This window comes from Roseibium sp. TrichSKD4 (genome assembly GCF_000148725.1).
GTDB lineage: Bacteria > Pseudomonadota > Alphaproteobacteria > Rhizobiales > Stappiaceae > Roseibium.
In genome coordinates this window covers 142,813-184,236 of record NZ_GL476300.1, presented here as the reverse complement: position 1 = coordinate 184,236, position 41,424 = coordinate 142,813, and the positions used below count along the sequence as shown (strand labels likewise).

The window sequence follows — 41,424 nt, the reverse complement described above, 5'->3', positions numbered from 1 at the left end:
AAGCATTTCACCGCTACACTACACATTCCAAGAACTTCACAGATATTCAAGACTACCAGTATCAAAGGCAATTTCTCAGTTAAGCTGAAACCTTTCACCCCTGACTTAATAGCCCGCCTACAGACCCTTTAAACCCAATGATTCCGAATAACGCTCGCATCCTCCGTATTACCGCGGCTGCTGGCACGGAGTTAGCCGATGCTTATTCATATGGTACCGTCATCAATGTACTCGTACACCTTATTCTTCCCATATAAAAGCAGTTTACAACCCATAAGGCATTCTTCCTGCACGCGGCATGGCTGGTTCAGTCTTCCGACCATTGACCAATATTCCTCACTGCTGCCTCCCGTAGGAGTCTGGTCCCTGTCTCAGTACCAGTGTGGGGGATCCGGCCCTGCTTTTTTCTAAGTTCTGAAGTCTGACCAACGGCTAGTTGGCCAAGCGTTCTTCGAACTTGGTGACCACGTTCTGGCACTCGCCGGACAGCTTTTCCTTGTTTGTGTTCAGGCACATGAAAAGACGACCCTCGCCCGGTTTCACGTCCTGACAATGAGTATGGATATCACCGATGCAGATGTTGATGGCTTCGTCGATCTGACTGTTCAGCCAGCTCATTTGCAACGCAAAGTCCTCGAAAGTGCCTACACACTGGTCGCTAACCTTGTCCTCGTGAGCGTAAAGACAGGCAGCCAAGCGGCCGTTTCCGGGAGTAACGTCAGCGCAAAAAGTCTGGAGGTCCTGGTTGCAATTCTCCAACATGCCTTGGGCGGAGGCAGGCGCAATTGAGAGCGTTGCGACCAACAGGCCAGCTGTAAAGAAAACCGATTTCATTGAATGGTTGTCCTTCTGAAACATCATGGATTTACAATGATATAGACATTGGTTCCGTTTCGAACGACCGGCTGGTAGTAGATTGTGCCACACCGGTGGTACGCAATTCCATTCACCACCACACGAACACAGCCGCCCGGCAGCGCATTGTAGTAGTTGTCATGACGGCGATTTACTCTTCGAGACGTTCTCCGCGCTGTGCGTCGAGCAGACCCGTTGTCTGCTTTGGCTTCTGTGATTTTCAAAGGTGTGATTGAAACTGCGTCAGGCAGCGGTAGTCCGGCAACAGCAACTGCAGATGCCAAGCCGCAGCTCAAAATCCAATTCTTCAACATTCAGGACCTCATTATGCGATGCTTAAGGAGATAGTTTGATCGCGTTTTGATGGTGGGCCTTTTCAAATACAACTCTGGTCATACTACGTTTTGCGTGTGATGAGTCCATGGCAATAAAATGACAATCGCCGCCACGAGAGTTAATTCTCGCAGCGGCGGTGTTAAGCATTAGAATTTAAAGTCGGGAAACTACATATTTGGGTAGTTTGGTCCGCCAGCGCCTTCCGGAACAGTCCAGGTGATGTTTCCGTTCGGGTCTTTGATGTCGCAGGTTTTGCAGTGAACGCAGTTTTGCGAATTGATCTGGAACCGCGGAGCATCTTCGCCTTCCTCAATCCACTCATAAACTCCTGCCGGGCAGTACCGGTTGGAAGGCCCTGCATAAATATCGTGCTCGGATGATTTTTGCAGCGCTTCGTCGGTCACCTTCAGATGGATCGGCTGATCTTCCTCGTGGTTCGTGTTCGACAGGAACACCGAAGACAGCTTGTCGAAGGAAACGACGCCATCCGGTTTCGGGTAGTCGATCTTCTTGCAGTCTTTGGCCGGTTTCAGCGATTGGGCATCGCTCTTGCCATGCTTCATGGTGCCGAAGAACGAGAAACCGAACAGTTCGTTGGTCCACATGTCGAGGCCGCCCAGCATGACGCCAGCAACTGTGCCGAACTTTGACCAGAGAGGTTTGACGTTGCGGACCTTCTTGAGGTCTTTGCCAATTTCGCTTTCCCGCCACGCACTGTCAAAGTTGGTAAGCTCTGTGTGAGCCTCGCCGCGTCCTAGCGCTGCCATAACTTCTTCTGCCGCCAGCATGCCGGACAGCATGGCATTGTGGGAGCCTTTGATGCGCGGAACGTTCACGAAACCCGCCGAACAGCCCATGATGACGCCGCCGGGGAAGGACAGCTTGGGGACAGACTGAAGCCCGCCTTCGGTAATGGCACGCGCGCCATAGGAAATGCGCTTGCCACCTTCAAAGGTGTCGCGGATCGCCGGGTGGGTCTTGAAGCGCTGGAACTCGTTGAAGGGTGACAGCCATGGGTTCTGGTAGTTCAGGTGAATCACAAATCCGACAGCCACTTGATTGTCTTCCAGATGATAAAGGAAGGAACCGCCACCGGTTTTTCCGTCGAGCGGCCAACCAAAGGAGTGTTGGACCAGACCCAGTTGGTGCTTGGCCGGGTCGATCTGCCAAAGCTCCTTGATGCCGATACCGAATTTCGGCACATCGCTATCACGGTCGAGGTCAAACTTTTCGATCAGTTGCTTGGCAAGAGACCCACGCGCACCTTCCCCGATCAGGGTATATTTCGCCCGAAGTTCCATTCCGCGGGTAAACATGGCGTTTGGTTTGCCATCCCGGCCAATGCCCATGTCGCCGGTCGCAACGCCAACAACCTTACCCTCATCGTCGTAAAGGATCTCGGCAGCGGCAAAGCCCGGGAAAACCTCAATGCCCATCGCTTCGGCTTTTTCAGCCAGCCAACGGCAGACGTTTCCAAGAGAGACGATGTAGTTGCCATGATTGTTCATGAGTTTTGGCATCAACAGGTTTGGCAACCGCATGGAGCCTGCAGGGCCAAGCAGCAGGAAATGGTCTGCCGTGACTTCGGTTTTCAGCGGTGTGTCGCTTTCCTCACGCCACTCTGGCAGCAACTTGTCGAGGCCAACAGGGTCGATCACTGCACCGGACAGGATATGGGCGCCAACTTCGGAGCCTTTCTCCAACACAACGATGCTGATTTCCTGGTCTTGCGCATCGGCCAGTTGTTTCAATCGGATCGCGGCTGAAAGACCGGCTGGTCCTGCGCCAACGATAACGACGTCAACATCCATGCTTTCGCGTTCGCCCAATGCGTCCTCGTCCGCCATCAAGTTCTCCCTCATTTCTTGCCCGGCAACGGCAGGTTTCCCCTATTGCCACAAAACAGTCCGCAGAAATACGACATTTTTTATCCAGATCCCGCGAACCATTGGCCATCTTGACATGGTTAGTGTGATAACCCTTGCCGCCTTCTTGCGCAAGAATTACGTTTACGTAAAAGGAATGTGATAACGAGGCTGCTTCACAGGCTCATCCACAAGCGCTCTTCAGCGCAATGTCAGGCTTGTTTCAGTGCCGGGCTTCGCTAGACTGACGGCGGAGGCAAGGCTTTGGAAAATAACACACTGTCTAAGCGCGAGGTTGAAGCGCTGATCGACTTCTATTTGGCATCTGGCGTCGACGGGTTTTTGGAAGAAGAACCCGTTGACCGCTTTGCTGCGCCCGCAAAGCCACCCGTTTCTCTGGCCGATTTTCAGTCGCCAGCAACGCAAACACCGAACAGCCCTCCAAACCAACGTGGGCAGCAGCCGGTTTCATCTGCCGGACCGGCAGCTCAGCAACAGGGGCGACCTCCGCAGACGCCTCCTGCGTCGGCATCCCCCATACCCGCCGCACCGCAGGGCGGGGCTGTTATCCCGGATCAGGCCGCAATCAATTCTGCAAGAGAGCGGGCCCTGACCGCGCAAAGCCTCGACGAGCTGCGCGAACTTTTGGGAACATTTGAAGGCTGCAATCTGAGGCTCACCGCAAAGAACCTGGTTTTCGCGGATGGCAATCCGGTCGCCAAGGTGATGTTTGTCGGCGAGGCGCCCGGACGCGATGAGGATATTCTGGGCAAACCTTTTGTCGGCAGGTCGGGTCAATTGCTGGACCGGATGCTGACAGCCATCGGGCTTGATCGCTCCAGCGCTTACATTGCCAATGTTGTGCCATGGAGACCACCGGGCAACCGGACGCCCACGCCGCAAGAAACCGAACTCTGCAAACCGTTTATTCAGCGGCAGATTACTTTGGCCAACCCGGATGTACTGGTTTTTCTGGGCGCAGCGTCGGCCAAGTCCCTGCTTGACGTTAAAGATGGCATTCGCCGCCTGCGGGGGCAGTGGAAAGAGTACGACTCTGGCAGTCGAAAAATCCCATGTGTTGCCACCTATCACCCGGCCTATCTGCTCCGCAGCCCGTTGGAAAAACGCCTGTCATGGCGGGACTTTCTTGCCATTCGCGCCAAACTTGACGACATGAACGGGTCCTGACCCTTGATTTTTGCAGGCCCCAAAATCAAGCCCGCTTTTAATTCGATTTTGCATGCCTATATCAGCAGGCAATTGTTCAATAAGGAAATGAAACGCCCGTGCTAGACAAATTCCGCAAACTCTTGCCCGCCAAATTCCGCAATGAAGGTCAGACTGTACCGGTCGTACGTCTGCAAGGGGCAATCGGAATGGCAACACCGCTGCGTCCGGGGCTGTCTCTGGCAGGCGTTGCCCAGCAGCTGGAAAAAGCCTTTTCAATGAAAAAGGCCCCGGCGGTCGCGCTGGTCATCAACTCTCCGGGTGGCTCACCAGTTCAATCGCGGCTGATTTACAAGCGTATTCGTGATCTGGCCGAAAAGCACGAAAAAGAAGTTCTGGTCTTTGTGGAAGATGTGGCTGCCAGCGGCGGTTACATGATCGCAGTAGCCGGAGACGAGATTATTGCCGACCCTTCTTCCATTGTGGGGTCAATCGGGGTCGTGTCTGCCGGTTTTGGAATGAAGGGCCTGATTGAAAAGCTGGGCGTCGAGCGCCGTGTTTATACCGCTGGTGAAAACAAGGTCACGTTGGACCCGTTTCAGGATGAAAAGCCGGAAGACATTGAGCACCTGAAGTCATTGCAATTGGAAATCCATGAAACCTTTATCGACATGGTGAAGGCGCGCCGGTCGGATGTTCTGTCCGACAATCCGGATCTGTTTACCGGCAAGTTCTGGGCCGGAAAAACCGCCCGCGACCTTGGGCTTGTGGACGCGCTTGGCGATGTTCGCAGCACACTGAAGTCGCGTTTCGGCGAAAAGACCGAGTTGAAACTGATCTCCGCACCCAAAGGCCTGTTTGGCCGCAGAACCGGCGGTAATGGCGTTTCGGCTCTGTTCGGCATGGATAAGTCGATGACCGATGATCTGGTGTCCAGTGTGGAAGAGCGCGCCCTATGGATGCGCTTTGGATTGTAACAAAAGGGATTTCGGGAGGGCAGAATGACAGAACTATTTGGCGTGGCGGCACTGGCAGTCGGAGGATATTGGGTTGTCCGGCGGCTGAAGCGCAAAATGGCTGAAGTCGAAGCCAAACTCTCCCGCGCTGCCGCCGATGCTCACCCGTCTGGACGCGGCGAAAAACTGGTGCTTGATCCAGCCAGCGGTCGCTATCGGCCGCAGGCATAAAGGCTCCAATTGGGGCGTTCATCGCGCGACGGGTCTGAGCCGTTTTAGACAACTGCCACGGAAATAAGTGGATGCGAAGGTCGTTTCTGCCACATCGGAAGCTGAGGCAATCAAGCCGGACGAGCGCCCGCAATTTGGCCTGACAACGCTCGGGGGATTATGCAGTTTGGCTGTGAGTCTCATTATTCAAGGGCGCATGGCTAGCATACCAATATCATATCTAGTCGAAATGAGTACCGAAGCAATTCCTGCGTGGGTAGTGGTATGTATAGAGGCTAAAAGCGAATGAAAATACATGTATAAACTGGGGAAGTATCAAGAATTTTTCTTGGTTTTAGGGGTTATTTTGTTTGGGGTTGTGTTTTTCTCGATGGGAGAGGGGCCTGTTTCATCTCGGATGACTGTTCTTGCCATTGTTTATGCCTTCGGCAGGTTGCTATACAGAGTTATACGAGGGGTGTAATAGGGTTTGGACTCAATCCTGACTAGAGCACGATGGGAGTTGCGATGGCGACAGCTGAAAGTAAATTACTGGCGAGTTTGTTGTAGCGGGCGGCGGAGCACACCTACAAATTAAGACGCGGCCAAATCGGAAAGCTTTTCCGCAAGATGGGCCTGACAACACTCGGAGGGAATTATGCGGTTTGAGTGTAAAGCTGATGGTACGCTGAAAATGGCAGAAGCAGGTACTTGCTACAAGAGTAATCTGCAGCGCTTGTCTATGGTTGGGAAATTGAAGATGTTTCATTTTGAGTTATGAGTGAATAGAAATGCTTGGTGCTCCATTATATAGACTTAGAATTGATCCATTATTTTTCCGTATTTCATTTCCATTTATGTTGTTCATACTAGTTGGGGGATGGTATGAATTTTTATATTATAGATTTAATTTGATGTATGGGTTTTCGGTAGTTATTTTTACATCTATTATACCGCTTCATTACATTGCTATGAGTATTGGTGTTAAAATAAATTACTCAAGTGGTGATAAGTATTTATACATATAGTAAAAATGAACTGATATTTCAATCGGAAGTTTCTTCATTCTTCTCAATGGAAGAATTATATCATGATTCTTATAATATAATTCAAATACAGAAAGAATGTATACCAAATTTCTATAAGAAAAATCTACTTCGCTTATCAGGTAATACGCTGTCGGTGCATTCTTGGGTTTTTAGGAGGGTAGCTTAGGGGTAGGCCAAAATACAGCCAAACCACCATAGCAAAGCGCACGAGGCTCCTTTCGAGTTTGTCGTAGCAAAAACGCGCTCGCGGTTTGAGCAGCAGGAACCGGTTGCAAATCGATCCTAAGCTTGACCTTGCCGCACCTCCGTGGCACCTGTCCCGACATGGTGGGCTTCACGGCCCAAGTTTAATCTCATTCGATGGACCTCGTGATTCATGTCGAGCGACGCTCTTCCTTCTCATATGCGCCCTGAAAACTCCTTTCAGGGGCTGATCTTGACCTTGCAACGCTTTTGGGCAGATCAGGGTTGTGTGGTGCTTCAGCCTTATGACATGGAAGTTGGGGCCGGCACGTTTCACCCGGCAACAACGCTGCGCTCGCTTGGTCCCCGGCCGTGGAAAGCAGCTTACGTGCAGCCGTCTCGCCGCCCGACTGACGGGCGCTACGGCGAAAATCCGAACCGCTTGCAGCATTATTACCAGTTTCAGGCCATCTTGAAGCCATCTCCGCCAAACCTTCAGGAGCTGTATTTGAACAGCCTCAAGGCGATTGGCCTTGATACTGAGCTTCACGATGTTCGCTTCGTTGAAGATGACTGGGAAAGCCCGACCCTTGGCGCGTGGGGCCTTGGATGGGAGTGCTGGTGCGACGGCATGGAAGTCTCTCAGTTCACCTATTTTCAGCAGGTTGCCGGCTTTGAATGTTCGCCAGTCTCCGGAGAGCTGACCTACGGCCTTGAGCGCCTTGCGATGTATATTCAGGGCGTCGATGACGTTTATGAGCTGAATTACAACGGCATGGAAGGGGATGACAAAGTCACCTATGGCGACGTCTTCCTTCAGGCCGAACAGGAATATTCCCGCCACAACTTTGAACATGCGGACACGGACATGCTGTTCCGTCACTTCAAGGATGCGGAAGGTGAGTGCCGGTCCCTTCTGGAAGCGGGCGCAAAGCAGCGCGAAGAAAAGGGTGCCAAGGTGCATCAGGTGGTGCTGCCTGCCTATGACCAATGCATCAAGGCCAGCCATGTCTTCAACCTGCTGGATGCGCGCGGCGTGATCTCTGTCACAGAGCGTCAAAGCTATATCTTGCGGGTACGCGAACTTGCCAAAGCGTGTGGCGCAGCCTTCCTTGAGACCGAAGCCGGTGGTGTGGGCTACGAGAACCAGAGCGCCTGACTGCCCGGCGCTCCTTGCGTGTTGGTCTCCTAATCCAGATTATCCGGCATTCTGCTGGGTCTCGGTTAGCTCGCTCTTGTCAGCGAGTTGAATAGGGTCTGTGTGCTGTTTGATCAGGGTTTCAACGGCTTCTGCAGATGTTGCAGCTCCAAACAGGAAGCCTTGCCCGAGCGGGTAGCCGAGGGCGTTGAGCTTTTCCAGAACATCTTGCTGCTCAATCCCTTCAGCGACCGTGTGGAAACCCAAGCCCTTTGCCAGCACCAAAACAGCATCGACGATCGCTCTGCATTCCGGGTTCTCGGACATTTTCATCGTAAAGGACTTGTCGATCTTCACCGTGTGGATCGGAAAATCGCGAATGTAACTGAGGCTTGAGTGCCCCGTGCCGAAGTCATCCAACGCGATACGAATTTTGGCATCTGCCAACTGACTGAGAGTTTGTCCTGCGAAGATCGGGTTCTTGATCAGGGCGGATTCGGTGATTTCAAGGACAAGGCGTTCCGGTGAGAAACCTGTTTCTCCGAGGATTTTCACAATCTTCAAGGGCAGGGTGGAATCTGCCAGAAGGTTTGCCGAGATGTTGACCGAAAGGCTGAGGTGTTCGGGCCAGGTTGCCGCAATTGTCGTTGCTTCCCTCAACACCGAGTATGTCAGGTCGGTAATCAGCCCGCAGTCTTCGGCCAAGGGAATGAACTGTGCAGGCGCCACTTGGCCAAAATCCGCATCGTGCCAGCGCGCAAGGGCTTCAAAGCCAACAATGCGCACGTTTTTCAAGTTCAAAATAGGCTGATAGTGCACCTGAATATCATTGCTGCGCAGGGCAGCGCGAAGCCGCTGCTCCAATAATGTGCGATGCAGGATCGAGGCGTCCATATTCACCTCAAAAAACCGGTACGCCGAGCGCCCGGATGATTTCGCTCGGTAAAGTGCAATATCTCCACGCCTCAGGAGTTCCGTTGCGGAGTATCCATCATCGGGGAAGATGGCGATGCCTATGCCGCAGCCGACGGAGACACTTTTTCCATCAATGTCGAAAGGTGTTTGGAACAGGGTCAAAAGTCGACGCGCAAAGCTGGCAATTTCATCCTTGTGTTCATATTCAGCCGTGACAATGGCAAACTCGTCTCCACCCAGACGAGCTACGAAGCCGTCTTCTTCCAGCATGCCGGTCAGGCGTTCTGCCAACGCCACCAGAACTGAATCACCAAATGCATGTCCATAGACGTCATTGATCGGCTTGAACCCATCAATATCCAGCATCATGACTGCGCGATAGTTGCCCTCTACTGTGGTTCTGGCGAGCTGCTGAAAGGCCTCGTGGAGCTTTCGTCGGTTCGGCAATCCGGTCAAGGCGTCGTGCTTGGCAAGTTCCAGCGCCGCCGATTGCGCCTTTTTCCGCTTTTTCACTTCACGTCGAAGTTTCGGAATGGACCAGCACCCATACGCGGTCAAAACAATAAATGCAGAAAGTAAACTGCCAACGAGGAATTCTCCCTGATAATGTGTGAGGAGTTTTTCTTCCAGCAACAGATCCATAGGGTGGAATTGAGCGGTGAAATAACCACCGACAAGTGACACGATAATAATTATTGACCATGTAAAAGCGATCGAGTGAACGAATTTCATTGTAATTATTCTGTTTCTTGGATGGGTTTTTCTGAAGAGTGTCATCTATCTATTTATCAAAAGTGAATGTAATTATTGACGTTACGGTAGTTTATTCTCGGCGCTGTCTCGCGCTTCGCTTTCAAAGGTAACAGATGTGGCGCAGGGGGTGACTTTTCCTGCCTGAATTGCTAACGGACAGATCAACATGTGAATGGGGCAAGTCTGCCCTGTCTTGCCAAAAGGTTTTAGCTTTCCATGCCTGATCTCCTGCTTGAGTTTTTCAGCGAGGAAATCCCGGCCCGCATGCAGCGACGTGCAGCCGAGGACTTGAAGTCTCTCGTCACCAATGCGCTGGTGGATGCCGGCTTGCCTTACGAAGGGGCAAAGGCCTATTTCACGCCGCGCCGTTTGGCGTTGCATGTCGCAGGTGTTCCAGCAGGTTCAGCCGCAACACGCGAAGAGCGGAAAGGTCCTCGTGTCGGTGCGCCGGAAAAGGCTGTCGAAGGCTTTCTGCGCGGTGCTGGTTTAAGCTCCATTGATGAGGTAAGCGTTCAGACCGACCCTAAAAAGGGTGACTTCTATGTTGCCGTGATCGAAAAGCCGGGCCGGGACGCTAAAGACATTATTGCCGGGTTCATGCCCGGCATCGTGCGCAATTTCCCATGGCCGAAATCCATGAAATGGGGCTCCGGCTCCATGCGTTGGGTGCGCCCGCTTCATTCCATCATCGCAACCTTTGGTCCGGAAACCGAAGAGCCGGAGATCATTGAGTTTGAGGTTGATGGCATAACATCTGGCAACACCACGCGCGGCCACCGTTTCCTCGGCGATGAGGTTCTGACGGTGCGCCGAATGGACGATTACGCGGCTCAGTTGGAAAAGCACAAGGTGGTGCTGGATGCGGACCGGCGGAAAGACATCATCCTGAACGACGCCAAGGATCGGGCACTGGCTCTGGGACTTGAACTTGTTGAGGATCTGGGCCTGTTGGAAGAAGTTGCAGGGCTGGTGGAATGGCCGGTCGTCCTGACTGGAAGTTTTGACGAAAAGTTCTTGGAAATTCCTGACGAATGCACGCGCCTGACCATTCGGGTCAATCAAAAGTGCTTCGTTATGAAGGACCCGAAAACCGGCAAGCTTGCAAAGAAGTTTATTCTCGTTTCCAACATCACGTCGCCCGATGATGGCAAGTTGATTGTGGCGGGCAATGAAAAGGTCATTCGCGCGCGTTTGTCCGATGCCTGGTTCTTCTGGGAAACGGATCTGAAAACCCAACTGGCAGACAACTTGCCGAAGCTCGACAGTATCGTGTTCCATGAAAAGCTTGGAACGCAGGGCGAGCGCGTTAAGCGTCTTGAAGCCTTGGCTTCAGAACTTGCCCCGATCGTCGGTGCCGACAAGGATAAGGCCGTTCGTGCCGCACGTCTCGCAAAGGCTGACCTTGTTTCTCAGATGGTCTATGAATTCCCGGAACTGCAGGGCCTGATGGGCCGCACCTATGCGTCCAAGCAGGGTGAGGACGAAAGCGTCGCCATCGCCATTGAGGATCACTACCGCCCGCAAGGCCCAAGTGACAGTGTGCCGACCGATCCGGTTGCTGTTGCCGTTGCCCTTGCCGACAAGCTTGATCTTCTGGCCGGCTTCTGGGCGATTGACGAAAAACCGACGGGTTCCAAGGATCCATTCGCCCTCCGCCGCGCCGCATTGGGCGTGATCCGCATTGTGCTGGAAAACAAACTTCGTTTGCCTTTGGCCCAGCAACTCAAGGCAAGCCTTTATAAGATCAAGCCTGACCTAAATAATGAAGCTGCTGAGGAATTGGTCACGGATCTCCTCTCTTTCTTCGCAGACCGCCTGAAGGTCCATCTGAAGGACGAGGGAGCACGGCACGACTTGATTGATGCCGTGTTTGCGCTTGGCGGGCAGGATGATCTTCTGATGGTGGTCAAACGCGTGGAAGCGCTGGGCGCATTCGTATCGTCTTACGATGGGGCCAATCTGGCAGCCGGTTATAAGCGTGCGGTCAACATTCTGCGGGCCGAGGAAAAGAAGGACGGCGCGCCGGTCGAGGGCCGCCCACATGCTGATCTTCTCCAAGAGCAGGCTGAGATTGATCTGGCAGCGGCCATCGATACAGCCCGCGCAGCTGCTGAAAATGCGGTGGCCAATGAAGACTTCGAAGAGGCCATGGCAGCCTTGTCAAAGCTTCGCGCACCTGTCGACAAGTTCTTTGAGGACATTCTTGTGAACGCTGACGATCCGGCGCTTCGCAAGAACCGCCTCCAGCTCCTCGCAGAAATCCGCGATGCAACCCATGTCGTCGCCGATTTCTCGAAGGTCGCTGGATAGGGCGTTTTCGCCTCTCGGTTTGGTTGGTCTGGCAAATTGAGTTATCATGCTGCTCAAAGCTCGGGGCTGCGTATGCTTGAACCTTTATTGCGGTCAGGTGGAGAGGAGTGCACCGAGTTGGCTCATTGGGAACTGGAAAATGGAAACAACTGCAGGAAAGCAAGCGGAAGGTACCAAGGAGGCTGAAAACTCAGTCAGTGATACACCTGCCGCCGTTTCGCCCGACAGCAAACCTTCTTTCCGTCGGGCGATTAAAGACATGGTTGTTGACAATAACAAGCGCTTTGCCGCGACGATGAAATCCCTTGGTGAATGATCCTGCCTAGTGAGCCCGTTTGGCTATCCGCCGAAGACGCGGAAGCGATCGTTGGGGCGTTGGCTGAACTCTACCCCGATCACCGTGTACAGGTGGTGCGTCCGCATAGTCTTGGTGGTGCGCTTGAAAGAGCCTGCAACCGGTATCACTACAACAGCGAGCGCAATCTGTTTCGGCTGGCGGCTGACTATGTTTACAGTCTGGGCAAGGCTCATGCGCTTGTAGATGGAAACAAGCGGCTGGCATTTATGTCTGCCCTTGTGTTCCTGGAATTGAATGGCTTCAGGCTCAATGAGCCTGAAGATCAGTTCTTTGCCGTGTTCGTAAAAGCCTTGATGGCTGATCGGATCAATGTGGAAATGTTGGCAATGGTCTTTCAATCCACCTCGGAGCGCTTGTCCTAGCCGCTATCACTCCGTAGCTTCTGCCAGCCTTGGAACCGGTTGTTCTTTGATAGGCCAGTGAACGACGGCCGCGAAGAGGCCGAGGGCGATGCCGACCCACCAGATTGCGTCATAAGATCCGGTTTCATCATAGAGCTTGCCGCCCAGCCAGACGCCGAGGAAGGAACCAACCTGGTGGGAGAAGAAGACGAAGCCGAACAGCGTCGCCATGTAACGCGGGCCGAACATCACCGCGACGAGACCAGATGTAGGCGGCACCGTTGACAGCCACAGCAGGCCCATCATGGCTGAGAAGACCAGAACCGTCAGCGGTGTGATAGGCACGAGAATGAAGATCGTGATGACAATGGCACGGGCGAGATAAATCAGCGACAGGAAGATCGGCTTGGAATATTTGCCGCCAATATAACCCGATGCCAGTGAGCCAGCGATATTGAATAGGCCGATCAAGGCGATCGCCGTCGCGCCCCATGTCGGGTCAAGCCCAAGGTCGGCAATGTAGGGTGGCAGGTGAACCGTGATGAAGGCCACATGGAAGCCGCAGACAAAAAAGCCAAAGGTCAGAAGGAGATAGCCTCGCGTGCCAAAGGCTTCAGCGATGGCAGCCGTCATGTTCTGGTTGGCAACCGCTGGTGAAGCAGAGGATGTATCCGGCTTTCCTTTCAGGGCAATGGCAAGAAACGGAATAAGCAACATCATCCCGGAAAACACGATCAACGTATCTTGCCAACCAAAATTGGCGATAAGGGATGTGCCCATAGGTGCGAACAAGAACTGCCCCATGGACCCGGACGCTGTGCCGATCCCGAAGGCAAGAGATCGTTGCTCCGGCGTGACCACACGCCCGAAAGCTGCAATCACGAGCGAAAAGGAGGAAAAGGCAATGCCCAGACCGATGAGAATGCCCGCAGATACATGCAGCGCAACCGGTGTCTCGGCATCCACCATCAGATAAAGGCCGAGCGCGTAAAGAACGGCACCAAGTGTCATGGTCTTCCAGGTTCCATATCGGTCTGCCATCATGCCGGCAAAGGGTTGTCCGGCCCCCCAAACCAGATTTTGAATGGCAATTGCCAGCGCAAAGAGTTCGCGGCTCCAGTCGCGAGCCTCTGTCATGGGCTGGAAGAAAAAGCCCATGGCAGATCGTGGTCCGAAGGAGAGCAGGGCGATCAAGCAGCCGCAAATAATCACCAGAGGCACGTTCGGTCGAGGCAGGGCCTGAGTTTTGGTCATTGAAAGTCTCTCCAACGGAATTTGACCGTAGAGTATGTGGCGAATTTCATTGCGAAAAGCGATTTTTGCTGATCAATGCATCACGGTTTGTGATCAATGTCGGAAGTCACCCCACTCGAACCTATCGGATTTTGGGCTGCCAGCTAATTTATAAACCTATGAAAACAAAAGAGCTTGCTCTCAGGATGTGTTTTTTATCAATTTCGGCTGGATTTATGCGGTCGCCACACTTATATAAACTCACGACGAGCAAAAGATATGGGCGTATAGCCCGTTTTCTTTTTCCTGTAATATGCTCAAACTGAGCAAAAGAATATCCGTTGGATTTCAGGGAGGTCACGATGACCCTGACGCAAGACGCTGCCGAACGCCGTTTTAATCCGGATGCCGAAACCGGCCTGACTGGTCGATATGCGCCTCTTGCGCGCCCGGATCTATCCTTCACGCCTGAGGTGCGCGAAGCGACTGCGCATGTCTATGAGAAGGTGAAGCATTTCATTCCTGAAATTGAATGGGCTGTTCTGGCCCCGATGGTTCATACGATCAACCGGCTGAAAAAAGAACGCAATGCTGTCATTCTGGCGCATAACTACATGACGCCGGAAATCTATCATGGTGTTGCAGATATTGTTGGCGACAGTTTGCAGCTTGCCATTGAGGCAACGCGCACCGATGCCGATGTCATCGTCCAGTGCGGCGTTCACTTTATGGCGGAAACCTCGAAGATCCTGAGCCCGGAAAAGACGGTTCTGATCCCTGACATGAAGGCAGGCTGTTCACTTGCCGAATCCATCACCGGCGCAGATGTGCGCGGGTTGCGCGAGCGCAATCCGGGCATTCCGATCATCACTTATGTGAACACATCTGCAGATGTGAAGGCTGAGTGTGACATCTGCTGCACATCATCAAACGCCCTGCAGGTTGTTGAGAGCTTCGGCGTCGACAAGGTGTTCCTGATCCCAGACAAGTATCTGGCGGCCAATGTTGGCAACAAGACCGATGTGGAAGTTCTGATCTGGGATGGTGCCTGCGAGGTCCATGAACGCTTTACAGCGGAGGAGCTGCGGGATTATCGCGAAATCGAGCCGGATGTGAAAATCATCGCGCACCCGGAATGCCCGCCGGAGGTCGTCGCGGAAGCTGATTTTGCAGGCTCGACAGCCCACATGATTGATTGGGTGAAGACGAAGCGTCCCGAGAAGGTGATGATGATCACCGAATGTTCGATGGCAGATAATGTCGCCAGCGAAACCCCGGATGTGAACTTCATTCGCCCCTGCAATCTGTGTCCGCACATGAAACGGATTACGCTGGCCAAGATCCTTGATTCTCTTCTCGAAATGAAAGAAGAAGTAATTGTTGATCCGGCTATTGCAGAAAAGGCGCGGACCGCCGTAGAACGGATGATAAATCTGAAAAGCTGATCCGGCTCCGGTCCAGAATAATTGCCCGGTTCACTCCGGGCAGCACCACTCCGACTGCACTTGCAGGACATTGCCATGGCCATTTCGGTTGCTGACTTCGCGCCCGCTCTCACGGGAAGGGACGTCGACGACGTCGTGATCCTTGGAGGAGGGCTGGCTGGCCTTTTCTGTGCCCTCAAGCTGGCGCCGCGGCCAGTGACCGTTGTCTCCAACGCTCCGATTGGCCAGGGCGCGTCCTCTGTTTGGGCGCAAGGCGGCATTGCCGCTGCGGTTTCTGAGCATGATACAGCCGAAAAGCACACAGCTGACACATTGGTGGCTGGCTGCGGTATCTGTGAACCTGCCATCGTTGAGCAAATGACCCGTGAGGCCGGAGATCGTGTTCGCGATCTTCTGGAGTTTGGCGTTCCGTTTGATCAGGACCTTGAAGGCCGCCTGCAGCTTTCCAGAGAAGCGGCGCACTCTGAAAACCGCGTTGTCCGTGTGCGCGGGGATATGGCTGGTTCGGCCATTATGGGAGCCTTGATCAAGGCTGCAAGAGAAGCTCCATCCATTCGAATTATCGAAGGATACATGGGCGAAAAGCTCATGACCGAGGGGCGCTATGTAACTGGATTGCTAACACGTGAACGTGGTGGATTGCGCCGAATGGCGCTTCCGGCGAAAGCTGTTGTTCTGGCCTCTGGTGGTATCGGGCACCTTTATGCGGTAACGACAAATCCGGGAGAGGCAAACGGGCATGGATTGGCTATGGCCGCCCGCGCTGGTGCTGTCGTTGCTGATGCAGAATTTGTCCAGTTTCACCCAACAGCCCTAAACGTTGGTCGAGATCCAGCCCCTCTTGCAACCGAAGCCTTGCGCGGAGATGGAGCGACGCTGATCAACTCCTCCGGCGAGCGCTTCATGGTCGGCGTACATCCGGATGTGGAACTTGCCCCCCGCGATATTGTGGCCCGTGCCATTCATGCGGAAGTCACGTCTGGTCGCGGTGCATTTCTGGATTGCACAAAGACAATCGGTGACAAGTTCGAGGACTTGTTCCCGACCGTATTCACCGCCTGCAAGGCAGCCGGGATTGATCCGTCAACTCAGCCTATCCCCGTAGCTCCGGCAGAGCATTACCACATGGGTGGTGTTCTGACTGACGCCAATGGTCGGACTTCGCTGGATGGTTTGTGGGCGGCTGGTGAAGTTGCCTCAACGGGTGCGCACGGTGCCAACCGGTTGGCTTCCAACTCCTTGCTGGAAGCAGTTGTCTTTGCCTCCCGCGTTGCCGAGGACATTCAAGGCTTGATGCCGACACCCCGTCCGGCGCATTGGGCGGAGATGGATGAGGCCAGGGGTTTGCCGACCCAGCGGAACAGCGAAGAGCGCGCTGCAATTGATGTGCTGCGGGCCACCATGTCAAATAATGTCGGCGTGGAACGGAATGCCGAAGGCTTGAGGCAAGCGCTGAGGGATATCACAGAAGCGGAAAAGGTCTGTGTCCGCGAATCCATCAAGAACATGATGCTGGCGGGACGCATTGTGGCTGCTTCCGCCTTGAAGCGGACCGAAAGCCGAGGCGGGCATGCCCGATCAGATTATCCGCGCGAAAACCCGGACTTGGCGTATCGCTCCTACACCACGGCTGCGGAAGTCGAGGCCATATCGCTGTCCGCTGCAGAAGAAGCAGCCTGAGATCATCTGATCGGAGAAAGAAAATGTCCGGCAATTTGCCCAGTTTACCGCGTCTGATGATCGACGAGAAAGTTAGAGATGCTCTACTGGAGGACTGGGGGCGCGCTGGCGATATCACCAGTCAGGCAACTCTGCCGGCAAATGCGAAAGCGGAAGCTTTTCTGGTTTCTCGCAAGGTCGGTGTGCTGGCCGGCATTGAGCTGGCAGAAAGTGCTTTTCGTCAAACAGATTCTGAGCTGGTGTTTGAGCCGCTTGCGTCAGATGGGGGCAAATTGGAGCGGGGCACCAAAATTGCCCGGATTTCCGGCCCCGCCCGGTCCATCTTGTCTGCGGAACGTGTTGCGCTGAACTATGCGTGCCATCTCTCCGGCATTGCGACAGCCACATCTCACTTCGCTGAGGCAATTGCGCACACGAGAGCTCATATTGTGTGTACGCGCAAAACCACTCCGGGATTGCGTGCGTTCGAGAAATACGCTGTTCGCTGCGGTGGGGGCATGAACCACCGGTTTGGCCTGGATGACGCGATCCTTATCAAAGACAACCACGTAGCAGTGGCGGGTGGTGTTGTACCTGCTGTGCGGGCGGCAAAGGCCTTTGCCGGTCATCTTGTGAAGATTGAGCTTGAGGTCGACACTCTGGACCAACTGGCGGAAGCTTTGCCGGAACGACCGGATGTGGTCATGTTGGACAATATGAACCCGGCTGAACTGGCAAAGGCTGTCGAAATGGCCGCTGGGCAAGTCTTGCTGGAAGCATCTGGTGGCATCGAATTGGATACTGTTCGAGCGGTTGCCGAGGCTGGTGTTGACTTGATTTCCACCGGCTGGATCACCCATTCTGCTCCCATTCTAGATCTCGGTCTTGATATCGAAATGCAGTGAAATCTCGTCGGTAAACGGGTGAGTTTTCAAGCGCTACGTGCCAATACGTATACCTCTGGTTTAGATACGGTTATTCAAAAAACACGCAGTGGTTGAAGCATTTGTTCATTAATTCGATTTACGTTGAGGCAGAATTAGATTTCTGAGCAGTGTGAACGGCAGATGAAGATTATTGTAGTTGAATCGAGTGCTATAGGGCGAAAAATTCTTCAGAAGGTTCTGAAGGAGCGCAACTACACTGCGAAATACTTTTCGAGCGCAGATGATGCGTTGGAGTTTTTGCAGACCGAAACTAGCCCGGTAATTCTACTCACAAGTTTCGAAACTGACGGCATGCACGGGCTCGATCTTGTCTGGCAGTCTCGGCTGTTGGCTGGAGGGTCGCGAGCGCTCTACATCATCGCCATGTCTTCAAGCAAGGAAATGTCCAAGGCGATTGAAGCGCTGGACTGCGGCGCGGACGACTTCATTCGGAAGCCGACTGTTCCCGAAGAGCTTTATGCAAAAATCCGCTCTGCTCAGAAGATGTTGTCAGCTCAGCAGGAGCTCCGCTTCTATGCGACAAGAGACCCACTGACCAAGCTTTACAACCGGCGCTGTTTTTTCGAGGAAGTGAAGAAGCTCCCTCAAGATGGTGAGGCGTGCCTGCTCATTCTTGATATTGACCACTTCAAAAGTGTCAACGATACCTACGGACACCAGGCTGGCGACATGGCGTTGGTGGAATCGGCAAAACTGCTGCTCGATCAGAACGTAGGGATTGTGAGCCGATTGGGCGGCGAGGAATTCGCCATCTATCTTCATGATACGACAGAAAGCGTCGGCAAGCGGGCCGCAGAGAGCTTCCGCGCTTGTATCGAGGCTGGATCCCTTGAATTTCAGGGGAAAACCATCCGCTTCACTGTGAGTATTGGCCTTGCCTTCAAGCCATCTGGCGTGTCTTTCAATGTTGATGAACTCTATGGCAGTGCAGACGAAGCGCTTTACGAGGCAAAGAAATCGGGCCGCAACCGTGTCTGTATTGGCCGCGAAGTAGGCACTGGACCCAAGAAGCTAGAACTCCGTTCTGCTTAATTCCCGAATAGTCTGTAACCGATTTCCACCTGCGTATTTAGCTGCTGGCGCGCGCTGTCAACCTGACGGCGTGGCTAAAAGTGGTCTATTCCTTGAACGGCGTTTGCGCCCAATCAATGCCCCATTGAATAACTTGTGATGTTTGGTTTGCGGGAAATTTGACCCGGCAGGACAAAACAGTCACGAGAGGCGACATGGCGGACGGGCACGACGGAAAAAGTGCGACTGAGGCGACGTTCGGGTTGGAGGTCGATGGGCCAGACCTTGCTGCGGGGTTCGCGCGTTTTGCTCAGATCCCGATCCTTATCGGTCTATCGATCGCGATGACCTTGTTTCTCTTCACCTTCTTCGTGGATATCTATGAGGCTATCAGGTCGTTTGAGTTCCTGGATCGCAAGAAAACGATCCTGTTGATCCTCAACCTCCTGGACATGGTGTTCATCGCCAATCTTGTCATCATGGTTGCCACAAACACCTACAACACCTTCCGACTGAAAAAGGTGCATAGCGGCGAGCAGGTGATGATCCACGGCCAGAAGGCCTATCGAAGGATGAAGCACAGGATTGTTTCGACGATCATTATCATCTCGTCGATCCATGTCTTGAGTGAACTGTTGGAGTTTTCGCAGCTCTCGGCAATTCATTTGGCCGCAATCATAGGGCTGCATCTTGTGCTGCTGCTCACCTATATCGCGACCAATGTGTTCCGCTCTGCCGAGTGAAAGCCAGAGCGGCTGGATTACCAGCCGCCAGTATGCGTCTTATAGAAGATATGTAGGCCAACTTGACCACGCTTGACCATTGATTTCGCCCAACGCGGGTTCACATAAGTCGCGTGGTAGTGCGTCGAGGCGTCGACCATCTTCAAAAAGCGTTTTCCATCTGAGACTTCGCGGGCCAATTTCTTGGCAAGTTCCCAAGCTTTTGGGCTGCTGATTCGATCCTTGATGCCATCGCAGGCATAAGAGAACTGGCAGCGATTGCGCTTGTGCTGGTTCTGGTAGACCACGCCGCAGATTGAATCAGGATAGGCCGGGTTCTTCACCCGATTGAGGACAACCTGAGCAACTGCGACCTGTCCTTCGACGCTCTCACCACGGGCCTCAAAATAGATCGCTTCCGCAAGGCACTTTTGTTCGCGAGCAGACCCGGCTGACAAAGGCAGCGGCTTCTGAGCCCACCAATGAGGGTTGTCGGGGTCTTCTGGTGGTGGCAGTTCCTGCTCGTATTTTGGCGCGCCAAACAGGGCGTCAAAAGGTTCCTTGGTGTCCTGAACACTGTCTGGTGCATAGGCCGAGATCAGGGAAAAACTTGCAGCTGCCGCATTGCGGGCCATCATGACCTTCTGCAGGTCCAGAGGGCCGGCACCGCCATTTGCCTTTTCCTCATCAGATTGAGTGAATGGCTCAGGTTTGACGAAGGCAACCCTTGGCATCTCTTCTTTCTTCTTGTCATTGGAAAGAAGGCTGCGCATGGCGTAGACGTTCCCGGCAGCGCGGTCGACCATTTTGCGATCCGGTGCCATGGAGATAAAGCGATCACCTTTCGAGGAACGGTTCACCCGCGTTTTCTCAGGTAGATCGACGGGCAGGCTCGATTTGACGATTTCGCCCAAGCCTTCAACATTCGCTGGTTTCATGTCCGAAACTGCGGATGTGACCGTCAATTGCATTTCATCTTTTGGAGAAGAGGCCGTATTTGCCTGCATCGGATAGCGCGCCGGGATAGATACCGTGAAGGTGGCTGGCTCCAGTGCAAGGGCCCAACGCGGCGCTTCCGCCTTTTGAGAGGACAGCAAATCAATGATGTCCTGATTCTGGGTCGCGGTGGTCAAGAGTGCAAAAGCCACCGGACTACAGGCCAGCGTCCGCTTGATGCGTTTCCAGCGAACAGATCGCGGGGCAGGACGGGTTGAATCTGGCGAAGAGGTATGCCGTTTCCGGCTCTGTTTTTGGCCAAACATACGCAGCCACTCCAACTCGTCACGCAAGCCCGAATTCGGGCAGAAAAAACATGGTTAACACCAAGTAAAAGGTGTTTGCTGAGTTAACTGTGGCTCTTTAACCTTGAAAGTTAGTTAATAAGCTTGAAAAGCGCAAAAAAATGCAAATTTTGACAAAAGTAAAAACGCGATATGGTTAAGAATAACCAGGTTGCCGGCTACCTACTCGTAAACCTGGAGCTGGTCTTTCGCTCAACAGAGCACGCTTAAATCGAAACAGGGCTGCCGGACGTCCGCCTGTGGCGGTGGATGTTGCGCCGGTCGGTTCAACCAGTTCCGCATTTTCAACAAGGCGTCGAAAGTTTTGTTTATGCAGATGATGACCGGAAATGGCTTCTACGCACCGCTGAAGTTCCGTCAAAGTGAAAGTGTCTGCCATCATCTCAAAAACCACGGGACGGTATTTCAGTTTCGCCCGCAAACGTGAAAGCGCAGTGGCCAGGATTCTCCGGTGGTCATATTTCATTGGCCGACCGAGGGTGGGCAAGTCTGTTCGAGTCAGTGCGGCGGGGCGTCCGTCCTGAAGGGCTTCTGATAGTAGTCCGGCTTCATAAAGAAGCTCGTATCGTTCAAGGGCGCGTTCTTCGTCCCAGTTGGGGGCGGTCGCAGTGCCAAACGCTAGAGCGATGCGTTCTTCACGGCCAAGGGCACGGGGTGGCGTGCCTTCGGGAGGAGGTTCTTTCGCCCAAGCTCCTAGGGCAGGCAGGATGTCTCGATCGACAATCTCCGGACGACCTTTGCGCCAGTCTTCCCAGGGGAAATAATCGTACCAAGACCGCCACTTTGAATGATATTGGGCAAGTACATCTTCTGAGCCGGGTGTCTGTCGACTGAGAGCCAAATACCCAACGGAAACGATATGCGGTTCAGCATCGCCGCGGACCCGGTGCCGTCCCCGGTCGCCAAAGGTGTAGAGCTGTTCGACATAGCCCAGTCGCAGCGCCGTTTGTTCTTCCACCCACGAACGCAAGCCGATTTCAAAGGTTCTGTGCCGAAGGGGATCAAACAACCCAAAGGGTAGGCTATCTGCGCCTTCGCCTTGAGGGTCCGCGACCTGAACAATCTGCGGCATATCGTGTCCGACGGAAACGATAACGGCATTCAAACCGATCTGTAGTGTTGCCGAACTGTCCATATCCGTGACCCGCAGCTCCTGCGTTTTCTAGGGTGATCAATCCAGTGGCATATTGAAGGGCACGCCTTCATAAGCATTTGCTCCGCGCCCGATGGTCCGAACTGCATCGATCATGCGGCCATCGCGTTTGAGCACCTTGTCGGCGAGTGTAACCAACCGTGTATTGGGGGTTGCAGACGGGGCTTGTTGACGCAAAAGGGCCGCGATTTCAAATTCATCTTTTTGCGGGTTCAACGCACAGGTTGAGATGAAGGCTCCTGCCGTCGACCGGCTAATACCGGCCCAGCAATGAATGATCAGGGGTGTTTTCTGATCCCAGGCTTCAACAAAACGGATCAGTTCGACAACATGTCCTTCTGTTGGCGGCGTCAGGCCTTCAACAGGCGCTGCGATGTCGTTGAAACCCAAAAATAAGTGCTTATCGGCCTCAATCCCGTCCGGGGTTGGAACCTCCATCTCCGTATTGATCAAGGTGACCAGATGGGTTGCGCCGGTCTTGTGAACGGTTTCGGAGAGTTTTGAGAGAGAGCAAACGTAGAGCATCGACAGCCGCTGATTTGGAGTTTTGCGAATCGTAACCGGGCTATGAGCGCGCGTCACCCGTTATCAGCTGGCAGGCCGTGTCTTATGCCCAGCTTCACGCAGCTTTTCGATTTCCGCGAACCTAGCCAGAAAACGATCTTGCGCCTCGCGAACCGGCAAGGGATTGAGCCCGAGCCTGAACTCACCATTTGGGTTTGGCTGAAATCCGCGTGGTCGGCCAAAGATCCGTCCTGCTTCCGCATCATCAAACCCGGCCAACTCCACGGCTTCGAAAAAGGCACAGATCGTGTCGGCCCGCTTGGCCAATTTTTTGACCGTCTGCGGGATTTCGGCAGGCAGCCCAAAGCGCAGGTGAATGGCACCTTGCAGGCGGCTTTCAACCGCTTTGTATGCTCCGCCCATCACTGCCTTGAAGGGCGAAATCATGTCTCCGATCACATATTCCGGCGCATCATGCAGCAGGACGGCCAATTGCCAGGCAGGAGAAAGATCAGGCTTCAACCGCCGGGCAATGTCTTCCACGATCAATGAATGCTCGGCAACTGAAAAGGCATTGTCGCCCATTGTCTGGCCGTTCCAGCGAGCGACCCGCGCGAGCCCATGGGCGATGTCGGAAATCTCCACATCCAGCGGGGATGGGTCCAGAAGGTCCAGACGGCGACCTGAGAGCATCCGTTGCCAGGCGCGCGGGGTTTGTTCTTTCGAAGAAGTCGGCATTGGGTCCGGCGTTATGTTGGAAAGTCAGGTGTCAGAATCGGGCCAAGTAAAAGAGGCCCAATCCGGAATGGCAAGGTCAACCGCAACACCGCCACAGGAAAAGGGTGTTTCATCAGACCGGTTGGCCACCACTTTGTCGAGGCGGGTAAGAGCAATGCCCTTTGATGTTCCGTCTTCCAGCTGGGTGCTGCTGGTCAGTTGCCCCACGCTGATGTCGCCGGATACGATGTCTGTTCCCGCATCAGGAAGTGCATTGTCGCTCGTGACCTGAATGAAGCGTTTGCGGGCCGTTCCCCGGTGGTGGACGCGCGAGACGACCTCTTGTCCGACATAGCACCCCTTGGAAAAAGATACGCCGTTGAGCGCGTCCATATCAGCGTCATGCGGAAAGATGCTGGAATAGTCAAAATCAGTCAGGCTTTCCGGAACGCCGAGGGAAATGCGGTGGGCCGCATAGGCTGTGTGCCCTGCCTCCGTAGCGCCTGCACTTTCAAGGCTGGCTTTAATATCGTCGGCCTTGCCATAAAGGCGCTGGCCGAGCACTGCCACTCTCGGATCCAGCCAACAGGCGGCGGGTTCACAGTCAATCTTGGCTTCCCCCCAAACCGCAAACACTGAATGAGTTTCGGAGATGTCTTCAATGGCGACTTTCGCGCGAAGACGATAAAACGTCAGGCGTTTGATGAAATCAGCACCTGTTTGGCTCGGCGTGTCCAACAGGTACGTGCCATTTTGCGCGAAAATGAGGAAGTCGAACAGGATTTTGCCTTGCGGGGTCAACAGTGCCCCAAACCCGCTGCCCGCCGCATCAATCTTGTCCATATCTGCGGTAATCAGGTTTTGCAGGAAGTGATGAACATCCTCGCCTGAGACGCGAACAACGCTCCGTTCAGTCAGGTGTGCAAAGGTGGCTCCGGGCATGGGTCTTTCCATTTCTGCAACTAGGACGGTTCCATGGCACATAAGGCTTGAAAAACCTCAGGGCAAGCGTCTTGGCCTCCGGTTTTACTGGCCCTGTCGAACTTGCCCGCGTATAAGCCGCGCAGAACCTCACGAGAAGGCGGAGACACGCAATGGCACAAACCTACGATCTCATCCTCAAAGGCGGCACGGTCGTCAACCAGGACGGTGAAGGACAACGCGATGTGGCTGTACGGGATGGCCGGATCGTTGCCCTCGGTCAGTTCGACGCCTCTCAGGCTGGCAAGGTAATCGACTGCACCGGACTGCATGTTCTGCCGGGTGTGATCGACAGTCAGGTGCATTTCCGCGAGCCGGGTATTGATCACAAGGAAGACCTTGAAAGCGGCTCTCGCGCTGCAGTTATGGGTGGTGTGACCAGCGTTTTTGAAATGCCGAACACCAATCCGCTGACGACCACTGCCGAAACACTGGCAGACAAGGTGTCGCGCGCGCATCACCGCATGCATTGCGATTTTGCCTTCTGGGTTGGCGGGACGCGCGAGAATGTGAAGGATATTCCCGAGTTAGAACGCCTGCCGGCAGCTGCTGGCATCAAGGTCTTCATGGGCTCGTCCACCGGTGATCTCTTGGTGGAAGATGATCAGGGCGTGCGCGATATCCTGTCTGTTACCCGCCGTCGTGCGGCCTTTCACTCAGAAGACGAATTCCGCCTGAGAGAGCGTGCCGATCTTCGCGTTGAAAATGATCCCCGGTCCCATCCGGTTTGGCGTGATGAGGAAGCAGCTCTGAAGTGTACCAAGCGGCTTGTTTCTATTGCTCGCGACGTTGGAGCCAAGATCCACATTCTTCACCTTTCAACGGCTGAAGAAGTTGATTATCTGGTTGATCACAAGGACGTTGCCTCCATTGAGGTGACCCCTCATCACCTGACCTTGACCGATGAAGCTTATGAGCGTCTTGGCACGCTTGTTCAAATGAACCCTCCGGTTCGCGCTGCACATCATGGTGAGCGGCTCTGGTACGGTCTGGACCAAGGAATTCTGGATATTCTGGGGTCTGACCACGCACCGCATTTGCTGGAAGAAAAGCAACAACCCTATCCAAAGTCGCCCTCTGGCATGACCGGCGTTCAAACACTTGTTCCGATCATGTTGGATCACGTCAATGCCGGAAAACTGTCGCTTGCCCGCTTTGTCGACATGACCAGCGCTGGCCCGGCGCGTTTGTTCCAGACAGCGCGCAAGGGACGGATTGCCGTCGGTTATGACGCTGACTTCACAGTGGTCGACATGAAGAAGACCAAGACCATCACAAATGACTGGATTGCTTCCAAATGTGGTTGGACGCCTTATGATGGCAAAACCGTCACAGGTTGGGCCGTTGGAACAATCGTGCGTGGCAACCAGATCATGTGGGACGAGGAGCTAACCATGCCTTCTCAAGGCGAGGCGGTTCTGTTTCAGGACGGTTTGCCGCGCAGCTAATTGCTACATTGATCAATCCAACGCTTTTGTGCGTTCGCTGGGGTGTGTCATGCCCCAGCTGACGTGGTTCCATAAGCGCTCGTGAAGAAAAAATGTAACAAAGCCAAGCGAGCAAGACGATACAGCCAGTGTTATTGCTGCAACAACAGACCCCGTGTGTGGGTAGCTCAGTATCGTCATTGTGAACACTCCGACCCCCTGCCAGGTCACAGATTTCAGCAAAGTTCTTTTCGAAGTTTCCATTTTTGTACGCCGCATTTACTAAAAGGTTGGGTAGGTGATAGCGCGGGCGACTGGATCGCGGGAATAATGTAATTTATCTCCAAAAAATCTCGTTTGATGATAATTATAAACAAGCGGGAGAAAGTTAATGGATAAGAGGGAAAGGTCGGCATTATATCGTACTCGTCTGATAGAGGCGATGGAGCGTCGAGGCCTCAGTAAAAGCGCATTGGCTCGTCAATGCGGGGTGGATCGTTCTACGATTGCTCAGATTCTGTCCGAAGATGACGGACGGTTACCAAATGCTCATCTAGCTGCAGAATGCGCTATGGCTCTTTCCGTTAGTTCCGATTGGTTGCTTGGATTGAGCGATCGGAGCGAAACCACAGCTGACCTTCTGGAATCTTCCTTTCGTGTAACTGAAGCGGACCAGACCTTTGCGGACATTCAGATTGAAGAATGGCATCGCGAAGCGGCGGGCTACAAGATCCGCTATGTACCGTCCACAATTCCGGAGATCCTAAAGACTGACACCGTGCTGGAGTACGAGTACACCCAGTTTCTCGACAAAACCCCGGCACAAGCCGTTACGGCCATGCGAGCGAGGGAAAACTGGCTTATGCGGCCTGGGTCTGACTACGAAATCTGCTGCTCGATTCAGCAGATCAGAGATCTGGCCACAGGTGAGGGCTACTGGAATGAACTACCTGCACAGGCACGAATGGAGCAGCTAGAGATGATGGCTGAGCGTTGCGAAAAGCTCTATCCGTCGCTGCGGCTCTATTTTTGGGATCCAAAGCGCGTTTATTCGGCTCCGGTCACGATTTTCGGCCCCTTATTGGCTGTCGTCTACATCGGACAGCACTATCTCGTATTCAGGGAAAAACGTCAGGTCGAAGCACTGACACGACACTTCGATCAACTGGTTCGTGATTGCGGTGTTGATGCTCGAAGCGCAGCTGATGCTATCACAAGGTTACTCTCTGAATTTGCTTTAAATCGCAGCGCGCCGGACAACGTGACTTGAGCTATTCAGCTCTGGTTCATAAAACCTTAGTGAAAATCTCATTGGCAAAGGTTTCGGTAACCTTGTCCAATAACCCAAAATACAGAAGTCCGGGGTAAGCTTTCATTCTGGATAAATGGACGGTTTGGGTTCAGGTTCCTTGGGGTGGGTGATTTGTAATGAGTACGGAAACCTCTTTGACTTCACGGTTTTTGCGCAAGACAACAGGCAAGCTTTTGCTCTTGGGTGCAGTCAGTCTGGCCTTTTTGGCACCTGCGCACGCCGCACCTTTGCCGACGCTTGAGGAGGTCAAATCCAAATCCGAGCAGAAATCCGACGTTGCTCCGTCTCCGAATGATCCGCTGCATATGGTCGTCTCACTCGATGAGCAAAAACTGAGCGTTTATCGCGGCGCTAATCTTGTTGAGGTGACCCCAATTTCGTCCGGCAAGAAGGGGCATTCAACGCCAACGGGCGTCTTTTCCATTTTGGAAAAGCGCAAACGCCACTTTTCCAATCTCTATGACAATGCGCCGATGCCCTATATGCAGCGCCTGACCTGGTCCGGCATTGCCCTGCATGAAGGGCGTTTGCCGGGGTATCCTGCCTCTCAAGGTTGTGTGCGGTTGCCGCGCGAATTTGCCAAGAACCTCTATTCGCAAACCAGTCGCGGCCATCATGTGGTTGTCACCAAAGAATTGGTCAAGCCGACACAAGTCCGACATCGCGGGCTGATCCAGCCGGGGGATTATCGCACGACGGTTGCAAGTCTTTCTGAAAGCGAAAGCGTGCAGCAACCCTTGCGCGGCGCTCTGGACGACAGTTCGACTGCCAACGCGGCGGCGCAGCTGCAAATTCCGGAAAACCCGCATTTTGACAAGCCTCTGCGCATGATTGTGACGCTGGACAGCAAGCATCAACACGCCCGCACGCTTCAAAAACTCTTGAATGAAATGGGGTACAATGCTGGCCCAGTCGATGGCGTCATCGGGCGCAAAACACGGGCTGCCATGCGCCTCTATCAGGAAGAGGCTGATCTGCCGATCTCCGACGAGCTCACGCCCGCATTCTTGAACCACCTCTACAGTGAGGTCGGGTATGAGAACGTGCCAAATGCGACCATTCGGGTGCGCCGCAAGTTTCGGGACATCTATCAAGCTCCGGTGTTTGTGAAAGATCCGGAAGCGGACATCGGAACACATGTCTTCACGGCTCTGGACTTTGAGCAAGGTGATCTGTCTGTGGACTGGATTGCGCTGCCTGCAGAAGGTGATCGCGGTGGACGTCCGGAAAAGGTGCTGGACAGACTGGTCATGCCGAAAGATGTTCGGGAGCGGCTGTCCAAAATGCTCACTCCCGGCAGCTCGCTGATTATAACGGATCGCAGTTACGCCCGGAACACTGGGCTGGGAACCGATTTTGTGGTGGTCACCCGCTGATCGCGCGGCAATTCATCTAATGACTACAATAAGGCCTCGAACCAATCGGGGCTTTTTTATTGCCTGAATAATGTGACGAACTATGCCGGAAAGGCCCGGGCGTCACCAAACTGTCGTCACAGTCCCGTATCGCATCTCCTTAGCAAGTTAAGATTTTGAATCGGAGGGGATGATGGCGAATAGCACTCTGACAGCATCGAAGGCGCGTTTGCAAAACGCGGTACACCGGTCAAGCGCAACCTCGCGCGATGGAATGCTGGAGCGCCTCTTCACCTTTGCCTTCAAGGGGCTAGTTTACCCGCAAATCTGGGAAGATCCAGAAGTGGACATGAAGGCGCTGCGCCTGAAGGAAGACAGCCGTATGGTGACGATCGCCTCAGGCGGCTGCAATGTCATGTCCTACCTCACGGCCAACCCGGCGCAGATCACAGCTGTTGACCTTAACCGGGCGCATGTCGCCCTTGGCCGGCTAAAACTGACAGCAGCGAAAAACCTGCCAAACTACGATACATTCTACCGGTTCTTTGGCGAAGCGGACGAAAAGGCCAACATCGCAGCCTATGAGCGCTTTTTGGCAGAACAACTTGATCCGGACACTCGGTCTTACTGGGAAGGGCGAAGCTTCTCAGGGTGGGGGCGCAAACGAATTACCCTTTTCTCGCGCGATCTCTACCACCATGGCTTGCTGGGCTATTTCATTGGCATCGGTCACTTCATCGCTCGCATGTATGGCATTGACCCCAAGCACATGGTGCGCGCCAAGACGCTTGAGGAACAGCGCAGCTACTTTGATACGGCTTTGGCACCGTTGTTCGACAAGCGTCTCGTGCGCTGGGCAACGTCCAAGAAGATGTCTCTCTACGGTCTTGGCATTCCGCCTGCACAGTATGATGCGCTTGTCTCTGCCAATGCCGATGGGGATATGTCTGCCGTGCTGCGACAGCGCCTTGAAAAGCTGGCCTGCGATTTTTCTATTCAGGACAACTATTTTGCCTGGCAGGCCTTCAGCCGCGGATATGCACCGCGTGAAGAAACTTCAGGTCCAGCTGGTCCTCTGCCGCCCTATTTGAAGCGGCAGCATTTTGAGACTATTCGAGCGAGGGCAGGACGGGTTCGGGTTCTCAATCGGAACTTCACAGAGCATCTGCAACATGAAGCAGACAACAGTCTGGATGCTTATGTGCTGCTGGATGCTCAGGACTGGATGACAGACGCACAATTGAACGCGTTATGGTCTGAAATCACACGAACAGCGCGTCCTGGTGCGCGGGTAATCTTCCGCACGGCCGCAGAGCCGACCTTGTTACCCGGGCGTGTGGCCGACGAGACACTGGATCAGTGGACTTATGAAGAAGACGAAAGCCTGGTGCTTGGTCGCAAGGACCGGTCTTCGATTTACGGCGGCTTCCATCTTTACGTCTACAACGGATAAGCCATGACTGCGGGAACAGACACCGCCGGGTTGATGGATGCCATCTATCAGAACCAGCGCTATTTTTATGATCTGACGCGCAAATATTATCTTCTAGGCCGCGACCATCTGATCAATCAGCTGGATGTGCCAGAGGGCGGCACTGTTCTGGAGCTTGGCTGTGGAACCGGGCGGAACCTGATCGCGGCTGCCAAGAGATACCCGAGTGCGCAATTCTTCGGGCTCGATATTTCTGATCAAATGCTGGCAACGGCGAGGAAGAACATCGAAAAGGCCGGATATAGCAACCGGATTAAACTGATACAGGGTGATGCATCCAACGCGCCTGCGGTTTCTGGCTTCGGGCCAGATGCTTACAGTCGCGTGTTCTACTCCTATACCCTGTCCATGATGCCGATTTGGCGAGAGGCGCTTCAAACCGGCCTTGCTAATCTATCCGGTGAAGGCAAGATTTCGATTGTGGATTTTGGTCAGCAGGAGCGCTTGCCCAGCTGGTTTCGCGGCCTGTTGTTCAAGTGGTTGAATGGGTTCCACGTCACGCCACGTGCCGACCTGCAGTCGGAACTGTCATCTCTTGCCGAGGTACATTCAGCGGACTTGAAATTTGCACCGCTTTATCGTGGCTACGCTGTTTATGCAGAGCTGCGACGTAGATAGGTGCTCTTATTCTCCTGCAACGAAATAGTGGAGCGTTCCGTCCGGGCCGATCCCGACCCGATAAAACAGCCAAACGCCATTCAGTTCCATTTCAGCAAAGTCGCCCGATGTGACAATGCGGAACATTTCCACTTTTTGCTCTGGAGTGAGTTTGTGAAGCGGATAGCGGGCAAAATACGGCCAAACATACATTTCTTGAGCCGTGCCAACATCCACATGCACGAATCCGGCATCAAGAACATCTGCCAAGATTGCGAGCACCTCCCGGCCTTCCCCGTCTCCTGAGCTTTCCTTGATGAAGTCGATGGGATTATCAATGGCAACAAAGGAGAGCGTGGGCGGAACCTCGTTGCTTTCAAAGACCATGCGCAAACGCTCTGCATCGCCGCTGAGCGCCGCATCCATCAATTGCGAGCGCATTCTGGCAACCGGGCGCGGCAAAGCGCTGGTGTCGTACATGACCTCGGGTGCAGGGCCGGTGTCGAGCGGTTTGGCAGCCTTGAACTCTTCATCCGCCTTTTTGTTTTCGATTGTCTCGGATGGGGAAACAGAGCCGTCTTCCGATAGCTCTTGCGTTGGTATGATCGTTGTTGTCGGAACCTCAAGCGGCTTCACGCCCTTGTCGTCCAGCTGTGCGGGTTTGGCCATAGCGACAGCCACACCAAGGCCAAGCAAAAAGGGTGCCGCCAATAACACGGATTTCATCAACGCAACTCCCAGTGCAACAAGCTATCAACGGCAGTGTTATACATGGTCATCACCGTGGTGCGACATTCAAATCCAAAACCGGGGAGTTTCTTGCCTGCCAGCTGAAGGCCCGTTATCCAGAAGCCTTTCTTCAGGGTGCCTCAAACAAAGGATGGCCGCGTGACGCTGTTGGAATACGCTCTTATAGGGTTCGTCATCGGAATTCTTACCACAGCTCCGGTTGGGCCGGTTAACGTCATGGCCATCCAGCATGCAGCTCAGCAAGGTATTCGCAATGGGCTAACTGTCGGACTGGGCGCAGTCCTCGCAGATGTCATATACGCCTCGGTCGCCGTTTTTGGCGTATCTGCCGTTACCACTTTTTTGGACAGTCAATTTGACCTGATCCGGATCGTTGGCGGGTTGGTCTTGATCCTTTTCGGTCTCAAGGTGTTTGCCACGCACCCTCATTTGATCAGTGATACGGACGGTGCAGACACTCCGGCTCCGAAAGTTGGAGGCGATATGGCTGTCGCGTTCTTTATGGTGCTGACCAATCCAGGAGCCGCTTTTGGGTTTGTCGCCATCATGGGCGCACTTGGAGAGTGGCGACCGGCGCACGGCGATCATGTGGGTGCAGCTGTAATGGTTATTGGTGTTGCGCTCGGCGCGACATCATGGTGGGCAGGATTATCCGCGCTAGTCGCGCGCTTTAAGGACAAGATCAATGACGCATGGCTGGACCGAGCAAACCGAATTGCCGGTACCATTCTGATCTGCTTCGGTGTCGCGATCTATGTCGATCTGGTGTTTGGGATGGTTTAACAGACACATTGGAAGTCAGATATCCGACTTCCTAGAAAAGCTGCGGTGAGCTTTTACTGCAGGACACGGTTTACGGTGTAATCACCGCGCGCGATCCGCTCAGGCAGGCCTTCAGCCAGTTTTGCCACGGCGTCCTCTCCATAAGTGGAGACAAGATCGGCAAGGGCTGTAAACATTGCCGCATGGGCCACCGCGTCAGGATCAACGCCATTGGCAACTGCTTCAGCCCAGGCATCTGAAATAAACCCGAGAGCAGCGCGCCGAATGTCTTCATCTTCCGCGTATTCTACTTCAGTGACAAAGTCACCATACTCATCGTTTGTCATTCGCTTCCTTACCGGTCGTAAAAGACACGCATTGACTTACGGGATTGCAAATCAGTTGCATCCGAATCTCATGGCTAAACTTTAGCCGCGCGAACGACGCACGCATAGCGAATATGAAAACAATCTTAATACCAACCCACAGAATAGATTGTAACCGTTAACTATTGGGTAAGGCCTGACGTCGGGTGCGTGGGGATTAACGGCTATAGCGACTTGTCACATTGGAAATAATTGAATCACCTTCCTCCACATACTGTCTCATTGCGAGACGGGCCGAAGGTGTGCAGTCGCGATAAATAGCGGAAAATCCGCGATATCCTTGGTTGAAACGCTCAATATATCGGCGGCGGCGTTTTTCGTCTTCCGTCTCAGATTCCAACAGGTCTTCCATTTGCGTGCGCCAGGAAGGCGTGTCATCACCGCCACAAAGCGGACGCAAGAAGTGGAGCGCTCCAAGGATTTCTGAAAGTCGCATGAGGTCCTTTTCATAAGGTGGTCCTTCAATCGCGCGGCTTTGCGCAAACGAAGTTTGCCCCCATCCCAGAAGGCAAATGACAAATCCGAGGCTTAAGACAAGGCTGCGAATGGTGCTGATCCCTGTGATATCAAGTTATTGCGGTCACCCGAAAAGCCATTAGCACAATTTGGGTGCATATGCCGAGTTAAGCTGTCTTGAGCAAAGCCTATAGAAACCTTCGGATGCGTTCCGGCGTGCCCGGCGTGCAGTAGAGGGCGTCCAGTTCATCAGCGCTCATCCATTTCGCATCTTTGGCGTCATCAGCAGCACAAACCTTTCTTTCGGAGCTGGAGGCACGGAAAACGCACAGGACGTAGTGGGTCAGAACCTTTCCTTCGTCATCGTGCTGAATGCTGTCAAACACTTCAACCGGTTGATCTGGCATTGTGAGAGCCAGACTAGTTTCTTCCTGCAGCTCTCGTTCTGCGGCATGCTTGAGCGGTTCACCAACATCTACCAGCCCACCTGGAAGGCTCCAGGCGCCTTGGTAAGGCGGTTTGGAGCGTTGGATCAGAAGCGCTTTTGTGCCTGTTGTAACAAGAACACTGACCGCGAGCAGGGGGACGGGCGGATAGGAACGGGAGACACTCATGACAATCCGCTTTCTCGCGAGCCTGGGATTGCGTGAGAGTAACGATTCGAGTGCCAAACGGAAATGGCGTCAGGCGAACATTGCGTCGATTTCAGCTTGTGCAGCTTCGCCTTCCTTGGCAACCGGATCTGGCGTGATCTTGCCATGGATAATACCGGCAGCTTCCGAGATCAGCGGGCGGATCTGGGAAATGGAGTTTTCTGCCACCATGGCGGCAACGTCAGCCGGGTTTAAAGACGTCTCGATGGTTTCCTGCGCCAGAATCACACATCGATTGATCTGAGAGGCGACGTCTTCCAGTTTGGAGCGAAGTTCGTCCGGAGCCGCGTTGTAGGCCATGACGGCCAGCTGTTTTTCGGCAAAAACAGATTGCATGAAGTGTTGCTCATAGCTGAGCGGTTTCCACTCCAGAACGTCTTCGGCACAATCGGGCATATCAGGAAGCATTTCCAACAACATCATCACTTCGTTGAAGTGATTCAAATAGTCGGTCGCAAGCCCAGTTGACGGGTTGATATTGGCACTTTCCAGCCGATCAGCGGCCAATGGGCCGTCGCCTAGAACTGGAGTGTCAACACTCATAAGCTACCCCTGTCGAATTTGCCTATCCTGTTTGGTATAGTGTTGTTTCGTTTCCAATTGCCTAACTTTTGCGTAGAAACACGCAATCGCAATTCTGTCACTGCAGTTTTGGATATACAGCAAAGCAATTTATGAATGCCTATTCTGATTTTTACGCTATCTGCCTTCGAATATGAGAGTTTGATCTTGTTTGTTAAGTAGATTGCAAGATTTTGGTTGTGAAACCTTTGGAGAGCTTGGAATGCCATTAGTGAGGTGTGTTTGATGTGTGGTCGGTTTAGCCTCACGGCTTCACCTGACGAGGTGAAGGCACTGTTCGATTACATAGAAATGCCTAACTTTCCGGCGCGCTACAATATTGTTCCAACACAGCCGATCGCGACAGTTTGCAGGGACAGCGGTCAGCGCAGGTTTCGGCTTATGCGCTGGGGATTGATCCCGTCATGGGTCAAAGATCCCTCAAGCTTTACACTTTTGATCAATGCGCGAAGTGAAACGGCGGCAGACAAGCCGTCGTTTCGGGCCTCCATGCGTCACCACAGATGCCTTGTTCCTGCGTCGGGTTTTTATGAATGGCGCCGAACTCCGGAAGGCAAGCAACCTTTCTGGATTGCGCCAGCCGATGGCGGGATCATGGCTATAGCTGGTTTGTGGAACACATGGTCGGACCCTGACGGCGGTGACATGGATACTGCCGCGCTTTTAACCACGCAGGCCAATGCGGCGATCTCAGAAATTCACCATCGCATGCCTGTCATTATAAAGCCGGAGAATTTTGACGACTGGTTGGATACCGGCAATGTGATGGTCAAGGACGTTGTGCCTCTGATGAGTCCGATAGAGGGTGATTATCTAACGGCTGTGCCGGTTTCAGACCGCGTGAATAAGGTGGCGAACGATGATGCTGACCTGCAGGTGAAGGTTGCGGTCTCTGAAGCTTCTGCGACTTCCGACACCTCAAGGAACTCACGCAAGGCAGCCAAAACAGACCAACTGGATTTATTTTAAAAGCCGCATTGAAAAGTCTGGCATTGGCTGTGCACAGCGCCTAAGAGCAGCAGAGATATGATAAACAGGCAGTGCGCATGAACCAGGAAACCGAAGACGCGTTGGCAGATGCCTATAACGCTGGACTTGATCTCGAAAAATCCGGTGATCTTGACGGTGCAGAGAAAGCCTATCGCCGGGCGTTGGAGTTGGATAGCGCCGACCCAGCGGGCGTGAGCATTCGTTTGGCGGCTATGGGTCGGGACCCGTCACCGCAGAAAATGCCGGATGCCTATATGTCGACCTTGTTCGATCAGCATGCTGATGTGTTTGACAAGATTCTGGTCGACCAGCTGGGCTATTGTGTGCCGCTACTGGTCCGCGAAGCCTTGCGTGAACTCAATCTCGAACAGTTCGACAGATTGCTTGATCTGGGCTGCGGAACGGGACTTTCAGGTGTCGCCTTGAGCGATTGCACCTCTCACCGGACGGGCGTTGATTTATCGGAAAAGATTGTCGAGCTGGCTTTCGACCGACAGATTTATGATGATCTTTATGTCGGAGAAGCAGTCGAGTTTCTTGAAGAGTTTGAAGAAGACGATGAAAGCCGCCCAACTTGGTCACTGATAACCGCGACCGATGTCCTACCCTATATCGGCAATGCCGATCCCTTGTTGGCTGGTGCCTCTGATCGGCTCGAGAATGAAGGCGTATTTGCGTTTTCAACCGAAACACTCTCCGAAGCTGCGTCTGAAGGCGAGGGCTATAAGGTTGGAGACAAGCGGCGCTTTTCCCATACGCCGGCCTACATTGCTGAGCGACTGGCGAGCGCCGGTTTCGAGGTGCTGTTGGAGCAAAAGATTACGGTTCGTCTGGAAGACGGAGACCCCGTATCAGGTCAGTTGGTTATTGCGCGAAAGCTCTGACCTCTAGACTAAATTCTCTGGATCGTGAGCCGAGCTGGTGGGGTCGATGGAGTAGAGGGCGCTGGTGGATTGAGAACAAGATACGGCCGTCCGCTGGAGGTTTTGGAGATCGAAACGCCGTTTTCATCAATCAGGCAGCTCACCTTACTTCGGAACACGGAACTGCCGGGCAGAGTTGACACATTAACTGGCGCATCAAAGTCGACCTCAATCCGGAAGATGTCGGATGTGGCGAGCTTTTGCAGTCTCTTCACGGTGCCGCTGATTTTTTGGTGAAGATACGTCCCGGTGACGCTGTAACCTTCCTTTGGTGGAAACGTTTGATGTTGAGATGCGTTATGGGCGGATACAGCCTCCCGGGTAAGTCGACACAGAACATCCAGCATATCCTCTTCCAAAGGACCACGGCGTTTTTGGGCCACTGTAGCGGGAAGGGCGCGGCGCAGGCGGCGAGCTCGCGCAGCCAGTTCGACAATGTCTGCCATCGATTCAAACTCTTGAAATGAAGTGTTCTTGGGTGTCGGCCAAGCCCGCCAAGGCCTTTCCGAATTGGCCTCCACATTACAGTTCTGGCTGACGGGGTAACGAAGCAAATACCGATTATTCAATTTTCCTTTTTGAGGAAAAATCGGCATTAGGAGTCGACTCTGAATAGGTCATTGCCAGCCTGTTTTCTCAGAGCATGACATCAATGAAAAAAGGGCCAGCAAATGCGCTGGCCCTTTTCGAGTATATCCGATCCGCGGGGGTTATACCAACCGTCAAAATTCAGAACCGATGGGCCCAATCTCGCATTCCGATGGACATGATGGTCCATGGTTGTTCAATTAACCTGTTCCATGCGCGGCAACAGATATCGATGATTTGTTCGTAGGATTTGAAGACCCGGTTTGACAGCCAGTTATCCCTGATGAACTGCCATAGGTTCTCGACCGGGTTCAATTCGGGAGACCTCGGTGGCAATGGGAGAAGGGTAATGTTGTTGGGAATGTCGAGTTTGCCAGATGTGTGCCAGCCAGCCTGGTCAAGGATGACAACGGCGTGGGCTCCCGGAGCGACTTGCGACGAGATTTCCTGAAGATGCATTTGCATGGCCATGATGTTGCACTTGGGAAGGACGAGCGCAGCACCGACACCCCGTTCCGGGCAGATGGCCCCAAATATCCATGCTGACTTTGTCCGCTGATCCTTGGGGGCCCGCGGCCTTGTCCCGCGTTTTGCCCATCGCCTTGTGATCTTGGTCTTTTGACCCACACGCGCCTCGTCCTGAAACCAAACCTCTATCGGGGTGCCGCTTTCAAGCTGATTGCCGATTTCCGCCAGTTCGGCTGGGAAGCTTTTTTAAAATCCTCGACGGCAAACTCGTTTTGCGCCGGATGCTGCGGCCGGGCCGTCAGACGCCGATAACCCGCATTCTTCAGCTCCCGCGATACGGTACGCTCGTCAACGACAATGCCAAATTCAGACAGGATCCACGCAGCGAGATCCTTCAAGCGCCAACGTACCACTGCATCCACCGATGGATACGGGCCTCGTTCGACAATCTCGATCAACGCACGACGCTGCTGCTCGTCAAGTTTTGAGGGGCGACCTGACTTGGGCGTATCCTTCAGACCATTGGGACCAGAAGCATTGAAACGCAGCACCCAATCGCGAATGATTTGGAGCGTCACTCCGCCAATATGAGCTGCGTCCGAACGGCTCCCCCCATCATAGATCACCGCCAATGACAAAAGGCGACGGGTCTGTTTGGCGTCCCGGCACACCCTCGCCAACCGGCGAAGGGTACAACCGTCAAAGTCATCTCGAAGCGGTATCGCGGCTCCCATGGCAAACTCCCATCGTTTGCCATCTGGAATCATATTCGCAACAAAACCGGAAGCCCAAATATGAGTCACTTCATCTGACGTTTGGTATTAGGAGTGGGTCAGACGTTTGAGAAGGTCGATCTCTGCTGCAAGCCCGGCATCTGACTTGACCATCTTGTCGATCTTGCGAACCGCATGCAAAACCGTGGTGTGATCCCGATTACCAAAGCGTCGGCCGATTTCCGGCAAGGAGCGCCCCGTCATGACCTTGGCCAGATACATGGCGATCTGCCGCGGTTTGACGATCGTGTGGGCCCGGCAGGAGGACAGGAGATCATTCTTGGTCACGCTGTAGTGTTTGCAAACAACGTGCTGAATATCTTCAATCCGTACGGAGCGCACTTCAGTCGGCTTGACCAGATCATGCAGGGTCTTGTCTGCCAGTTCTTGCGTAATCGGCTGATTGGTCAGCTGATTGTGCGCAATCAGTCGATTGACCGCCCCTTCCAGATCCCGAGCAGATGAGGTGACATTCCGGGCAATGTGGTCAACAACCGCTTCCGGAATATCAAAGGATGGATAGTGACGTCGCGCAATGCTCACCCGCTTTTCGACGATGTTCTTGCGCAGCAGGTAGTCCGGATGCTGAATTCCAGCAACCACTCCATCAGCAAACCGCTTGCGCAAGGTGTCATCAAGCGTTGCCAGCTGCTCTGGTGGGCGATCCGCAGCAACAATCACCTGCTTAGGAGATTCCAGAAGCATGCGCAGGGTTTGACAGAATTCCTGCTGGTGTTGCTTGCCATGCAGCAGCTGGATGTCATCGATCAAGAGAAGATCGACAGAGTCCAGGGTCTGCTTGACCATGGTGAAGGAGCGCGTACGCAAGGCTGGGACCAGATGGTACATGAAGTACTCTGCTGTCACATAAAGTACCTTGCGTCCGGCGGCTCGGGCCTCTGCTGCCGCTGCATGGAGCAGGTGGGATTTGCCGATCCCGATCCCGGAGTGAATGAACAGAAGGTCCAGCGTGCTTGATTGGTCATTGGCCATCTGACGAACGGCACTGAAGGCCAAACCATTGGAATTTCCTTCCACGAAGGTGTCGAAGGTCTGGTTCGGGTTAACCGCTGCGCCCTGCAAAAATTGCAGGGGAAGGTCAGACATTCCCGACGCCATATCCCCGCGAAGGGCCTTGGTCAGGGCAGGTATCGCATGGCGCCCGACATTTGGTTTGGACGCGCGATAATTGAGGTTCGAAGCTGACAGCTGCCTGCTCGGATCCATGGTTCCAACAGCGCGCGGCCGCATGGCGCCACGGACTGTTAGTTCGATGCGATCAATACTCTCACCCTCTTTCTTCCAGAGGCTGACAATTCTGTCTTTGTAATGAAGTTGAATCCAGTTTTTCAGAAAGCGTGTAGGCACTGAAAGGCGGACAATCTTATCCCCTTCTTCTTCCAGCATGACACGTCCGAACCAGTTGGAGAATACATCCTCTCCAAGCTCAGCTCTCAGCTGTGTCTTTACACTTTCCCATCGATTTGTTCCACGTGCACCGTGAACATGCATTTTCGCCTCCTATGGAAGGAGCGGCCAAATACACCCGCTTTTGCTGCGTTTAAGAGCCGGCGGATTTTTTATATGCCGTGCTCTGACTCATTTCCCGCGATTGCGAGACCGGCTCAACACAAACCGGACACATGAGGTGGCAACCTTTTCACAAGTTGCATTGTTATGTTTTTCTTCGCGGCGTGTAGACACTTCACTATGGGGGTGAATTATTGTGTCTTTTGCCGAAACTAATTGTCCTCCTGTTGCGCCAAGTTTCGTAAGGTTCACCACTGGAAGTTTTTTCCTGTGGATTTGGTCCGCCATTAACGAGTGTTAACGAACTTTCTAAATCTTGGCGCTTTTTAACTTATTTTTCAAAAAAAATTAATGCATTTGCTGAAATGGAATGCATTTTCTCGAAAACCACACAAGATTACTTGGCATTTGTAGCGAGTTATCAGGATTAATTTTCATTAGTCCGCCCTGAACAACGTCTAAGCCATTGATGTTGCGCGTGGCCGAAGCAATACGCAAATATTCGATTTGACCGGTTTGGGGATGGGGTTTGTGATCCAGAGCAGCAAAATGATCAGTGCATTGAGGATCAGACGCAGGTTATGACCGGCTGCGGCCAGCAGGGCGTTGATGGCATCGCCATTTTTGCCATTGAGGAAGTTCCGGTCAAGTCGTCCATCTGTTTTCATGTGGCCGATGGTGGCCTCGATCGCTGATCGTCGTTTCAGCTCACGCTTCATCTGTGCCGTCAGCCCGCGCTTCTGGCCGGAGATCATGACCTTGGCGTCGCCCTCATAATCATGCCCCCGATAGCCACGGTCCACATAGACACGCTCAGCTTTGGTGCCGCAGACTTTCTCAGCCTGACTGATGGTGTCATTCAAGGTGTGCCCATCATAGGGATTGCCCTCAAAAGCCCTCGCCGCAAGAACCAATCCTTCCCGATTGGTCGTGGCAATGCCAACCTTGGCCCCGAACTCGTAAGGTGTTCGCGCCTTGCCCTTGGCAATACAGGCCACTTCCGGCGCATGCATGGAATAAATCTTGTTTTGTCCTTGGGGGTCTGGGCCAGAAGCCGCTCCACCAGTCCCAGCAGACAGGAGAACCGGTGCTCAAGACCTTCGTTGCCTGCGATCTTGCGGGAGATGTCGCGATAGACCCGGCCCAGATAGTCTTCAGCTTTTGAGTTCTGCGCATCCGCTTGAACTGTTTGGCATGGCATAACGGCCCGCCATCAAGGCCGCGTTTTGGCAACTCTGGTATGGCTGCGACGCAAGATGATGCCGGCCCTCTTGGCCTGGCGCACCAGAAGCTGCAAGGCCTTGTGATAAAGACGGCTATCGGTGGGATGGGCAATGGCTTGGGTTGAACGGTCGTATCAACCAAGACCCGCTCAAGGCTGCTCTTCTTGATCGTCCCGCTCTCAATCGCAACACCTACCGTAGCAGAAAGAAGCTTTTCCATTCCCTCAGGACCAATCCGTTTGCGCCAGCGGGTCATGGTTGAGGGATCAATGGGGAATTGGTGCTGGAAAAACTCAAAACCGCAGAAAGACTGCCAGTAGGGGTTTTCAACCCAACGCTCAACCGTCTCTTCATCGGAAAGATCGTACATGTGCTTGAGAAAGTGCAGCCCGGCCATCAGACGCGTTGGTTTGGCCGGTCGTCCCAAGGGGCGATAATGCCTGCCGAACTCCGCATCAAATTCATCCCAAGGCATCAGACCAGACAGCCGCACCAACGAATGGTTCATATCGATGATTGCGGCCAGGCGTTCCTTGAACAGATCGCCACACCGTTTGTTGCGTTTTGAAGGTCTCATGAGAATATGCCAGAAAATGCGTGCTTCGGATCAACTAACCGGCATATTCACACATCCAAAACCCAATGGGTATCCATACTCTTCAATCAGTTAAGGGGTTTTTCAGCGCGAACTCTGTATTTTAAACACCAGTCCGTAGACTGTCATGAAGCTGTAACACTGCTCGCTGCAATTACGCCCAGTTATGCGAAATCGCCCTGTTTTTCCGGAAAGTCCGTGATGTCATCTCCCGCTGAGAAACCTTCCCTATCGTCTGATCCGTCCATCCATCCGGACGCTCTTGTTCTGGATTGCGAGCTTGGCTATTGGACTGAAGTTGGCGCCTTTACCGAAATGCGGCAGTCGTCAATGGATGACTATTCCTACATCGTTCAGGGCGGCGACGTGGTATGGACCACAATTGGAAATTCTGCTCCATTGCCCGAAACGTGCGGATGAACCCCGGCATCACCCCACATGGCGCGCCTCGCA

Annotated in this window: 39 protein-coding genes, 2 pseudogenes and 1 other annotated feature (1 of these 42 only partly in view); of the genes and pseudogenes, 21 read left to right on the top strand and 20 right to left on the bottom strand. The window is 53.5% G+C overall.

Annotated features, from left to right (window positions below; all coding sequences use genetic code 11):
• Positions 1-523: a sequence feature (16S ribosomal RNA rRNA prediction is too short), on the bottom strand; it reaches 144 nt to the left of the window's first position.
• Positions 524-534: 11 nt separating this feature from the next.
• From TRICHSKD4_RS32130 to TRICHSKD4_RS00850, 3 genes and pseudogenes are all read right to left on the bottom strand, one after another.
• Positions 535-762: pseudogene (locus tag TRICHSKD4_RS32130) on the bottom strand (cysteine rich repeat-containing protein); the annotation flags it as partial.
• Positions 763-857: 95 nt separating this feature from the next.
• A complete protein-coding gene (locus TRICHSKD4_RS00855; protein ID WP_009758805.1) occupies positions 858-1,169 on the bottom strand; it encodes a DUF6515 family protein in 312 nt (103 codons plus the stop codon).
• Positions 1,170-1,358: 189 nt separating this feature from the next.
• The gene (locus tag TRICHSKD4_RS00850; RefSeq protein WP_009758804.1) at positions 1,359-3,038 is read right to left on the bottom strand and encodes an electron transfer flavoprotein-ubiquinone oxidoreductase; all 1,680 of its coding nucleotides are present in this window, start codon (positions 3,036-3,038) and stop codon (positions 1,359-1,361) included.
• A gap of 282 nt (positions 3,039-3,320) precedes the next feature.
• On the opposite strand from TRICHSKD4_RS00850, the gene TRICHSKD4_RS00845 reads away from it, so the two are divergent.
• The 4 genes from TRICHSKD4_RS00845 (at position 3,321) to TRICHSKD4_RS00825 (ending at position 7,780) form a co-directional block, all read left to right on the top strand.
• A complete protein-coding gene (locus TRICHSKD4_RS00845) occupies positions 3,321-4,244 on the top strand; it encodes a uracil-DNA glycosylase family protein (protein ID WP_009758803.1) in 924 nt (307 codons plus the stop codon).
• A gap of 98 nt (positions 4,245-4,342) precedes the next feature.
• Positions 4,343-5,200 (top strand): S49 family peptidase, encoded by an 858-nt coding sequence (locus TRICHSKD4_RS00840; protein ID WP_009758802.1) that lies wholly within the window; start codon positions 4,343-4,345, stop codon positions 5,198-5,200.
• Between the two features lie 24 nt (positions 5,201-5,224).
• Positions 5,225-5,410 carry a hypothetical protein gene (locus TRICHSKD4_RS00835; RefSeq protein WP_009758801.1) on the top strand — a complete coding sequence of 62 codons (186 nt, stop codon included), beginning with the start codon at positions 5,225-5,227 and terminating at the stop codon, positions 5,408-5,410.
• A gap of 1,404 nt (positions 5,411-6,814) precedes the next feature.
• Complete coding sequence (locus TRICHSKD4_RS00825; protein ID WP_040615821.1) at positions 6,815-7,780, top strand: glycine--tRNA ligase subunit alpha; 966 nt, start codon at positions 6,815-6,817, stop codon at positions 7,778-7,780.
• A 39-nt stretch (positions 7,781-7,819) separates the two neighbouring features.
• Here the strand turns inward: TRICHSKD4_RS00825 and TRICHSKD4_RS00820 are convergent, their stop codons facing one another.
• Positions 7,820-9,406 (bottom strand): bifunctional diguanylate cyclase/phosphodiesterase, encoded by a 1,587-nt coding sequence (locus tag TRICHSKD4_RS00820; protein WP_168156960.1) that lies wholly within the window; start codon positions 9,404-9,406, stop codon positions 7,820-7,822.
• A 237-nt stretch (positions 9,407-9,643) separates the two neighbouring features.
• Here TRICHSKD4_RS00820 and glyS point away from each other — a divergent pair, with 237 nt between their 5' ends.
• From glyS to TRICHSKD4_RS00810, 3 genes are all read left to right on the top strand, one after another.
• Complete coding sequence (gene glyS / locus TRICHSKD4_RS00815; protein WP_009758797.1) at positions 9,644-11,737, top strand: glycine--tRNA ligase subunit beta; 2,094 nt, start codon at positions 9,644-9,646, stop codon at positions 11,735-11,737.
• 139 nt (positions 11,738-11,876) lie between these two features.
• Positions 11,877-12,053 (top strand): hypothetical protein, encoded by a 177-nt coding sequence (locus TRICHSKD4_RS30505; RefSeq protein WP_009758796.1) that lies wholly within the window; start codon positions 11,877-11,879, stop codon positions 12,051-12,053.
• Complete coding sequence (locus TRICHSKD4_RS00810; protein ID WP_009758795.1) at positions 12,050-12,457, top strand: type II toxin-antitoxin system death-on-curing family toxin; 408 nt, start codon at positions 12,050-12,052, stop codon at positions 12,455-12,457. Before TRICHSKD4_RS30505 ends, TRICHSKD4_RS00810 begins: the two co-directional genes overlap by 4 nt.
• A 6-nt stretch (positions 12,458-12,463) precedes the next feature.
• Here the strand turns inward: TRICHSKD4_RS00810 and TRICHSKD4_RS00805 are convergent, their stop codons facing one another.
• Positions 12,464-13,690: an MFS transporter gene (locus tag TRICHSKD4_RS00805; protein ID WP_009758794.1), complete on the bottom strand. Its 1,227-nt coding sequence runs from the start codon at positions 13,688-13,690 to the stop codon at positions 12,464-12,466.
• 341 nt (positions 13,691-14,031) lie between these two features.
• On the opposite strand from TRICHSKD4_RS00805, the gene nadA reads away from it, so the two are divergent.
• The 5 genes from nadA (at position 14,032) to TRICHSKD4_RS00780 (ending at position 19,474) form a co-directional block, all read left to right on the top strand.
• On the top strand, positions 14,032-15,114 hold the full coding sequence (gene nadA, locus TRICHSKD4_RS00800) for a quinolinate synthase NadA (RefSeq protein ID WP_009758793.1): 1,083 nt from the start codon (positions 14,032-14,034) through the stop codon (positions 15,112-15,114).
• Positions 15,115-15,189: 75 nt separating this feature from the next.
• Positions 15,190-16,794, top strand: coding sequence for an L-aspartate oxidase (locus TRICHSKD4_RS00795; protein ID WP_009758792.1), 1,605 nt, complete (start codon positions 15,190-15,192; stop codon positions 16,792-16,794).
• A gap of 23 nt (positions 16,795-16,817) precedes the next feature.
• Positions 16,818-17,678: a carboxylating nicotinate-nucleotide diphosphorylase gene (gene nadC, locus TRICHSKD4_RS00790; protein ID WP_009758791.1), complete on the top strand. Its 861-nt coding sequence runs from the start codon at positions 16,818-16,820 to the stop codon at positions 17,676-17,678.
• A 162-nt stretch (positions 17,679-17,840) separates the two neighbouring features.
• Entirely contained in the window at positions 17,841-18,752 is a 912-nt protein-coding gene (locus TRICHSKD4_RS00785; RefSeq protein ID WP_009758790.1) for a diguanylate cyclase response regulator, read from the top strand.
• 194 nt (positions 18,753-18,946) lie between these two features.
• Positions 18,947-19,474, top strand: coding sequence for a YqhA family protein (locus TRICHSKD4_RS00780; RefSeq protein WP_009758789.1), 528 nt, complete (start codon positions 18,947-18,949; stop codon positions 19,472-19,474).
• A gap of 17 nt (positions 19,475-19,491) precedes the next feature.
• Here TRICHSKD4_RS00780 and TRICHSKD4_RS00775 read toward each other — a convergent pair whose 3' ends face one another.
• The 5 genes from TRICHSKD4_RS00775 to TRICHSKD4_RS00755 form a co-directional block, all read right to left on the bottom strand.
• The gene (locus TRICHSKD4_RS00775) at positions 19,492-20,715 is read right to left on the bottom strand and encodes a cell wall hydrolase (protein ID WP_009758788.1); all 1,224 of its coding nucleotides are present in this window, start codon (positions 20,713-20,715) and stop codon (positions 19,492-19,494) included.
• A 175-nt stretch (positions 20,716-20,890) separates the two neighbouring features.
• The gene (locus TRICHSKD4_RS00770) at positions 20,891-21,889 is read right to left on the bottom strand and encodes an NAD regulator (RefSeq protein WP_009758787.1); all 999 of its coding nucleotides are present in this window, start codon (positions 21,887-21,889) and stop codon (positions 20,891-20,893) included.
• 36 nt (positions 21,890-21,925) lie between these two features.
• Entirely contained in the window at positions 21,926-22,432 is a 507-nt protein-coding gene (locus TRICHSKD4_RS00765; protein ID WP_009758786.1) for a tyrosine phosphatase family protein, read from the bottom strand.
• A 63-nt stretch (positions 22,433-22,495) separates the two neighbouring features.
• Complete coding sequence (locus TRICHSKD4_RS00760) at positions 22,496-23,149, bottom strand: YfbR-like 5'-deoxynucleotidase (protein ID WP_009758785.1); 654 nt, start codon at positions 23,147-23,149, stop codon at positions 22,496-22,498.
• Positions 23,150-23,173: 24 nt separating this feature from the next.
• Positions 23,174-24,070 carry a folate-binding protein YgfZ gene (locus TRICHSKD4_RS00755; RefSeq protein ID WP_009758784.1) on the bottom strand — a complete coding sequence of 299 codons (897 nt, stop codon included), beginning with the start codon at positions 24,068-24,070 and terminating at the stop codon, positions 23,174-23,176.
• Positions 24,071-24,222: 152 nt separating this feature from the next.
• Between TRICHSKD4_RS00755 and TRICHSKD4_RS00750 the strand changes: the two genes are divergently transcribed.
• The gene (locus tag TRICHSKD4_RS00750) at positions 24,223-25,557 is read left to right on the top strand and encodes a dihydroorotase (RefSeq protein WP_009758783.1); all 1,335 of its coding nucleotides are present in this window, start codon (positions 24,223-24,225) and stop codon (positions 25,555-25,557) included.
• Positions 25,558-25,569: 12 nt separating this feature from the next.
• Here the strand turns inward: TRICHSKD4_RS00750 and TRICHSKD4_RS32125 are convergent, their stop codons facing one another.
• Positions 25,570-25,800, bottom strand: coding sequence for a DUF2061 domain-containing protein (locus TRICHSKD4_RS32125; protein WP_168156959.1), 231 nt, complete (start codon positions 25,798-25,800; stop codon positions 25,570-25,572).
• 127 nt (positions 25,801-25,927) lie between these two features.
• Between TRICHSKD4_RS32125 and TRICHSKD4_RS00745 the strand changes: the two genes are divergently transcribed.
• The 4 genes from TRICHSKD4_RS00745 (at position 25,928) to TRICHSKD4_RS00730 (ending at position 30,313) form a co-directional block, all read left to right on the top strand.
• Entirely contained in the window at positions 25,928-26,806 is an 879-nt protein-coding gene (locus TRICHSKD4_RS00745; protein ID WP_040615818.1) for a helix-turn-helix domain-containing protein, read from the top strand.
• A gap of 158 nt (positions 26,807-26,964) precedes the next feature.
• Positions 26,965-28,224, top strand: coding sequence for a L,D-transpeptidase (locus TRICHSKD4_RS00740; protein WP_139051909.1), 1,260 nt, complete (start codon positions 26,965-26,967; stop codon positions 28,222-28,224).
• 172 nt (positions 28,225-28,396) lie between these two features.
• Positions 28,397-29,656 carry a DUF3419 family protein gene (locus TRICHSKD4_RS00735; RefSeq protein ID WP_009758780.1) on the top strand — a complete coding sequence of 420 codons (1,260 nt, stop codon included), beginning with the start codon at positions 28,397-28,399 and terminating at the stop codon, positions 29,654-29,656.
• Positions 29,657-29,659: 3 nt separating this feature from the next.
• The gene (locus tag TRICHSKD4_RS00730; protein ID WP_009758779.1) at positions 29,660-30,313 is read left to right on the top strand and encodes a class I SAM-dependent methyltransferase; all 654 of its coding nucleotides are present in this window, start codon (positions 29,660-29,662) and stop codon (positions 30,311-30,313) included.
• Between the two features lie 6 nt (positions 30,314-30,319).
• Here the strand turns inward: TRICHSKD4_RS00730 and TRICHSKD4_RS00725 are convergent, their stop codons facing one another.
• Complete coding sequence (locus TRICHSKD4_RS00725; RefSeq protein ID WP_009758778.1) at positions 30,320-31,018, bottom strand: hypothetical protein; 699 nt, start codon at positions 31,016-31,018, stop codon at positions 30,320-30,322.
• 162 nt (positions 31,019-31,180) lie between these two features.
• On the opposite strand from TRICHSKD4_RS00725, the gene TRICHSKD4_RS00720 reads away from it, so the two are divergent.
• Positions 31,181-31,825 carry a LysE family translocator gene (locus tag TRICHSKD4_RS00720; protein WP_009758777.1) on the top strand — a complete coding sequence of 215 codons (645 nt, stop codon included), beginning with the start codon at positions 31,181-31,183 and terminating at the stop codon, positions 31,823-31,825.
• 53 nt (positions 31,826-31,878) lie between these two features.
• On the opposite strand, the gene TRICHSKD4_RS00715 is transcribed toward TRICHSKD4_RS00720, so the two are convergent.
• From TRICHSKD4_RS00715 to TRICHSKD4_RS00700, 4 genes are all read right to left on the bottom strand, one after another.
• On the bottom strand, positions 31,879-32,151 hold the full coding sequence (locus TRICHSKD4_RS00715; protein WP_009758776.1) for a hypothetical protein: 273 nt from the start codon (positions 32,149-32,151) through the stop codon (positions 31,879-31,881).
• Positions 32,152-32,347: 196 nt separating this feature from the next.
• Positions 32,348-32,656 (bottom strand): TIGR02301 family protein, encoded by a 309-nt coding sequence (locus TRICHSKD4_RS00710; protein ID WP_256377380.1) that lies wholly within the window; start codon positions 32,654-32,656, stop codon positions 32,348-32,350.
• A gap of 178 nt (positions 32,657-32,834) precedes the next feature.
• Positions 32,835-33,260: an NUDIX hydrolase gene (locus TRICHSKD4_RS00705; protein ID WP_009465652.1), complete on the bottom strand. Its 426-nt coding sequence runs from the start codon at positions 33,258-33,260 to the stop codon at positions 32,835-32,837.
• Positions 33,261-33,329: 69 nt separating this feature from the next.
• Positions 33,330-33,842, bottom strand: a complete 513-nt coding sequence (locus TRICHSKD4_RS00700; RefSeq protein ID WP_040615813.1) for a hypothetical protein — start codon at positions 33,840-33,842, stop codon at positions 33,330-33,332.
• A 264-nt stretch (positions 33,843-34,106) separates the two neighbouring features.
• Between TRICHSKD4_RS00700 and TRICHSKD4_RS00695 the strand changes: the two genes are divergently transcribed.
• Together TRICHSKD4_RS00695 and TRICHSKD4_RS00690 are read left to right on the top strand one after the other, a co-directional pair.
• Positions 34,107-34,850 (top strand): SOS response-associated peptidase, encoded by a 744-nt coding sequence (locus TRICHSKD4_RS00695; protein ID WP_009465650.1) that lies wholly within the window; start codon positions 34,107-34,109, stop codon positions 34,848-34,850.
• A gap of 77 nt (positions 34,851-34,927) precedes the next feature.
• Entirely contained in the window at positions 34,928-35,755 is an 828-nt protein-coding gene (locus tag TRICHSKD4_RS00690; RefSeq protein WP_040615812.1) for a methyltransferase domain-containing protein, read from the top strand.
• An 8-nt stretch (positions 35,756-35,763) separates the two neighbouring features.
• Here TRICHSKD4_RS00690 and TRICHSKD4_RS27800 read toward each other — a convergent pair whose 3' ends face one another.
• From TRICHSKD4_RS27800 to TRICHSKD4_RS00665, 4 genes and pseudogenes are all read right to left on the bottom strand, one after another.
• Positions 35,764-36,240, bottom strand: coding sequence for a glyoxalase superfamily protein (locus TRICHSKD4_RS27800; protein ID WP_139051908.1), 477 nt, complete (start codon positions 36,238-36,240; stop codon positions 35,764-35,766).
• 283 nt (positions 36,241-36,523) lie between these two features.
• Positions 36,524-37,584 (bottom strand): IS630 family transposase gene (locus TRICHSKD4_RS28790; RefSeq protein ID WP_085979595.1). Its coding sequence is split into 2 segments (ribosomal slippage): positions 36,524-37,092 and positions 37,092-37,584, totalling 1,062 coding nucleotides; the frame shifts between segments, so codons are not numbered across the junction.
• Positions 37,585-37,671: 87 nt separating this feature from the next.
• A complete protein-coding gene (gene dnaA, locus TRICHSKD4_RS00670) occupies positions 37,672-39,135 on the bottom strand; it encodes a chromosomal replication initiator protein DnaA (protein WP_009465645.1) in 1,464 nt (487 codons plus the stop codon).
• Between the two features lie 476 nt (positions 39,136-39,611).
• Positions 39,612-40,953: pseudogene (locus TRICHSKD4_RS00665) on the bottom strand (IS5 family transposase).
• A gap of 219 nt (positions 40,954-41,172) precedes the next feature.
• Between TRICHSKD4_RS00665 and TRICHSKD4_RS28785 the strand changes: the two are divergent.
• The gene (locus TRICHSKD4_RS28785) at positions 41,173-41,391 is read left to right on the top strand and encodes a hypothetical protein (protein WP_208992960.1); all 219 of its coding nucleotides are present in this window, start codon (positions 41,173-41,175) and stop codon (positions 41,389-41,391) included.
• Positions 41,392-41,424: the final 33 nt, after the last annotated feature.

Bases quoted from the DNA above. Each gene is read 5' to 3' on its own strand.
- TRICHSKD4_RS00795 (WP_009758792.1), top strand. From the start codon at position 15,190: ATGGCCATTTCGGTTGCTGACTTCGCGCCCGCTCTCACGGGAAGGGAC.
- TRICHSKD4_RS00725 (WP_009758778.1), bottom strand. From the start codon at position 31,018: ATGAAATCCGTGTTATTGGCGGCACCCTTTTTGCTTGGCCTTGGTGTG.
- TRICHSKD4_RS00775 (WP_009758788.1), bottom strand. From the start codon at position 20,715: ATGTTTGGCCAAAAACAGAGCCGGAAACGGCATACCTCTTCGCCAGAT.
- TRICHSKD4_RS00695 (WP_009465650.1), top strand. From the start codon at position 34,107: ATGTGTGGTCGGTTTAGCCTCACGGCTTCACCTGACGAGGTGAAGGCA.
- TRICHSKD4_RS00785 (WP_009758790.1), top strand. From the start codon at position 17,841: ATGAAGATTATTGTAGTTGAATCGAGTGCTATAGGGCGAAAAATTCTT.
- TRICHSKD4_RS00855 (WP_009758805.1), bottom strand. From the start codon at position 1,169: ATGTTGAAGAATTGGATTTTGAGCTGCGGCTTGGCATCTGCAGTTGCT.
- TRICHSKD4_RS00760 (WP_009758785.1), bottom strand. From the start codon at position 23,149: ATGCCGACTTCTTCGAAAGAACAAACCCCGCGCGCCTGGCAACGGATG.
- nadC (WP_009758791.1), top strand. From the start codon at position 16,818: ATGTCCGGCAATTTGCCCAGTTTACCGCGTCTGATGATCGACGAGAAA.
- TRICHSKD4_RS32125 (WP_168156959.1), bottom strand. From the start codon at position 25,800: ATGGAAACTTCGAAAAGAACTTTGCTGAAATCTGTGACCTGGCAGGGG.
- TRICHSKD4_RS00740 (WP_139051909.1), top strand. From the start codon at position 26,965: ATGAGTACGGAAACCTCTTTGACTTCACGGTTTTTGCGCAAGACAACA.
- dnaA (WP_009465645.1), bottom strand. From the start codon at position 39,135: ATGCATGTTCACGGTGCACGTGGAACAAATCGATGGGAAAGTGTAAAG.
- TRICHSKD4_RS00780 (WP_009758789.1), top strand. From the start codon at position 18,947: ATGGCGGACGGGCACGACGGAAAAAGTGCGACTGAGGCGACGTTCGGG.
- TRICHSKD4_RS00705 (WP_009465652.1), bottom strand. From the start codon at position 33,260: ATGAGTGTCTCCCGTTCCTATCCGCCCGTCCCCCTGCTCGCGGTCAGT.
- TRICHSKD4_RS27800 (WP_139051908.1), bottom strand. From the start codon at position 36,240: ATGGCAGACATTGTCGAACTGGCTGCGCGAGCTCGCCGCCTGCGCCGC.
- TRICHSKD4_RS00820 (WP_168156960.1), bottom strand. From the start codon at position 9,406: ATGAAATTCGTTCACTCGATCGCTTTTACATGGTCAATAATTATTATC.
- TRICHSKD4_RS00850 (WP_009758804.1), bottom strand. From the start codon at position 3,038: ATGGCGGACGAGGACGCATTGGGCGAACGCGAAAGCATGGATGTTGAC.
- TRICHSKD4_RS00745 (WP_040615818.1), top strand. From the start codon at position 25,928: ATGGATAAGAGGGAAAGGTCGGCATTATATCGTACTCGTCTGATAGAG.
- TRICHSKD4_RS00835 (WP_009758801.1), top strand. From the start codon at position 5,225: ATGACAGAACTATTTGGCGTGGCGGCACTGGCAGTCGGAGGATATTGG.
- TRICHSKD4_RS00805 (WP_009758794.1), bottom strand. From the start codon at position 13,690: ATGACCAAAACTCAGGCCCTGCCTCGACCGAACGTGCCTCTGGTGATT.
- TRICHSKD4_RS00810 (WP_009758795.1), top strand. From the start codon at position 12,050: ATGATCCTGCCTAGTGAGCCCGTTTGGCTATCCGCCGAAGACGCGGAA.
- TRICHSKD4_RS00690 (WP_040615812.1), top strand. From the start codon at position 34,928: ATGAACCAGGAAACCGAAGACGCGTTGGCAGATGCCTATAACGCTGGA.
- TRICHSKD4_RS00825 (WP_040615821.1), top strand. From the start codon at position 6,815: ATGTCGAGCGACGCTCTTCCTTCTCATATGCGCCCTGAAAACTCCTTT.
- TRICHSKD4_RS28785 (WP_208992960.1), top strand. From the start codon at position 41,173: ATGTCATCTCCCGCTGAGAAACCTTCCCTATCGTCTGATCCGTCCATC.
- TRICHSKD4_RS00770 (WP_009758787.1), bottom strand. From the start codon at position 21,889: ATGGACAGTTCGGCAACACTACAGATCGGTTTGAATGCCGTTATCGTT.
- TRICHSKD4_RS00730 (WP_009758779.1), top strand. From the start codon at position 29,660: ATGACTGCGGGAACAGACACCGCCGGGTTGATGGATGCCATCTATCAG.
- glyS (WP_009758797.1), top strand. From the start codon at position 9,644: ATGCCTGATCTCCTGCTTGAGTTTTTCAGCGAGGAAATCCCGGCCCGC.
- TRICHSKD4_RS00700 (WP_040615813.1), bottom strand. From the start codon at position 33,842: ATGAGTGTTGACACTCCAGTTCTAGGCGACGGCCCATTGGCCGCTGAT.
- TRICHSKD4_RS00735 (WP_009758780.1), top strand. From the start codon at position 28,397: ATGGCGAATAGCACTCTGACAGCATCGAAGGCGCGTTTGCAAAACGCG.
- TRICHSKD4_RS00755 (WP_009758784.1), bottom strand. From the start codon at position 24,070: ATGCCCGGAGCCACCTTTGCACACCTGACTGAACGGAGCGTTGTTCGC.
- TRICHSKD4_RS30505 (WP_009758796.1), top strand. From the start codon at position 11,877: ATGGAAACAACTGCAGGAAAGCAAGCGGAAGGTACCAAGGAGGCTGAA.
- TRICHSKD4_RS00715 (WP_009758776.1), bottom strand. From the start codon at position 32,151: ATGACAAACGATGAGTATGGTGACTTTGTCACTGAAGTAGAATACGCG.
- nadA (WP_009758793.1), top strand. From the start codon at position 14,032: ATGACCCTGACGCAAGACGCTGCCGAACGCCGTTTTAATCCGGATGCC.
- TRICHSKD4_RS00765 (WP_009758786.1), bottom strand. From the start codon at position 22,432: ATGCTCTACGTTTGCTCTCTCTCAAAACTCTCCGAAACCGTTCACAAG.
- TRICHSKD4_RS00750 (WP_009758783.1), top strand. From the start codon at position 24,223: ATGGCACAAACCTACGATCTCATCCTCAAAGGCGGCACGGTCGTCAAC.